The sequence below is a fragment of the uncultured Kriegella sp. genome (genome assembly GCF_963975415.1).
Lineage (GTDB): Bacteria > Bacteroidota > Bacteroidia > Flavobacteriales > Flavobacteriaceae > Kriegella.
Map to the genome: position 1 here is coordinate 57,672 of NZ_CAXBGN010000015.1, position 57,671 is coordinate 115,342.

A 57,671-nucleotide genomic window follows, 5' to 3' on the forward strand; every position below is an offset into this window, starting at 1 on the left:
ACACTAGATGGTGGTGATTTTGATAATTGGATTTGGGCGAACGGGCAGGGTGTGATATTGGCCACGACCCGTATTTTTCAGATAACGGAAATAGGAGATTATAGTTTAACGGTGACAAATGGACTGGAAGGTACAAGTTGCGATAAAACCGTTTATTTTCAAGTGAATCCTTCCGACGTGCCGGAAGATTTTACGGCCAGCGTAAATAATTTTGCTGACCAATTGACCGTCACGGTTGAAGTGGCAGGCAGTGGCGATTTTCAATATTCGATTGATGGGCTATATTTTCAAGAACGTAATTCCTTCGATGTTTTACCAGGTAAATATACCGTTTATGTTCGCGATATGGGCCAATGTAGAATGTTGTCGAAAGAGGTAATTGCCTTGGGGTATCCGAAATTCTTCACACCGAACAGTGATGGTGTCAACGATTATTGGAATATTTTGGGAGCGGAACATTTTCCCGAATCCATTGTCTTTATTTTTGATCGTTACGGAAAGTTATTACATCAAGTATCTCCGCTCGAGTTAGGTTGGGATGGCGATTACCAAGGCCTGTCAATGCCATCTTCCGATTATTGGTTTCGATTTGAAAATGAAGACGGTTCTGTTTTTAAAGGTCATTTTACCTTAAAACGATGATTTGATGATTTTATGAACAAATAAGTCAATGCCAGAAAGAGGCTGGCGATTTTTTTACCCCTGCACCTGCATAGTCCAATTGAAGCTCTTCACCCAAGAAATCCTCAAAATAATCAATACGTACGGCATGCATTCCCTTTTTTAGGGCCTTCAACCCCTTTTTAGTACTTGTATTATGAGAACCATCATTGTCAACGACCAATTCATCATCGATATACAATTTGCTGCCATCGTCAGATTTAAGGTAAAAGGTGTAAATACCGGTTTCGGGCACTTCGATATACCCCTTGTATTGAATGGCGTAATGGTCTAGTCGTTCGCCTATTTTATCGGGATCCAGCTCTGTTACCGATCCCGTTTTTTTTGGATTGGAAAGGGATGAAAAATCAGGTACCGCTGTAAAATTACCCTCGTAATAGGTATACGACAATCCTTTTTTTGGCCGTTTGGTTTTTACCACTGCACTTGGTTTTACTTTTTCATACTTTTTATTGAAGACAGTGCTGCGATACCCTTCATTATCGGTAAGCATAATTTTGATATTCGTGCTATTGTCAAGTGTCAGTTTTTCGGGGAAAATGGTGGACTCTGTTTCTGGTGTTTGTCCGTCGGTAGTATATCTTGCTTGAATGTTTTGATACGGGTGTGAAACTTCGATCTGCATTTCCTTAAAGAAAATATTGTCTTCCGTCATTTTGATTCCGACACTCGAGGGATTTAATTCTATAGTTTCTGTGCCATGAAGGTTAAACTCTGGTGCCATAAATGCACTGTCGTATCCCATTTCCCATTGCATTTCTAAAGGGTCCCATTCCGAAATTTCTGAATCCCCGATTGGTTTTGTTGCCAATGTAATTTGTTGCTGACTTTGGGGAGGTAGGCTAAGCTGAAATTTAGAGACGTCTGGTTGAATTTGGTGATGATGGAATAATTGGCCCCTAAAATGAATAGTATCTTCCGAGGCATTGTTCAGGGTCATCAAAATCTTCCGCTTTGTATCTTTGCCAAGTACCAATGTGTTAAAATTGGTCGCATCGATCAGGGCTTTTGCCATTTTTTGGGTCGTTCGGTTGCTTACGTCTTGGTCGATAATACCAGAGAGACTTAGGTTGACCAACTTAGGTCCTTCGTCGGTCATGGTTACCCATCCGACGTGATCGAATTCGCCGAATTTTGGACCCCTTAGTTTACTGCCGCCGCCCGTAGTTCCTAAAACATAATGATTTTGATCATTCTTGACATCGTGCATATAGCGATGGGTGTGCCCGGCGAAAACAGTATATTTTCGGTCTGCTATAGCGGCTTCTATTTCGTCGAATCCGTTCACATCACCAAAAGCCCATAAAGGGTGGTGCATGTATATCATCGTCCATCGCACATCGCTATTTTCTGAAATGGTCTGCTTTAAAAATGCAATCTGATCGTCGCCCAACAGAACACCGTCACCATCATTGGTGTTGAGTATCAAGAAAAGCACGTCTTTATAGATAAAATGGTAGTAATCTTTTCCGTAGCGCTCTTTCCATTGGGCACCCATCTCGGCATTGGAATAGTCATGGTTGCCGGCTACGTAAAAGAAACGGGTGGAGAGCGGGTTTAGGATGCTATCAAATTCGGCCCATTGTTCATCGATGAGTGATTCATCTTTGGTATAGCCTTCAATAAGATCGCCAACGCTCATAACAAACTCTGGATACAGTTTGTTTATTTTATGAAGTGCGTCGCCGAATACCCCTTTGCGATGACCGCCCGTTCGGTCGCTTACTATGGCGAACTGAAAATTTTCAGGGTTATTGTAAAATGGTTTGCTGGTCCAAGGTTTTTTCTCTGTTTTTACGGTGTGGGAAAACGCTTCGTTTTCTTCTTGCGCATGCGTTATATCTATGTGCAATGCTATAATAAAAAGGAGCAGCAGGATTTTTGTAAGGTTTGACATGGTGATTATTTAGAGGATAAAAATATTTTGTTTCATTGGAATGGTACTTAAGACAGTGTTAAGTTATAGCGTTTTTAAAGTTACCATATTTTTTTACTCCTATTGTGAGTGAAAGCCCCTCTCCTTTTTTAACAGCACAAATATTGGAAATATTCCAAATAATAGGAAATATTCCATAAATTAGCATTTCCTTTTGGTGTGCAATGAACAAGACAATATTACATTTAGACTTGGATACTTTCTTTGTGTCCGTAGAGCGGCGGTTAGATAGTCGTTTACAAAATAGACCGATTCTTGTTGGCGGGTTGAGCGATAGGGGGGTGGTTGCGGCTTGTAGTTACGAAACGCGGGGATTTGGAGTACATTCGGGAATGCCGATGAAAATGGCCAAGGAGCTATGTCCTGGTGCCGTAGCGATCAAAGGCAATGCAGGTACGTACAGCAAACACTCTGATGAGGTGACCGAGATTATCAAAGAGCATGTGCCGTTGTTCGAGAAATCGAGTATTGATGAATTTTATGCCGATTTGACTGGTATGGATCGATTTTTCGGTTCTTATAAATATGCGTCGGAGCTTCGACGGCGTATTATAAGGGAAACAGGACTACCCATTTCTTTTGGTCTATCGGTCAATAAAGTAGTTTCCAAAGTAGCGACCAATGAGGCCAAACCGAACAATCAGCTAAAAATCGATTACGGATTTGAAAAACCTTTCTTGGCACCGCTATCCATAAAAAAAATACCTATGGTTGGCGATAAGACCTATCAGACGTTACGCAACTTGGGGCTACGACAAATACGTACCATACAAGAAATGCCGGTAAACGTTATGCAGCGGGTATTGGGCAAGAACGGCACTGTGATTTGGAAACGGGCCAACGGAGTAGACAACACCCCAGTAATTCCTTTTTGTGAGCGAAAATCGATTTCTACCGAGCGTACCTTCGATAAAGATACTATTGATGTGGTGAAGTTAAAAGGCATCCTTATTGCGATGACCGAAAATTTGGCCTATCAATTACGGCGGGGCGAAAAACTGACAGCCTGTATCACTGTAAAAATCCGGTATTCCGATTTTAATACTTATTCCAAACAGTTAAGAATTCCCTATACCAGCGCCGATCATATTTTGATTCCTAAGATTTTGGAGCTTTTTAAAACACTATATAATAGGCGTTTATTGGTGCGGTTGGTAGGTATTCGGTTTAGTCATTTGGTTTCGGGCAATTACCAGATCGATCTATTCGACGATACCGAAGAAATATTGAATCTGTATCATGCCATGGATCATATAAGAAAGCGCTATGGTGATAAAAGTGTCGTACGTGCTTCGGCTATGGGAGCACGGACCATTGGTAGAATGCACAACCCATTCAATGGGAACCCCCCTATTGTCTTGGCGCATCGAAAACAGTAAAACGGGTTGATAGTTGTTGGTTTTTGAACCTTGGTATTCGACTCACAACCATTTGTGAACAAAATCAAATAGCAACCATTTGTATCTTAATTGTCATACATATTACAGTTTGCGCTACGGCACTTTTTCGGAAGTGGAGCTGCTACAATTGGCAGAGAGCAATCAGGTGACCCAATTGGTGTTGACCGATATCAACAATACTTCGGCCGCACTTAATTTTGTTCGCAAGGCTCCCGAATATGCTATAAAACCTATACTCGGTGTCGATTTTAGAAATGGCGTCGATCAGTGCTATGTGGGCATTGCCAAAAACAACGAAGGATATCAAGAATTAAATGACTTTTTGTCTGAACACCTCCATCAACAAAAAGAGCTGCCTTTTATAGCCCCATTTTTTAAAGAGGCGTATGTTGTTTACCCTTTTGAAAAGGTAGTGTTAATCGATAAAAAAACCTTTGCCGAGCATGAGTTTATAGGGGTTTCAATTGCTGATTTGAGGCGTCTGCCTTTTTCCAGATTATTGACATTAAAAGACAAATTGGTAGTGCAGCAGCCGGTTACGTTTCGCGATAAACGTGATTTCAATGCCCATCGACTGTTACGTGCAATCGAAAACAATACCTTGTTGAGTAAACTTTGTAAGACCGAGGAGGCTGATGAAGAGGAAAAAATGTTTCCTGTTCAAAACTTGGCGATGGCCTTTTCGGAGTACGCTTTTATTTTGGAGAATACGGAGCGGTTATTAAACTCTTGTAGTATTCAATTTGACTTTTCTGTTGGACGAGAGTCACAGAATCTTAATACGTATAATGCAACAAAGGAAGAAGATGAAAACATGTTGGAACAGTTGTGCCAAGAAGGGTTGCCCTACCGATACCCTGATGGGGGCGATGCCGTTCTGGAACGCTTGGGGAAAGAATTGGAACTTATCAAAACCATGGGTTTTGTCTCTTATTTTCTTATCAATTGGGATATTGTCTCTTATGCCAGGGAGCAAAAATTTTTCTATGTAGGTCGCGGTAGCGGGGCCAATAGTGTTGTCGCTTATTTATTGCGGATTACCGACGTAGACCCCATGGAACTCGATTTGTACTTTGAGCGGTTTATTAATCTGTATAGGGCCAATCCACCTGATTTTGACATCGATTTTTCTTGGAAAGACCGTGAGGAAATGACCCAATACATATTTAATAGGTTTCCGAATGTTGCATTATTGGGTACCTACGTTACGTTTAAGGAAAAGGGTGTTGTTCGAGAATTAGGAAAGGTGTTTGGCCTGCCTAAAAGCGAAATAGACTTTCTATCGGAAGGAAGGTGTAAGTACGAAGATCTCGATGACGTTTCGCGCCTGGTTATAAAATATGGCCGTTTGATCAAAGGTATGCCCAATTATTTGAGTATACATGCCGGAGGTATTCTCATCAGCGAGAAACCTTTGCATTGGTTTTCAGCCACTCATCTGCCGCCCAAAGGTTTTGCGACTGTACAGTTTGATATGGTCATTGCCGAAGATGTAGGCCTGTACAAATTTGATATTTTGGCGCAACGTGGCCTGGCCAAGATTAAGGAAACGATGGAAATATTGGAGCGTGACCGTCCCGATGAATTTGCAAAAGTCGATATTCACAATATCGGTGTATTTAAAAAAGATCCTAAAATCAACAATCTTATAAAAACCGCACAATGTATGGGCTGTTTTTATGTAGAGTCGCCCGCCATGCGCATGCTGCTAAAAAAGTTGGAGGTCGATAATTACCTGGGACTTGTGGCGGCAAGTTCTATCATCAGACCTGGCGTTGCTAAAAGCGGTATGATGCGCGAATATATTTTGCGCCATAGAAACAAAGGCAGGGCGGAGGAAAAAGCCCATCCCGTAATGCTAGATATTATGCCCGATACTTATGGGGTAATGGTATATCAAGAAGATGTCATCAAGGTTGCCCACCATTTTGCCGACCTTACCTTGAGTGAAGCCGATGTCTTGCGTAGGGGTATGAGTGGTAAGTTCCGTTCACGTGATGAGTTTCAAGAGGTAAAGGAGAAGTTTATTCAAAACTGTCGAAAAAAAGGGGAAGACGACCGCATTATTTTCGAAGTATGGGAACAGATTGCCAGTTTTGCCGGTTATGCCTTTGCTAAGGGGCATTCGGCATCTTATGCCGTTGAAAGTTACCAAAGCTTGTTTTTAAGGGCGTATTATCCATTGGAATATATGGTGGCGGTGCTTAATAATGGTGGTGGATTTTATAGTTCCGAGTTTTATGTACACGAAGCCCGTATGTTGGGCGCTACCGTGCATGCACCCTGTATCAATAAAAGTTTGGCTGTCAACCGTATTTATGGTAAACAATTGTATTTAGGGCTTACGTATTTACGCGATTTGGAAAGTCGTGTGATGGAACGTATTCTAAAAGAGCGTTTGCATGATGGCGTGTTTGGTTCTTTGGAAGATTTTTTAGATCGCATCATTATATCCATAGAACAACTAAGTATTTTAATACGGATAGATGCTTTCCGGTTTACGGGGATAAACAAACATGAGTTGTTATGGAAAGCTCACTTTTTATTGAATAAAAGCGTAAAGATAGACCACCCGAAATTATTCCCTCCCAAACACCAAGATTTTGAGATCCCAACCCTGCATACGACCGATCTTGAAATGGCCTTTACCCAGTGGGAACTCTTGGGTTTTTGTCTGTGCAGTCCGTTTGAACTCTTGGCCAAGCCTCCTAAAAATAAATCGGGAAGTAAAGATTTGAAACGATATCTAAATCGGCACATCGATATTTATGGCTATCTGGTGACGGTAAAAAATACCAAAACCCATTCGGGAAAGCAAATGCACTTTGCCACTTTGGTAGATCAACAGGGTGGGGTATTCGATACGGTGCTTTTTCCACCTGTGGCAGCACAGTATTATTTTAGGGGAAGGGGTGTTTATCGCTTTTACGGGAAAGTCGTAAGCGAATTCGGTTTTTTGAGTATCGAAGTCATAAAAATGGAGAAACAAGATTATATTCAGGATCCCCGGTATGCCGAGATGAAAACGAGTGTGAAAGTATTCCAGAAAAAGGATAATTACATGTGAATGAACATTCAAATTCGATCTTAACAATATTCAATGATAAATCTAGATTTTCGGCTTTTCAAGATATAAATATAATTGGGCATTTTCATCCTTTAGCGATATATGAAAGAGGATCGAGAACACTGCTTTTTGTTTACTGGGTGAGGAGTTACGTAATGACCAAAGCAAAGTTTTACTATGACTATCGGCTTACTTCGTATTTGCTCCGTACTATAATTGGAATCCCTTTTTCTGTTATTCCCTGCAGTACTACATTGACATCATGGCTTGCCGCACTATTATAATACGATCTCTCTGCAACCCCATCTCCATTTGGGTGAAAATAGGGTTCCCAAAATAACGTATTTCGAATGTCAGGGATATTAGGGTCATATTCATCAACTTTTTCTGTACTATCATATTTTGGAGCATAGAAAACCCTTGCGTTATAGTATCCTTCAATTTTTTCGCTAACGGTATTCGATGCCTTTATGATTTTTTTTCCGCCAAGACCGGTTTTGGTATAGATTAGAATAACGCCATTCGCCCCTTTTTGTCCGTACACTGCGGCTCCTGCAGAGGTGATGGTTTCAATTCGATCTACATCGTCAGTACTTATACCATCTAAACTTTCACCATCCATTTCGTTACCGTCGAGAAGTATGTGTGCGCTACCTCGATACCTGCTAAAACTAACGGAATTGCCTGTAATTAATATACCGGGCACTGTAAACTGTATTAATTGTTTTAGGGAAGAGAACCGCGGAGTCTTATCATCAATTACTTTAACAAAATCGGCAGAACCTAAACCAGATTGTGCCAATTCTTCCTTTTTATTTCCTTTTACGACCACTTCATCCAACATGTTTTCGGGCAATATATTGAATAAGGCATTTTTTTTGAGGGTATTTTGTGTGAAAGCTTTGACGCGATTTTCAGCATATGTAAAACTGTCGCTACCATTGTAATCTGCAACCATTGGCATTTGGTATAAGGGATTCAATAGAAGTGTTCCTTTACCATTTTCCTTGCTATCTTGAGAACTTAAATTTAGGGTCGATTCTCCTTTGAACATCAAATTCTTGAATTGAAAAGAACTGTTGGAATTAACTGTTTGGTTATCCATAAATACATTCCCGTAGTTTGAAAGCATTAAATTTACTTTTAAGGCTTCGTTTTTTGCGCTCTTTACTATACCGGATACGATAATCCCTTTTTCGGCGATAAAATTTTTACCCTTTTTTGGTTCCGGAATTTTTTTCCATAAAAAATCGCGCCATCCTTGAGTGAGCAACAATAGGTCTATTTGTTGCAACCGTTTTGGGTTTGTGATATCAAAATATTGTCCCGGACGATAAATTTTCCCCATTATCTCTGACTCCATTAAAAAATACGAGCAAATATTGCTTTCTGCTGCAAGATTGTCTAAGGCGTTCGCTTCTATAGAGGCCAAAGAAAAGCTAGCGGCGATGGGGTCACCCTTATCAGTTTTGATAGACATTCGCACTTTAACCTTTTCCTTCGGCTCATAATGTGTCTTATTCGTAGCCATTTCAATGGTGAAGTTTTTTTCCTTTTCAATATGAGTTAACCGTTCGCTCTGCGGCACCATATTTTTGTCGTACAAAGTTAATTTTGCAATGCCTTCGGGATATTCATTATCAGGCAATAAAAAAGAATGAACAGGACCTTGCAAGGGCTGCGAGCCTTCAAAATATGTAATTCCCCTTACGGTAACCGCCAAGGTCAATAGCGCATTGGGGTCGTTATCAAATGTGGCTTTATCAGTCTTTATAGTTACTATTTTTTTTCCGTCTCGCTGGGTCACACCAATGGTATACCCATATTTTATGGCTTTGGGTACGAGTGCTGTAAATTCTTGTTGATTGTTCTCAGGGCTAAACTTTACTTTATATTCTTGTCCTTGCATAGGGAGCAGTGCAAACGTACCCATACCATCGTGTTGGCTCTGTAGTACGGCAACCATAGTATCATTGGAGTCCATGACCTTACCTCTTACTGCTACCGGGTTGCCACTTTCGTCAACCGCCTTAAAAGCCACCAGACCCGAAACGCCCTCGATCAACGACCCCCCCTCAGGAAAAACCGACAGGCTTATTTCTTTAAAATTCAAATCAGAACCTACTGGTAACTTATTTTGTTCTACCCCGTTTTTTATTGCTTCGTTCGTTTCTATCGATGGCTGGCTCAAGTCTATGATTTCTATATCTTTTTTAAAGATAAAATCATCACTAAAATTACGCATCCAGTTCGTATATGCCCTTAATTGGTATCTACCTGCTTTGAACCCCAAAGAGGCAGTAAGCTTGAAGTCGCCATGCCCTAAACCTTCGTCTAGCCTGGTAATGTTGCGTGTTATAATTTTTGAATCTGATGATATGAGTTCTACATATAATATGTTACTGTGATCATAGAGTGCATTGACATACGCATAGGCCAAGTAGGCTTTGTACCATAAATTTTCACCAATGTTGTAACAAGAACGGTCGGTATGTAAGTATACCTTTTCTATGTTGGGTACCGATTTGTCTGAACCTGCGCTTGCCGCTTGTGGCGTTTGAGAGATAAGGAATGTTGGTATGAACAATACTATTATAATAGCCCAAAGGAATTTGAAATATGGTGTCATACTCACTTAATTTTGGATGAACTGGTTTAAAGCGAAAATACCAATTTAATGGAGGATTGTGTTTTTTGAGATTCAAAATATAGCTGCGAAGGCGATAAAAGGGCGAAAGCAGGCTGAAGAAGGGTGCTTTTTAGCCCATTGAAAAGGTGAGCCGGGTTCATATGAAATTTAGGCCTTATCTCATTGTTCAATAAGAACAAAAACCCAAAAACTAAAAAGAGCCTGATCAACTAAGACCAAGCTCTTTTACGAGAACACTATATGAAAATGAAAAAATTTACTTCGTATGAATTACATGACAAACATACTGTTGGTTCACTTGTTTTAAAACTTTTTGATGTGAGGGTAGGTAAACTTGTGGCGTAGCAAGACAAATTTGTTATTACCGTAATCAATTTCTTTCTGTAGTTTTTGGGTTTGACAAAGACCTGTCGAAAAAAGGGAGTGAAAACGAAAAAGATGATTGCAATACAACCCTGAAAAAGCATTAAAGTTTAATGGGCTTTTACGGTTTTAAAAGTCATGAGTACATATTATAAGCACAATTTCATCATTGTTCTTTCCAAATCCTTTGCGAATTTTGTTAAAGGCGATTCGTATTTGAGACTCTACAGTTTTTACCGAAATCCCTAGCTTATCGGCAATTTCTTTATTTTTGTAACCTTCTTTTTTACTCAGTAATAAAATCTCTTTACATCGGTCGGGTAAGCTGTCGACCAAACTCTTGACTTTTTCTATTTTCTCCAAAAGAATAGAATCATCTTCGGTTGTTTGGTCTTGCAATACCTTGTGTTTTAAAAAAATCAAAGAATGCTCTAACTTTTTATCCCTGCGGACATTTTGCATACAGGAATTGTATACAGACTTGTATAAGTAAGCCTTTATAGAGGTTTTAATGGCAAGTTCCTCACGTTTAGCCCATAGTTTGATAAAGACGCCCTGAACAATATCTTCTGCATCTGGAAGACATTGGGAAAATTGTAAAGCATAAATACACAAAGGTCGGTAATGTTGGTCAAAAAGTATTTTTAGAGCATGACTTTCGCTTCGTTGTATACATGCCCATATACCCTCATCATCCATTTTTATACGACAATTTTATTTGATACTATTTTAATCTAGCGCCTGAATTAAGAGTGAAAAGTAACAATAAGTTTAAGCATACTATAATTTTTTTAGAAAATATCTTGGTCTAAGCGGTAACGTATTCGATTGCAAAAAAAATATGAAATAGCTATTTGTCATTCAATAAGGCCAATTCGAATATCCCTCTTTTTTTAGGGAATACTGGCGGTCAAAGAGTTCATATCTAAGCGCTGGGCTTGCTTTGAAAACAAGTTGTTTCATTGCCTACTGGAAATAGAAAAAAGCGAAAATGATAGAAAACGGAGTTCTGAATAGTGAATTAATAAAAAAAAGTTGATTTTTTTTAAGGGTATATCGGTTTTGGTGCATCATAATTAAAAATATAATAAACAAACCTTTCGTGTATTGAAAACTTTGGTGCTGAAATTCCTTATAAACACCATTTCCAAAAAAGAACTGAAAATTCTTCAAAAATGGCTGGGTAACCCTAAGAACAGGGAGTATTTTAAAGAGATGATCGAGACCAATCAAAGATTGGATTTTGCCTATCGAAAAATTGATGAAGAAACTGCTTATCGGCGTATTATAAAAGCAACTTCCGAAAAGGGGGTTGGCGCTCCTAAAAGAGCGCATCCTATTTTCAAATATGCTGCCATAGTCCTATTATTCATTGCCACTTCTTTTGGCCTATATATTTTCATGCACAAGAATGAAAATGTAAAAATTGTTTCGATGCCTCAGGTAAGTGCCGCTGAATCTGAGATTGTACTAGAATTGGAAGATGGTAGCTTGAAGGTACTTAACGAAAGTGAGAATGTCGCTATAACGAATGATAAGGGAGATAAGGTTGTACAGCAAGAATACAATACACTTAAATACGCTGCATCCTCTTCAACTGAAACCGATCTGGCATATAATAAATTGAAGGTCCCATATGGGAAACGTTTTGTCATTGAGCTTTCAGATGGTACGGTCGTTCATCTCAATGCAGGGACAAAATTAAGATACCCCAAAGTTTTTGCCGAAGCTGGTAATAGGGATGTTTATCTTGAGGGAGAGGCTTTTTTCGATGTCGAAGAAAATAAGGCACAACCATTTGTGGTACATACCCAACAAATGAACGTTCGTGTACTTGGTACAAAATTCAATGTTTCCAGTTATGATAACGAAAATAGTACTTCTACGGTACTGGTCGAAGGAAGTGTAGGGGTTTATGATACAGCTAAGAAATATAGTAATGCTGACGGCGTGGTTATTTCCCCTAACCAGCAGGCTAAAATACAAAACGGTGAATTTACAGTTGCGGAAGTAGATGTACAGCGTTTTATCGCTTGGATGGAAGGGAAATTATTTTTTGTCAATGACCGGTTCGAGGATATTGTAAAAGTTTTGGAACGGAATTATAACATCAAGATTATTAATAGGCACCAAGAGTTGAACGATATTCGATATACCGGAACTTTTCAAGAGAAAACTTTGCCCGAAATATTAAATGTGTTTAAAAGGAATACCAAATTTGACTATGAAATAGATAACGATAGTATCGTAATAATACCTTCCTTACCCTGAAACGAAATCAACCCCTATAAATACAAATCATATAAAGCCAATGAATTAAAAGAAGTGGAAAGAACACAATTCGATTTACCAAATGACAGAACAACAGTCGATAACCAACAAAATCATTCCCAATTATGAAAATGACCAACATTAAGAAGGTATTTGAAAAAATAACTTCGCATCTCAATCTGAAAATGAAGATGACCGTCTTCTTTTTAATTACTTCGTTTTTTCAAATAAATGCAAGTGAAGGCTATGCCCAAATCACTAAGATTAGCTTGAACTTAGAAGAGGTCACGCTCAAAGAGGCCTTTGAAGAGATAGAGGGTAAAACTGATTTTAGGTTCTTTTACAAGAACCAAGATTTAGAGCTCAACCGAAAGGTAACGTTGAAAATGAAAAAAAAACCTATCGATATTATATTGGCCAAGCTTTTTCAAAATGGAGGGGTAACCTTCGAGGTGTACGATAAATATATTGTTCTTAAAAAAGTTGTTTCCGATATAAAATCAAATGACGTAGGGCCCGTAATACAATCAAAACTTATACAATCTTCGATAAGTGGTATGATTGTCGATGAAGATGGGGCTCCCTTGCCGGGCGCCAGCATTGTGGAGAAAGGTACGGTCAATGGCACCCAATCCGATTTTGATGGCAACTTTACCTTAGAGGTAGATAATGATGCCGTTTTACTGATTTCATTTATTGGCTTTATGTCTAAAGAGGTGTCCGTCGCAGGTCAGCAAAATATTACAATAACGCTTGCCGAGAATACCGATGCTCTTGATGAAGTAGTGGTGGTGGGCTATGGTACCAAAAGAAAGAAAGACATCATTTCCGCAGTTTCTGTCGTTGATATTGAAGAGGTAAAGGATGTTCCGGCTGCAGATGTTTCAAGAATGTTATTGGGTCAGGCGGCCGGTGTTAATGTAGCGTCTAGCTCAGGTCGTCCTGGCCAGAACCTTGATATATCCATTAGAGGATTGGGGTCATTGGGAGCCGGAAATGACCCGCTATGGGTAGTTGATGGATTTCCTCTTGAATCTTCCGATGGTTTGAACCCCAATGAAATAGAATCCATATCCATATTAAAAGATGCAGCTTCAACCGCGATATATGGGGCCAGAGGTTCAAATGGGGTAATTCTCGTTACGACAAGAAAAGGCAAAGTAGGTAAGACCGCTGTTACCTTGGATGTGACTACAGGCTTTCAGAATGTTCCAGATTCGCGCAGGCTTGATATGATGAATGCCGTTGAATTTGGGGAATTTCAGAAATCAAGTTGGATTGATAGATATATTGCCGCCAATGGATCGGAACCCGCTGAAAGTGAAATTCCTATAGGCATTCGTAATCCCGAGAATAACACCATTTCCACAGATTGGATGGATGAAATATTAGCGAATGCTCCTTTATTTAAGAAGTATGACCTCTCCATTGCTTCTGGTAACGAAAAGACAACATCGCTAATTACCTTGGGTTATATGAATCAAGACGGGGTTGTTATCAAAACAAATTTTGAACGCTTCAATGTTAGGGCAAAAGTAGATAACAAGATTACCGATAAAATCACCATTGGGTTGAATCTGTCTGGGTCTAAAACGAATGAACGAATTATAGGGGCGGGAACCAGACATACACCCGTCGGACTCGCATTATGGGTAGACCCTAGGGAACCGGTTTATAATGAAGATGGAAGTTTTAATGCGTATTTGGGCGACAAGGATACGCCGGGTGATTTGATTTTTAACAGTGCCAACCCCGTACAAATATTACATGAACAAAAAACCACTTTGAACACAAGTAGGTTACTGGCCAACAGTTACGCAGAGTTCAAATTTTTGAAAGACTTTACATTCAAATCAACGCTTAATGCTAGTTTGGTCAATTCAAGATATAATCAGTTTACGCCATCAACTCTTTCGGGCTTTTCATGGAATCAGCCGGCGCCGAACGATGCTGATCTATCCGAGGAATATATAGAAACCTTCAATTGGTCGGCAGATCAATTACTTTCCTACGCAAAGGTATTGAACGATGTTCATAGCATTACCGCCTTATTGGGGTATACTTCACAAGAGTCTACGATGAGGTCAATTAATGGGGATGGAACGAAATTTCCTGATGATGATATTCGATTTCTGCAACAAGCAGAATCTTTGTCAGCGGAATCTGAAGAATCTAGTTGGAGTCTTTTGGCTTATTTTACCCAGCTCAACTATGCTTATAAAAATAAATATTTAGTGTCTGCCACATACCGCAGGGAAGGAAGTTCTAGATTCGGATCGAATAATAGATGGGGTAATTTTCCAGCCGTTTCAGCAGGTTGGAGAATCTCTGAAGAGGCCCTTTTACAAGATGTATCATGGCTGAATGATTTAAAGTTACGTGCAAGTTTTGGCGCCACAGGAAACAATGATATCGGTAATTATCCTAGTTTATCTACCCTCGGAACAAATAATTATATTACCGGGGGAAGTTTTCAGGCAGGCAAGATACTAAACTCACTATCGAACCCGAACCTGGGTTGGGAGAAATCGGAACAATTTGATTATGGTATCGATTTAACAATGTTCAACAATCGGTTTAGCTTCGTGGCGGAATATTATAAAAAAACTACGACAGACATGCTTTTGCCTGTGAATATACCAGTTATAACTGGGTTTGAGACCACCTTTACAAATATTGGTAAAGTAGAGAATACAGGTGTTGAATTAGGGTTGAACTATAAAACCAATATCACCGAAGACCTAAAGTTCCGTAGCAATTTCAATATTTCGTTCAATAAAAACAAAGTGCTTGAAATAGATGGCGATAATGACGAAATCAGAACAGGCGGTATATATGGGGCGCATCATGTATCACAAGTAGGCAGACCCATTGCTATGTTACATGGGTTTAGGCAGCTTGGAGTGTTTCAGTCTCAAGCAGAAATTGACGCCTCACCTATTCAAGATGGTGCCGTGCCAGGCTCTTTTAAGTTCTGGGATGCCAATGGAGATGGTGAAATTACGTATGATTTTCAAGATTATGTAGAAATCGGAAACCCACATCCAGAATTTGTGTATTCGTTCAATTTGGGGTTAGATTATAAAGCCTTTGATTTTAATATTGTATTCACCGGAGCGCAAAACTATGAGGTTTTTACAGAAATAGAGCATACTACTATGAATGTAGACGGGGTTTTCAATGTAGAAACGAAAGCTGCGGATAGGTTTAGGTATACCACCATGTCTGGCGATGGCCCTACTTCCAACTTTTGGAAATGGGAACGTGAAGGGAATAGTTATTATATTTCTGATGCAAGCCATCTATGGTTGAGAAGTTTATCCATAGGATATACAGTTCCGCTAAATGAAAACTTCTTTCTTGACGGAGCCAGATTTTATGTTAATGGAGATAACCTTCACCTCTTTTCGGGTTATGAATATGGCAATCCTCAACCCAATGATCGTAGTGGGTTAAGGCCTGGTGTTGATGAAACGCCTTATCCTCTAGCGCGAACGGTTTCTCTTGGGGCAACATTGAAATTTTAATATTTAAAAAACTAAGGAATGAAAAATTTAATCAAGATAGTTATAAGTTTATCGATGGTTTTTTCCATGTTTTCGTGTAGCGATGATTTTTTAGATAAACCTAACCCTAATCAATTGGGGGAAGGAAGTTTTTATGCTACCGAAGTGCAAGTGCATCAGGCAGTGATGGGTGTTTATGGACAACTGCAGGGTATCACAGGTAACCAGTGGCTTTACAGTGAGATGATCACTGACAATACCACCGTTCATTTTGATGAAGGGAATAGGGGAAATGCACCCAATATAGAGTCTTTTGAATACTGGCAATACAATTCAGGTACAGGCCGAATGTATGACCTTTATAGGAACACCTATAATGCCATGGGAAATATTAATCTGACCTTGTCGAAACTCGAGGGAGCGGACATAGATGCCGATGCAAAAGCCCAGTTTGATGGAGAATTGCGATTTTTTAGAGCATATTATTATTTTCTATTAACGCAGTATTTCGGTGATGTGGTGCTGATGACCGAACCTTTAACCGATCCTTCAGCGGCATTTGAGTTAGAGCGTTCTCCAATTTCGGCAGTGTATGCTCAAATTGAAAGTGATCTCGCCATAGCGATAGCGTCCTTACCCCATCCCGATGCCGTCACTGCTTCGGATGCAGGACGGTTGACTAAAGGGGCGGCACTTACTCTTTCAGGTAAATTATGGTTGACAAGAAAAGATTTTGGGGCAGCCAAGGCGGCACTTGATCAAGTTGCAGCTTTGGGTTACAGTATATTGGATGATTATGCCGATGTTTTTGACCCCACTAACAAAAACCATGATGAATCTATTTTTGAAGTACAATTTCAAGGAGGAAATGACCTTGGCGAACAGAGTGGATTCATCTATGAATTTTATCCAAAGTTCACCAATGGTGAGGTTACTGGTTTTGATGGCATAAGCGGAGGGGGATGGAATATTCCTACTTTGGATATCATTGGGGCTTATGAAGATGGTGATCTGCGCAAGGCCATATCGATAAGTGAAGGGTACATCGATAAAAATACCGGTGAGTTCGTTGCAATTCCTTTTGTTGAAAAGTACCATTATGAACATGCCATTCAGGGCCGCCCTGATAGTAACTGGCCAATATACAGATATGCCGATGTGTTATTGATGCTTGCCGAGGCGATTAATGAGCAGTCAGGACCAAACACCGAGGCTTATGGTTATCTTAATCAAGTTAGGCAGAGAGCAGGCCTAGACCCTCTTGCAGGCCTTTCCCAAGATGAATTCAGAACCGCCTTACTTCATGAAAGAAGGATCGAATTGGCCTTTGAAAATCACCGTTGGTTTGACTTGAGAAGAACCTTGAGTACTACGGAGCTTGTCGCACTTTTAAATGCCCACGGAGCGTTGGAAAAAGCTAACCAAACGACGCCACGAGGGTCGGTAGGCTTTTCGGCGGGGGATTATATTTTTGATACACATGAAATTTTGTTTCCCATACCGAATAGGGAGCGGGTGGTAAATCCAGAATTAAGTCAAAATGAAGGATATTAGCACTTGAGCCAAAAATAGTATCCTTGAAAATTAGTAATTTGCAAATGACGCATAAAATACTTGGTTTTTTAGGGATGGTAAGGCGATTTATAAATGAATAGGAGAGCGTGTATGTTTAAGTCAAATATTTCGGCACATGGATGATTTTAATTGGATATTTCAGCTTTTAGGGCGTTTTCATCCCCTTGTGGTACATTTTCCCATAGGGCTGTTGGTGGTTGCCTTGTTCTTCGAGCTGCTTACTATTGGAGGAAAGCGACCGGCACTGCGTGAAGGCATTCATTGGATGGTCTATGTGGGTGCCGCATCTGGCGTGCTTGCCGCATTGTTGGGTTGGTTGCTTCGTACCCATGACGATTATAGTGGTGATTTAGTGGCCAATCATCAAAATGTAGGTATTGCCACGGCCGTATTCAGTGTTGTCACAGCATTATTGTTACGAAATACGATTAATGGAAGATTGAGTGATTACCGTATCTATCGTTCCGGGCTTATAGTTACAGTTGTATTGCTGGCTATAGCAGGCCATTTAGGGGCGAACCTAACCCATGGTGAAGACTACCTGACCAGTGTATTGCCTGGTAATACAGATGCTTATGATAATAGTAAGTCCGTAGCCCTGCTTGCTGAATTAAAACAATCAGATTCGTTATCCGAAATTCAGCAAGATAAGCTTAACTTGGAGGTAAGGGCTATTTTTGCACACAATTGTTATCAATGCCATGGTGAAAACAAGCAAAAAGGAGAATTGGTATTGGAGCATAAAGAGGGTGTCTTTAAGGGCGGTGAATCCGGTCTGGCTATTGTTCCCGGAAAACCTTCGGAAAGCGAACTGTATAGAAGGGTTACACTCTCCCCAAACGATGATGAGGTAATGCCCAAAAAGGGAAAGGTGCTAAAGGACAATGAAATAGCACTTATCAAACTGTGGATTCAAAACGGGGCACATTGGTCCGATAAAGCACTTAAGGTATTTCCTGAAGCACCCTTGGCCCTTGTAAAACCTGAATTGCCAAAAGTTGACGGGCAAAGCCATCCCGTAGATCAATTGATTGGTTCCTATTTTGAAAAAAATAGTGTTGATTGGTCTGAAACCATTGATGATAGAACTTTTATCAGAAGGGTCTATATGGATGTAATCGGCCTGCTTCCCGAACCAGAGGCCATTTCTGAATTTGCCAACGATTCAAATCCTGAGAAAAGAAGTGTGCTCATAGATACACTTTTGGCTGACACCCACAACTATACCCAGAACTGGTTGAGCTTTTGGAACGACCTTTTGCGCAATGATTACAGTGGTACCGGATTTATTACAGGGGGAAGAAAACAGATTACCGATTGGTTGTATACTTCTTTGGAAGAAAATAAACCCTACGACCAAATGGTCAAAGAATTGGTCGATCCCACCGATGTTTCAGAAGGTTTTATCAAAGGCATCCAGTGGCGAGGTGTTGTCAATGCCAGTCAGCGTACCGAGATGCAAGCGGCCCAGAATATCGGACAATCGCTGCTCGGGGTAAATGTAAAATGTGCCTCGTGTCACAATAGCTTTGTGAGTAATCTTACATTAGGGGAAACATATGGTTTTGCTTCCATTTTTGCTGATTCTGTATTGGAGCTGAACCGTTGCGATAAACCATTGGGTAAAATGGCAAAGGTGAATTTTTTATATCCCGAACTGGGAGATGTGGAGGCCGAGAGCGTCAAAGAACGGTTGGAAAAGCTTTCTGAAGTAATAATCAAACCTGAAAATGGTAGATTATATCGAACCATTACCAATCGTTTCTGGAAACGGTTAATGGGTCGAGGCATCGTTGAGCCGGCCGATGAAATGGACAATACCCCATGGGACACTGATTTGTTGGATTGGTTGGCTTCCGATTTTATAGCATCGGGTTATAATCTGAAACATTTGATGAAACGAATTATGACATCAAAAGCATATCAGTTGCCTACTGCGCACTACGAAAAACTTGAAGATATCAAGTCCGATTATGTTTTTACAGGGCCTGTTCTTCGACGGATGAGTGCCGAGCAATTTTCAGATGCCGTAAGTCAGGTAATCAAACCGATGTATGCGGCCGTTGCTTTTAACCCTAAAGGAGGTGAATTACCTTCTTCAAGAATATGGCACCGTGAAATAAAGTTTGACCGTGATGTATTGCCCGAACCAGGGAAGCGATATTTTCGAAAAACGATTGTGCTTCCCAATAAAGAAATAAGAAATGCAAAAGTATTGGTTTCGGTTGATCATTCACATACACTTTACATCAACGATAAAAAGGCGTCCGAAGGTTCTGATTGGACAAAGGTGTATCGGTCTGATGTTACTTCTCTATTGTTAAAAGGAAAGAATACGATAGCGATAGAAGGCATCAATGAAGGCACTATTGCCAATCCGGCCGGGATATTGTTTTCCATGAAGATAACGTATGCCGATAGTAGTGATGTGATTATTAACTCTGATAAAAGTTGGAAGAGTACGGCAGAAGAACCCAATAAGTCATGGACAAATGTGGCCTTTGATGATAGTGAATGGGCGGAAGTACGTAATTTCGGAACTGCCAATTGGGGTGAACTTATCGATTTTTCATTTGAAGAACATGATGGTGAGTTTGCCCGTGCCAGTTTAGTCAAACAGCACCCGTTCATGAAAGCATTGGGCCGGCCAAGTAGGGAGAACGTTGCAACTTCCAGAGATGACCAAGCCACTCTTTTACAGGCATTGGAACTGACCAATGGCGAGTTTTTTAATAAGGTCTTGGAAGAAGGGGCCGGGCAGTGGTTAAAAAGATATGGTAACAACAGTGAAAAAATTGTTGATGAACTCTATCAAAAATCGTTGGGTCGACAACCCACCGGTGAAGAGAAGGAGATAATGCTGGCCGTTTTGGGCAATCAACCACAACAGGAAGCATTACAAGATATATTCTGGTCTACATTGATTTTACCAGAATTCCAATTTATAAACTAGTGATGGCGATGGATGAACAAAACACACGTAGAGATTTTATAAAGAAAATGACAGCGGCAAGTTTGGCAGCTTCGGCGACCACTATTCCGTTGGCAAGCTTTCTAAGTTCATGCACGAATACGGTTCCAAAAATCCCCTCGACGGCCGATACCGTTATTTTATTGTGGATGGCCGGAGGCATGGCCCACACCGAAACTTTTGACCCCAAAGCATATGTTCCATATGAGAAGGGTGTAGAAAGCAAAAGGGTGCTAAGTACCTTTCCTAAAGTGCCTACCGCTGTCGATGGGCTAGATTTTTCGAAAGGCTTAGAATCGATAGGAGGTGTAATGGATAAAGGCGCCATTATCCGTTCGTACAAATCGGCAGATTTGGGACATATCTTACATACAAGGCACCAATACCATTGGCATACCTGTTACGAGCCCCCCCAATCGGTTCAGGCGCCCCATATCGGAGCGTGGATTGCGAAAGAACTAGGGCCGGCCAATCCGGTGATACCCCCATTTATCGCCATGGGACAACGATTTACTGTGGGCGAGGCGGAAGAGTTGAAAGCATTTCACTCAGCAGGGTTCTTAGGTAGTGAATACGGACCGTTTTTGATTCCTGACCCATCGGGCGGACTTGAAAGTGTGCGCCCCCCGCAAGGAATGTCTATCAAAAGATTCGAGGCCCGTTACAAATTGTATAAAGAATTGGCCAATAAAAGTAAGGTCATGGAAAGTGGTAGCGATTATCAAAAGGAATCGCTAATGCGTTCTATGGAACAATCATATCGTTTGTTGAATTCACCAGAGGCAAAGGTCTTTGATTTGTCAGAGGAACCGAAAGAAGTCTATGACACCTATAACACAGGGCGGTTTGGTTTGGGGTGCCTTTTGGCCAAGAGGTTGGCTATGAACGGTGGAAGGTTTATTAGTGTTTCAACGGAATATGAGCCGTTTTTGGGTTGGGATACCCATGAGAACGGACATACCCGACTTGTAAAGATGAAAGAACTTATTGATCGGCCCATAGCGCAATTGGTAAAAGATTTAGAAGAGAGCGGCCATTTAGACCGAACATTGATTATATTGGCAAGTGAGTTCAGTCGTGATGCTATTATGGAGGGGCGACCTGGCGAACAGGTCCAGGATCAAGTACCTCAGCCCGATGTTATAGAAGATGAGAAATTTTACGGAATGCATCGGCACTTTACCGATGGCAGTTCGATACTGATGTGGGGTGGAGGTGTTGAAAAAGGGTTGGTATATGGTAAAACAGCAGATGAAAGACCTTGCTCCTCAATAGAAAATCCCGTTGTGATCGATCAAGTACATCAATCGATTTACCATGCGTTGGGAATGCATCCTGAAACACATTATACCATCGAGGGAAGACCATTTTATACTACTCCAGACGGGCATGGTAAACCTATTTTGGATTTGTTCGGAAAACCCATGAAGAACACTAAAAATCAAGATAAAGAGGAACTGACCTCATAGTGCTACACGAAACTAAAACATTTAATGAGTAAATACATTTACCTATTATTGGTCGCTTTTTTCTGGTCTTGCCAAAATTCAAAAGACAATGAAATAAGTTTTAACCGCGATGTCAGGCCTATTTTGAACAATAAATGCCTTAGATGTCATGGTGGTGTCAAGGCTAGCGGTGAATTTAGCTTGCTTTTTGAAGAAGATGCATTTGGCCCGACCCAATCGGGAGCATCCGCCATTGTTCGTGGTAATCATTCGAAGAGTGAATTATATAAGCGTATCGTTCACGAAGATCCAGAGTTGCGTATGCCTTTTGATGCGCCTCCACTTACACAAAAAGAAATCGATGTGCTTGTCGAATGGATTGATCAAGGGGCAAAATGGGAAAAACACTGGGCCTATATTCCGCCAAAAAGAGACATCGAACCTCCAATGATAGATAGCCTGTCTTGGGCAAAAAACAAGATAGACCAATTTGTTTATGCTAAAATGCGGAAAAAGGAATTATCTCCCTCGCCCGAGGCCGACAAAGCAACATTGTTAAGAAGATTGTACCTTGACCTTATCGGTATGCCTCCGACCCATGAAGACGTTGAGAATTTTATGGGCAACAGTGCTACGGATGCTTATGAAAAAGAGGTAGATAAATTATTGGCTTCCCCGCATTTCGGTGAACGGTGGGCTACCATGTGGATGGATTTGGCCCGATATGCCGATTCTAAAGGGTACGAAAAGGATTCCAATCGTGAAATATGGAAATTCAGAGATTATGTAATCAACGCCTTTAATGAAGATATGCCGTTTGATCAGTTTTCGATCGAACAATTGGCCGGTGATCTTTTGCCAAACCCCACCGAACAACAATTGATTGCTACGGCTTTCCATAGAAACACCTTGGCAAATGATGAAGGAGGTACCGATAACGAAGAGTTTCGGGTGGCCGCTGTAGTCGAAAGGGTAGCGACGACCTACGAAGTTTGGCAAGGAACCACGATGTCATGTGTACAATGCCATAGTCATCCTTATGATCCTTTTCGCCATGAAGAGTTCTACCAGTCCATGGCATTTTTCAATAATGCTCGGGATAATGATTCCTATTTTGAAGAACCCAAACTTTTTACCTATTCCGATCAGAACAAAAAAGAAGTTGAATCGCTTCTTGCTTATATTGATGACGAGCTTTTGCCAGAAGATACGGCACCGAAAGCTTCCTATCTACATAGGGAAAAAGAAGCTGTTTTGACCCGGCTGGGTTATCGAGTACATGAGGCGGAATCATACTATGAATCAAGCCCTTTTATTGAATTGGATGAAAGTTTGAGTATGCTGTGGCAGGTACAAGACAGTTCTTGGGTCAAATACGATAAAATTGATCTTGAAAACATTACGGAAATTGGTTTTTTTGCATCGGCTACTATTGGATATGCGGGTGACATTTCAATCCATCTTGATTCGTTAAAAGGGAAAAAGATAGGAGGGGTCAAGATCACTAAGACCAAAGAGTTAAAGAAAGGCGATGATAAGAGAAATAACACCCGTGAGTTTAAGGCGGCAATCGATGCCGTAGGAGGAACACATGACATTTATTTAAGATTCTTTAAAGGAGAACGGTATGATGGCCACCTCTTTTATTTAGATAAGATGAGGTTTTACGAAGATGAACCTCGAATGGACTCCTATAACCCTGCCTTCAAACAAAAGTTAAAGAAGCTTGCCGAAATCCCGACTACATCGACTCCTATAATAGAAGAATTACCAGAGGCCGAAGCGCGAAAGACCTATCTGTTCGATCGTGGTAGTTGGCTGAGTTTGGGGAATGAAGTTACACGTAGCATTCCCAATATATATGACATTCCTGAAGCGGAAGAACCAAAAGACCGTTTGGCATTTGCAAAATGGATGATGAGTGATAAAAACCCGCTGGCTGCGCGGGTAGCGGTCAATCGGTTTTGGGAACAGCTTTTCGGTTTCGGATTGGTCGAATCGATGGAGGAATTTGGTACCCAGGGCGAAAAACCCACCCACCCGGAACTATTGGATTGGATGGCGGTTCGGTTTGAAACGACCCACGATTGGCATGTAAAGCCCTTTCTTCGTGAATTGGTGCTTTCGGCAACCTATCGGCAATCGTCTGACGCCAATGTTGAAAAAATCGAAAAAGACGCGCGCAATCAATGGCTTTCACGAGGTTTCCGAACACGCTTGTCGGCTGAGCAAATACGGGACCAAGTTTTGACTGTTAGTGGGTTGTTGAATCCTTTGATTGGAGGGCCAAGTGTAAATAATAGTAGTGTTGATGGTGGGTGGACTGGCGTTCCCGATTGGGCCGTCAAGGGAGATTCTGCCAAATACCGGCGATCACTATACACTTTGTGGAAACGGGTAACGCCACCCAATGAAATGCTTACCTTTGATAGTCCAGACCGATCGGTTTGCACTTCGCGCCGAATTCGTACCAATACACCATTGCAAGCTTTAAATCTATTGAACGACGAAACGTTTTTCGAAGCGTCCAACGCATTGGCCAAACAGATGCTACAAGCCGATATAGACCCGGAAAAACAATTAATGTTCGGTTATAATAAAGTAATGGGACGAACGATAAGTGATAAAAAACTTTTGCTGTTAAAGGAACTTTATCAAGATGCCCTATCGCATTTTAAGGAAGAAAAAGCGGAAGGGAACTTCCCGGAAGCCGCATCGGAAAAATTTGGTGATGAAAAGAATAATCTGGCAGCCCTGGCAATCGTTGCCAATACCTTGTTGAATTTAGATGAATTTATTGTAAAAGGGTGACCTATGGATATTTTAAATGAAGCGCATTTTAGGCAAAGTGAATACAATACCCGAAGGCATTTTTTAAAGAAATGTGTTACGGGAATGGGGGCGGTAACCTTAGGGTCGGTGATGGGGGGGGCAGACCTTTTTGCCAAGAGTTTATTGCCTTCGGGAGGAGGGGCTGGAATGCCACATTTCGTTCCCAAGGCGAAGCATGTGATTTATTTACATATGGCGGGGGCACCTTCACAATTAGAGCTTTTTGATTATAAACCAGAACTTCAAAAGATGAATGGGCAATCTTGCCCGCCGTCTCTACTCGAAGGTAAACGTTTCGCATTTATTAGGGGCGTACCTCAAATGTTGGGCCCACAGAGTAATTTCAAACAGTATGGTGAATCGCGTACTTGGGTATCTGATTATTTACCTAGATTCTCAGAGGTCGCCGATGAGGTCACATTCCTTAAATCGGTACACACCGATGAATTCAATCATGCCCCTGCCCAGTTTTTAATGCAGACCGGATCACCACGAACAGGGCGCCCTAGTTTAGGGGGGTGGGTCACGTACGGACTTGGGTCGCCCAACGAAAATTTACCGGGTTTTGTGGTTTTGCTTTCTGCTGGGGGTCCGACAGGAGGGAAACGGCTCTGGGGAAGTGGCTTCTTGCCCACGGTACATCAGGGGGTTCAGTGCCAATCTACGGGAACTCCGGTACAAAACCTTAAAAATCCTAAAGGAGTTGATAGTAAGATGCGGAAAAAATCCGTAGATATTATCAATAAAATTAATGAGCTGGAATACCAAGAAGCACAAGATCCTGAGATTTTGACCCGAATTTCACAATATGAAATGGCCTTCAAAATGCAGACTTCTGTTCCGAAAGTAATGAATATCGACAGTGAACCTGATTACATACAAGAAATGTACGGTGTTACCCCAGGTAAAAATTCTTTTGCGAACAATTGTCTCTTGGCGCGCCGATTGGTAGAAAATGGGGTGCGCTTTGTGCAATTATATGATGACGGATGGGATATGCACGGGGCGGGTCCCGGGGGAGGTGTAGGTGATGGTTTAAAACGAAAATGCAAACAGATAGATAAACCCATATCGGCACTTTTAATGGACCTTAAGCAGCGAGGAATGTTAGAAGATACTTTGGTCGTTTGGGGTGGTGAATTTGGCCGTACTCCCATGATGGAAGCACGTACCGGTAAAAATTTTCTCGGCCGTGACCACCATAATGAGGCTTTTACGATGTGGATGACGGGAGGTGGAATCAAAAGAGGGCATACCCATGGGGAAACTGATGAAATCGGCTATTCCGCTATAAGTGGAAAAGTACATGTGCACGATATTCAAGCGACCATTTTAAATCAGTTGGGGTTAGACCATGAGCGCTTGACTTATCGATTTCAGGGACGTGATTTTCGACTGACAGACGTTCACGGGAATGTAATCAAGGATATTTTGGCATAAACCAAAAGGAAGCCATACGTTGGTAGCAGACATATTAACCTTTTCCGATAAAACCGGAACAGAACATGAAGATTGAAATTTTCATAAACTAAAAAGAGCCTTATCCAGTTAGACAAAGCTCTTTTACGAGAACACTATATGAAAATGAAAAAATTTACTTCGTATTAATTACATGACAAACTTAATGCGTGGTCACCAAGACGACAATTTAATGATGTGAGTGTCTTCAATTTTGTTGTGAAAGACTACTTTTTTGATGAACAGTTGATGTACAGGTTTTAAGACCAACTATAATTCCATTATCGTATTACTTTACGCCATAAAATTTTAATAGGTGGTGGAAACGTTTTTTTGTAGTTTCATACAGTAAACCAGTTTATCGTAAAACATTTCCATGATGAAATCCATAAAACTACATGTAAATGGACAGGAACATGAAGTCGAAGTTGCTGCCGATACCCCATTGCTATACGTGTTACGTAATCAACTTCAATTAAACGGACCCAAATTTGGTTGTGGTCTGCAACAATGCGGCGCTTGTATGGTTCTGAAAGACGGCGAATCCGTTGCTTCCTGTAGGCTGCCCATCAGTGCCATTACAAAGTCAAAGATTCGCACTTTGGAAGGAATGATCGATGAAAACGGTAATTTACATAAGGTTCAGCAAGCTTTTATCGAGGAACAAGCTGCCCAATGCGGCTACTGCTTAAATGGTATGGTTGTGGCCTCTGTAGCCCTGCTCGAAAAGAACAATACACCGACCGATGACGAAATAAAAAAGAAATTGGCGCTGAATATTTGTCGCTGCGGAATTCATTCAAGAGTGCTAAAGGCAGTTAAAAAAGCCGCATCAAAATAAGGAGATATGACAGCTACAAGACGTGATTTTATCAAACAACTGGGATATATAAGCGTTGGTTTTTCAATGGTCGGAACCGTTGGCCTGGCAAATGGGGGCTTTCTAGCGTCGGATAAAATAGATTTATTGAAAGGGCTTCCGGAAAAGAATCAGATCAATGCCTGGTTACAAATATTGGAAAATGGAAAGATAAGGGTCTTAAGCGGGAAAATTGAATTGGGGCAGGGAATCCGAATAGCTATCGCCCAAATGGCTGCGGAAGAACTGAATACTGATTTAGATTTGATCGAGGTAAACATAGCGGAAACCGGTGTGACCCCAAACGAAGGTTTTACCGCAGGAAGCAGTTCTATTGTGTCAAGCGCTATGTCAGTTCGAAAGGCTGCTGCTGCGGCACGCGAGATTATTCTGAAAATGGCCTCCGAAAAATGGGGAATAGGCATTTCAAAACTACAACTGAGAGATGGCCAGGTCATAGGGCCGAAACAAGAAATAGCGCTATATGCCCTTTTTGAGGGCAAACAAATTGAAGAAACGATAGCGTCGGTAACGGAATATAAGGGGAAAACCATTCGGAAATATGTTGGTCAACCTATCCCCAGAAAAGATATTGATGCAATGGTCAGGGGGCAAGAAGTATTTGTACAAGACCTCCGTTTTCCGAATATGGTACATGCTCGGGTAGTTCGCCCACCAAGTTATACGGCAAGGTTGACTTCTTTTAATGAGGCAGAATTCAGAAAATCACCGAATCTTTTAAAACTGATACGTAAAGGGAGTTTTCTTGGGGTATTGGCAAAAGATGAGTATCAGGCCATTCAACTCATGGAAAAAGCCAAGCGACTTGCGAAATGGAATGCCCCAGAAAGTTTGCCTGATAATATAAATTTAAAGGAATACCTGAAAATGTTGCCCGCTGATGTGGAAATACATGAAAAAAAAGGAGATTCGGAGACTTCCTTAAAACAGTCCAAAAACCGACTTAGTGCATCTTTCTTTAAGCCCTATCTGATGCATGCTGCCAATGGCCCCTCATGTGCCGTGGCGCTTTTTAAGGAAGGGGAACTGTACGTGTGGACCCACAGCCAGGGTGTTTATCCTTTAAGAAGAACTCTGGCAAAACTACTTAAGATGGCTGAAGAGACCGTTCATTTAAAGGCGGTTCCCGGATCGGGTTGTTTCGGTCAAAACGGGGCGAACGACGCTGCAACCGAAGCAGCACTAATAGCATTGGAATATCCTGGGAAACACGTTCGCCTTCAATGGACTCGTGAAGACGAAAATGGATGGGAACCCTACGGAACGGCTATGATCGTAGAATTGCAAGCAGGTCTTGATGAAAGGGGAAAAATCGAGGGCTGGAACTGTGACATTTGGTCCGACGGGCATAGCAATCGACCGAACGGTAACCCTAACACGCTGCTTCCCGCCCAGTTTTTAGAGGAAGGTTATGGTCATCCTGGAATTGGTTATCGTGGCGGTGCCGTACGAAACGCAATTCCATATTATGACATTCCCGACCTTAAAGTCGAGACGCATATCTTTCAAGGGCCATTACGGGCATCTTCGTTGCGGGGCCTAGGCACTTATACAAACGTCTTTGCCATCGAATCGTTTATGGATGAGCTGGCGCGCATGTCGAACTCGGACCCCATTGAATTCCGTATTCGACATTCGACCGATGAAAGATCCGTTGTCTGTATGCGAAAGTTGGAGCAAAAGCTAATAGGTATTTCCCTGAAAGATGGCGAAGGTTTGGGCCATGCATTCTCCCGTTATAAAAACAATGCGGCTTATTGTGCCATGGCGGCTCATGTACATGTGAATGAGATAACAGGAAACGTTCAGGTCAAAAAAATGTGGGCTGTTGTCGATGCTGGGGAAACGATCAATCCAGACGGACTAAAAAATCAAATGGAGGGGGGAATGATCCAGTCGGCCAGTTGGGCACTCAAAGAGGAAGTCCGTTTTGATGCCCTTCATGTCACCAGTCTTGATTGGAATTCCTATCCTATATTTCGGTTTCCCGATGTTCCTGAAGTGGAAGTCGAGGTAATCGATAGGATTGACCAACCACCAATGGGTGCCGGAGAAGCAGCACAAGCACCTGCTACAGCTGCCATCGTAAATGCGATTTTTGATGCCGTCGGCGTTCGTATTAGAGAGTTGCCGGTGAGCAAAGAATTGATCAAACAGGCCAAAATTTCAATCCATTAAAGAACGAGATGCTTGAAACTAAAAAGAGCCTTGTCTAGTTAGACAGGGCTCTTTTACGAGAACACTATATGAAAATGAAAATTTTTATTTCTTGTTTTATTACATTGTAAACTTACGGAGACATGCAACGAACTACAATTATATGTTGTGAGCTAGCCTATTTTTGTTGTGAAAGGAGTAATATATGATGTTATGAAAAAAAGTAGGTGTAAAAATGGAGATTAAATGACGTGTAAATATTGATTTTTAAGGGTTTGTGTTCAAAAAATAAACCGCCGGTTTTTGAGCCTGACGGTTTTGTTGCGGGATGATACGGTAAGCTATTTCAAATAATTACCTTGTGCATCCAATTTAAGGTTCTTTTTTGACCGATCTTTTCGCAATTTTACTTTATAGAGTTTTTTGGGTTCTTTTCCATAGCCATAGGAAACCTCATAAGAGCTTGAATAAAGGTCCCATCCAGGGTGTTCTTTGAAAATGGCGTTTCTTACCTCGAAGGGAGGTGTAATCGCATCAAATTTTTCATTTGAGGCAAGAACTTTTCCTGCTTTATCAAACTGAGCTCGTATATAACCGTTTCCGTTAGTGCCATCTACAAACACAACTTCATATAAATCAAGATCTTTTGTAAACCTACTATCTTGATGCAGATTGTATTTTGCGACCCTATATTCCAATGCCTTTACCGGTCTTGGGGTATTTGGGTCTTGAATGTTTTTAAGGTATTCCATGTTTTTAGCAGTTACCTCTACCGGTTCTATGTGTATCGTTTTCATACGATCTACGGGTTGGGCAGTACCAAAGTAAAATGTTCCGATTGCCAAAAGGCAGGCTGTTGTTGTTCTCATGATGAAATTTTTTTATGGTTTTTATTTAGTGGAATTTGAATTCTCTATGGGGATACTTCACATCTTCAATGAAATTCGGCGTATGCCAATTGGCAACGTAATTTTGTCTTTTCAAAATGTCTTTGAAATTGTAATTCGATTACCGGGAGCGCTTTTGTATTATAATTGTTGGTTCTGAAGGTGTTGTTGAAAGTTGCTTTTAAGAGCATTAGCATATCGTTTTCCATTTTGTTGAATAGCTTTTGCAGTTCTGCATCCTCTTCAATGATTTTCATAACTGGGTTAAACTTGTGTTTTTCCATAATTGGTAGATTAGAGATTAGTACTATATATTTTGAATACCTCTAAGTTGTGAAAGAAAGAACTGAAATGAAAAATGGATGAGTGAATGGCCCAATTATCTTAGTAAATGGCCTAAATATGTGTGTAAGCATTAACGACAACTAGTCGATGTGCAATTTTGTAAGAATTAAAAGAGGTATTTTATACCAAGTAAACCTTGAAATAATAGTTTAACCAAAAGAAAAATCAGATAGTACGAAAAAGTCTAAAGACGTTTTCTTTGTGCGATTTGCTAACGGGAAGTTTATTTTCGCCTATAAATAGCATATTGCCTTCAAAACCATCTACTAAATTGATGTTGACGACATAGCTTCTGTGAATTCTTAAAAAGCGATCGGGAGGGAGTTGAGCCTCAATTTTATTGAGTCCGACAGAATACATAAAACGGTCCGTTCTAGTGTATACGGTACAATAATTACTATCAGCTTCTAGAAAAAGAATTTCTTCAATAGGCACGCGTTCAAAATGTTGGCTCTTTTTTAAGAACAAACTGTCTTTAATCTGCAATACTTGATTTTCCGTAGGTAAGAAGGTTTTTTGCCCTAATATTTGCTTTTCGGGCATTTTGATGGCAAAGTTTTTCAGGGCCAGCTCTATGGCTATGCTAACCTGACGGTCATTAAATGGTTTGAGCAAATAGGCATATGGCCTTACACTTTTGGCCCTTTCTATAAGGTAACTATCGGCATGGGAAGTAAGAAAAAGAAATGGAATATTATAAGTATCGTTGATGATACGGGCTAATTCGATTCCGTCGCGGTCACCCTTTAAGATGATATCGATCAATACCATGTCGATATCTTGGTTTTTTGATAAGAAATCTAAGGCCTTGATGGCCGTATCGGCTATTCCGACAATGGTATAGTTGTTGTCACTGAGTCTATTGGCAATATCATTGGCCAAAAGAATCTCGTCTTCCACAATGAGTAATTTTACTTTTGACGCTTGATTTGTCATTGATTCAGTTATTTGAATTGATTTTTAAACCGGCTTCAATTTCATGGTCCATAGGGTTCCATTACGGTTGGTTCTTTCGATACTACCGTCTAATTGCTGTATTAAAGAGGTAATTAATTTAATGCCGAACGAATTGTTTTTTTCCCCTTCCTGTTTAGAAAAGCCGATGCCATTGTCGCTAATTTCTATTTTTAGATCAGTGTTTGTTTCATCGACCTTTACTTTTAAGTTTGGATTTTTAATTCCATCGTATGCATATTTTAGGGAGTTGATTACAATTTCATTGATAATCAATGCAAGGGGCACAGCCTTATCGACTGATATACTGATGTGTGCTATGTCAAAGTCGGGCTCGAAACCGATATTGTAACCATGGAAAAGACCTAAGACCAATTCTTCGATATACTCTTTTAGGTAAATTCTGGTCTCCACCCCTTCCTGGTACAGTTTGCTGTGTACCAAAGATAGGGCTTCAACCCTATTTTTACCTGCTATAATTGCCTCTTGTGCCGGATGCCCGGTGAGTTCGCGACTTTGAAGATTTAACAGACTTGCTATCATTTGCAAGTTATTCTTTACGCGATGGTTGAGTTCTTTAAGCAAAAGGGCTTTTTCACGCTCCCTATTGGCGATAATCAGTTTTTGGTCCGACAGGTCGATATTGGCTTTTTTGATTGTCTTATTGCCCTTGAAGAGTAGATAAGACAGGTAGATAAATAAGCAGATGCCCGCCACTAATGAAATTAATGTGTTTTTTTGATAGGAATTGATTCTATTCAGTGCGCTTATTTCCGTTTCGCGCTTATCGATCTCATAACTCGATTTTAGTTGTTCTATTTTTTTGATAGAAGCTTTGTTGACCAAGCTATCTTGATAGATTTGATATTTTTTTTGATAGTACAGCGCATCGGAGAATCTTCCTTGTATTTCGTAAAGTGAGGCCAGTTGGGCACTAAAATCCCTTATTTGTTCCTTTAATCCGGCAGTTGTTGCCATATCTAGTGCTTCCCGTAGTTTTTCTTCAGCTAAATCCCATTTTTTTTCTTTTTGGTATATTTCTCCCAAAGCTGCCAAGTATACTGAAGTGGAATAATCATCGCCCAAATTGCGCAATATGGAAATTGCTTCGGTCAACAGTTCTTTTGCAGTGGCAAATTCGCTTTGAACAGAATATACCATGCCTAGATTACCTGAAGAATACCCTTGAACAATATCGTTTTGCAGTTGTTCGTTACGCTTTAGGGTTTCCTTAAAGCAGGTAGCTGCACTGTCCATATAGCCCACTAGGCGATAGGCCTCTCCTAGATTGAGTGTCGTTAGAACTTGATTTAAGGTATTATCGGAATTTTGATAAATAAGTTTTGCCTTTTTTAAATAGGCAATGGCCGAGATATAATCGTTGTCGCTTATTGAATTGCTACCCAATTGGGCATAGGAAGCTGCTTGTCGTTCCGGTAACTGTAAAGATTCGTAAATGCGTAAGGCATTCAGGGAAGCTTGGAGCGAAACATCGTTGTTGCCAAGTCTGCGTTCGACATGGCCTATTTCTTCCCAGGCCCTTGCCTGTTGTACGGGCTTGTTCAATTCCGTAGCAATTTGCAATGCCCGTTTTGCCAAAAACAAACTGGTATCAATATTTTGATGATGATATGCCCTATCGATTAAAAGCATTAATCTTTCTTCTTTCGGTAGATTCCTTTGCCTTAGAACTTTGCCCAGACTGTCGGCGGTTTTGGCGCTCTGAGACCAGGAATTCATAAAAGCAAACAGAAAGACAAATGCGACGATCCTCTTCATGGGTCCAAGATTAATTGGCATTAAAACAAACTGTCCCTTGATTGAACCTACCTGCCCGAACTTATCTTGACCAAGGGGTCTAAATTAAAGTAGTATTTGCGTTTCGCCCCTTCACTGTTTTCAAATACCATAGAAAACATAATGCTATAAGAGATGTAATTTTTTTTAAGGGCTTCTTTGGTCTTTATCACGCACTTCTTTTTTTTGGGTGAAATATATAAAGTGCCATCTGGCGTATTTTGTACCCATTTCTTTTTATACTTAAAAATGTTGTTCCAATACTCTTGTAGGTTGCCATCATGTTTTACAAAATCTTTGCCCACATTTTTTGCTTTACAGCATACGAGTTCTGGGCTTTTTAAACCACCGGAAGAATCGTTGCCATCCGCTATCAAACTTATGGAAATGGTAGTTTCCTCTGTAATTTCAGGAAATTCATTTTTTTCAATATTCACAAAATTATCGATGGCAATAGGCCGGTAAGGGGTGCCCAAATCGAGGTAAGTATCGTTCATGGCTTCCTCTAGGCCCTTTAGCATTATCGGAAAATAGGTGATCGAAGGGTCTTTTTTGTTCGTTTTTAATTCAATTTCAATACGCATTTGGTCTGGTTATTATATGGTTGATAAATTGAAATAGGACACGGGGGAGGTCAAGAATGTCTAGAAAGTAAGATTTCCTATACACAAAAAACGTTTGAATATAAGTAAAGAATTTAAACTTTGCTTACATCATTGGGTAAATATTCTGAACTATATAAATTTCGTTGCCGATTTAGGAAGTGGAAGATGGTGCGTTTTATAGATTGAAAATACGCTAGAAAATCCTCAAATGACTTCGTCTTCGGTGAATAAAAAAGAACGGTTTTATCAATTGGGCAAGAGGTTTTAAAGGTTGATGTTCAAATATACCGAGACCCTATGCATTAGCTCCACCTTTCCATTATTTAAGTTTTGATCAATAGGTACCATACCTACAAGACCTAGCGAATAGTTTTGATATGCCGTTTCAAGACTCAATTTCCCGAGAAAAATAGAGCCTTTGGTATTGGCCACTTTCATATCAAATTCCCTATTGGCGGCATAATTCTCACCGGCAAGGCCAATAATGGGAGTAAAGGCCAAATCAGAAACATAGTACGTTTTAAATGTGTTGATTCCGTAATTGAATTGGTTGCCGAATTGATAATCTTTTGGATTTTTAGTTTTGATTGTATAATTGAACATGGTGCTGATGCCCCAATTACGGTGTGAAAATCCGTAGTTCATTGCTAAAATATAATCCCAACTTCCGTTTCCTAACTGAAAACTCGGATTGACACTACCGGTGTTATTGGCTTTGTCATATTTTCCTGTTGGCAGTTTTAAACCTCCCCCGAGTTGTAAGTAATGCTCGGGTTTGATAGATATTATACTGTCTGGGGTAGCCTTGATCAGGTTGTAGAACGCGAGCATACTAATATCTCCCAGGCCACTAATTTTTTGTTCCGTTTGGTCGGGGAACACTCTGTTGTGAAATTGATAGGGAGCTATTACATTGACAATGGCTCTTTTTGTTACGGGAAAATTTCCCCAGGCCTGTATGGTATTGAAATTCTCATTGATCCATGGAGAATTATTAAAAATACCATCTCTTGATCGATACGCTTGACCAATGTATCGAAGGCCCATGAAATTTTTATTAAGGGCCGTGCCGTATCCCATACTACCTCCACTACTTCCGCAACCACAGGTGTCACAAAAATCAAAGTCATCTTCTAAAAAGTGAAAATGGGCGAGACAATGGTTGGGTGAGTCGACATCAACGGAGATATCATTTCCATAGGTGAAAATGGCTGGGTTAAAAATCAGTAAAAGGTATAAAATTCTAATATTCTGCAAAACGTTCATCATTAATATAGGTTTCATCCGTTAGTGTGTTTAAAAAAGCGACCAAAGCGGTTTTTTCGTAATTTGTCAAGGCAATGCCCAATTGTCCATTTTTGTTTAAAAGAGGGTCAAGTGTAGGAGAATCGGAAACACCTTGTTCATAAAAATCGAGTACCGCCATTAAGCTGCCAAATCTCCCATCATGCATATAGGGTTCGGTAAGTGCAACGTTGCGAAGGCTCGGTACCTTAAACTTGTAGTTGTCCGATAGTGCTCCGCTCACTTCAGCACGGCCAATATCATTTATTTGAGGATTCGGTGTCAAGCCATTATTTCTAAATGTACCATCTGTAAAGAGGTCGCTGCTATGACAGGCTGCACATTTTTCTTGAAAAATCGCAAGTCCTTCTGCTTCTAAAGTGCTTAGTTTTCCACCAGGTTCTTGTCTTATATATTTATCATATTTTGAATTGGCAGAAACCATCATAATCATAAATTGGGAAAGAGCCTTCAAAAAATATTCGTTGTTAATCTCACCTTCCTCAAAAGCATTGGCAAAGAGTTCGGGGTATTCGGTATCTGCCTGCAGTTTGGCCAGCACATTGCTCACCGTTTCTCCCATCTCCACTTCGTTGGTTATGGGAATTATGGGAAAGAGGTCTAAATGTGCGGTGGCACCGTCCCAAGTAAATTCTTGCATAAAGGCGGCATTTTGAATGGCCGGTGTATTTCTGATTCCTTCCAAGTCATCTATTCCATGGCTAAATTGGTGGCCGTGGTGGGTAAAGGCAAATTTTTGCTCATGGCAGAACCCGCAAGAAATAAATCCATTGGCGGAAAGACGGCCATCATAAAAGAGCTTTTTTCCCAGCTCAAAACCCAATTGGGTCGGTGGGTTGGTGCTAAGGTCATATTTAGCTCGGGGAAAATTTGATGGAACATCAAACTCCAACAGGCTATTTGGTGCTACATATACTTCATCAGGAGAAGAACACGAAGCAAATAGCGTAAAAACAAACCCTAACAAGACACCAATTTTTTTCATATTTGAAATAGTTAATGGCAGCCGGTAACTATCTGAGCTGACCGACGGCCAAGTGCAACTAATGGTTAGTGTTGTTAATGACCATTCGCATTGTGAACATGGTCTACTGAGAACATTTCTGTTATGTTTACCGCTATTTGGGGTGATTTTTCAGCGTCTACCATAATTACCGCTTTTTCGGAAAGTTCAATTGAATTGGTTGCACCTACTAATATTTTTCCCGCGTCGATTTTTAAATGGATGTTAGGATTCATGCCGTCACTTACAAGAATATTTGATGGCAATTGAAGCGTTACTTCCTTGTAGTTGTCGAGGCTAGATCCGTGACTTCCCATATGAATTTTAAAATCGGTTGGGTCGGTAACGGTTTCCGAAGTAAAGTTGCCTTCAAAATTTAAAAACTTGTAGCCTGCTTGCCAAGACCACATCATATTGTTTTCCTCTGCCAAGGTTACAAAATCACCTTGCCCCTCTGCCCCTTGAAGGTATTTCTCTTGGTCAACACCTATACCAAAGACTACAGTGGTATATTCCCCGGCAGGAATTTCAGGAAGTTCCACGTCTTCAGTGTCTGTTTCTTGGCTGATGATGAAATAACTCTCATCTTTTGGAAAAACATATGTTTCACCGCTTTTGTTCAACAACCTGAAATTGCTGACGATATATGAAAATCGTGTAACCGTTAGGGTTTCTCCATTGGCGTTTGCTGCGTTTTCACTTCCCAAAACTAGGTCGTTGCCGGCAAAGCCATTGTCGAAGGTAATAGAAACTTCCCCTGACCCCGTTAATTCAGCACTATGGTCCGTGCCGTCATCATCACTGGAACAAGAAACTAGGAAAAAGCTGAGTAGGGCCATGATGGCCAAGTTGTAATATTTCATTGGTGTATTATTTAAAATTGTTGCTATGTAAAGACCACCCTATATGATTTTTGAATAGGGTTATAATTATTTTTTAAAATGGGATTTGTAAGGAATACTATTTTGAAATAGGGAAGGAATTTAGGGCGCTTTCTATACCAAAGTTTCAGTGAATATCAAGCGAATAAACCTTAAACTGTGTATTGCAGTATAACATAAACCTATTTATATTTCAGAATAGTGTAAAAGTCGAAAGCTACACGTAACAGTGTATGACCAAGAATTGGTGGCACGATTAAAGATGTAGCAAATCGAATTAAACCAATTCGGGTGGTTGCAGAATATCTGAAGTGAAGAGGTTTGAAACCAATTCTTGAATAGTAGTGAAATTGGTCTTTTTGATTTCTAAAAGGTTCAATCCTAAATTAATTTGAGGCAAGGATTGAAAGAAAGTTATATGCTGAATTTCTATTTTGGACTGTTTTTCGCCGAACGGATTTTTTTGATTCTGCTGCGACTCCTTTGCCAGCTGTTTGGCGAGATAACACTTACCATCACAGTTTAATTGCGGCTTATCTTTGTTTTCGCAAAGTACATTTTTGATATAGTCATAATTCATAACGTATTCTGCTACGGGCCAAAGCGGCTTGACCAACATTACAAACGCTACAAAAAGAATAACTAATTGTTTCACGCGGCAAAGATAAGATTTCCTGTTCTCCTTTGAAACAAAAGATAATCGAAAATCACAATATCCTCGACAAAGTGTAAGCGCTTTGCAGTGTGTTTCAATGTGCTAAAGTGGTTCACCGTTTAACTAAAAGCGGGTATACCTGTAATATCGGCGCCTGTAATCAATAGGTGAATGTCATGTGTGCCTTCGTAGGTAATCACGCTTTCGAGATTCATCATATGGCGCATGATGGAATAGTCGCCAGTTATGCCCATGGCCCCTAAAACTTGGCGTGCCTCTCGGGCTATTTTTAGTGCCATATCGACATTGTTGCGTTTCGCCATGGAAATCTGCTGGGTGGTTGCTTTGCCTTCGTTTTTTAACTGTCCTAAGCGAAATGCCAATAGTTGGGCTTTCGTAATTTCGGTTATCATCTCGGCCAGCTTTTTTTGTTGCAATTGAAATGCCGCAATGGGTTTTCCGAATTGCATTCTTTCTTTTGCATATCTGAGTGCTGTATCGTAACAATCCATGGCAGCACCGATAGCTCCCCAGGCAATTCCATATCGTGCAGAATCTAAACAACCCAGAGGTGCGCCCAGTCCGCTTTTCCCAGATAATAGGTTTTTTTTAGGTACTTTGACATTATCAAAAATAAGCTCCCCGGTGGCAGATGCCCGTAACGACCATTTGTTATGGGTTTCTGGCGTGGTAAAGCCTTCCATTCCACGTTCAATGATAAGGCCGTGTATACGACCTTCTTCGTTTTTTGCCCATATGACGGCGATATCGGCGAAAGGGGAGTTTGAAATCCACAGTTTGGCCCCGTTTAGAAGATAGTGGTCCCCTGCATCTTTGAACTTGGTTTCCATACCGCTGGGGTTCGATCCGTGATTGGGTTCGGTCAAACCAAAACAGCCCATAAGCTCCCCTGTCGCCAATTTTGGGAGGTATTTTTTACGTTGTTCTTCGGTACCATAAGTGTAAATAGGATACATTACAAGAGAAGATTGCACCGATGCGGTAGAGCGTACCCCACTATCACCTCGTTCGATTTCCTGCATGATAAGTCCGTAGCTTATTTGGTCTAAACCCGCTCCGCCATAGGCTTCTGGAATGTAGGGTCCGAAAGCACCGATTTCGGCCAGTCCACCTAAAATTTGCTTAGGAAACTCGGCCTTTTGGGCATACGATTCAATAATGGGGGAAATATCGCGCTTGACCCATTGTCTGGCCGCATTGCGGACTAATTTATGTTCTTCTGACAGCAGATCATCGAGATTATAGTAGTCGGGCGCTTCAAACAAATCGGGCTTCATAATGGAATGTTTTCACTCAAAGATAATTAAAGAAATATAACATTCTGCGCGTATAATGTAGTATTTTTTATTATTAAGTGTCTGTGGAATTCCGTAATTTTTGGAGAAAAACTATGATTAGATTCCTTATTGCCGGCATTTTGTTATCGTCCATTTCCTGCTCTCTGGATAGGGGGGTAGATTGTGTAACGGCGAGCGATAGATCCAATGGTTTTACATCAAAATCCTCTCCTGAATTTGTAAACCAAGAACTAATTCTTGAATATGTTGATGCTGATGGAACCAACCTATTTCAGAACGGCACTTATGACCCTGACGAAGTTACTTTGCAATATAACGGCCAAATTTTTAGAGATGTTGTGGACCAAACCAATGAAGAAACTAAGAATTCAATCCATTTAAATACCTATTCCGAAGGCCGCAATTTATTCCATGTCAGTCTTAGGCCGACCGATTCTAAAATCGATGTTGTGACCGTCTATGCAACTGTGGTTGATTTTAGCCCTTGTACAGGGCCGACGTTTGCTATTGATTCTGCTTTTGTTGATGCTAAAAAGCATTCCATAAACAACGTGTCGGACTGGCTTCTAAAGTTGACGATTACCAAACACTAAAAAGTTACATTTTTAAATAGAAATCTTTGGTCAAATCGATGTATTCCTGCGTGTATTCGTGGCGCCTTATTTCAATGGTAAGTGCCTTGATTTTAGGGTCGGTGTCATTGAAAGCGAACTCGAGTAAACTGCGCTTGGTTGCCGAGGTAGGGTTTCCTTTTACTCTCGTAATCCGTTGGGGAAAAAGGTTGCATTGTGCAGCAAGTTGAAGAAATGCTTCCTCTTGTCTATAGGGAATAATTGTGGCGAAAATTCCTTTTGGGGAAAGCAATCGCGAAACTCCATTTAAAAGTTCGTCGAAAGGTAGCGATTGGTTTTGACGCGCCTGATCTCGAGATTTATCCCCACTTGAAACATCCTCTACATAAAAGGGAGGATTGGAAACAATTAAGTCATAAGTGTCTTCCCACTCGTCAACAAATTCGTCTAATCCGGCATGATAACAGAACAAGCGATCTCCCCAAGGGGAAGATTCAAAATTTTCGGTACACTGCTCGAAGGCATTATCATCTAGTTCTATGGCATCGATGGTTTCCGAGGGGCTGCGTTGCGCGAGCATAAGGGCGATAAGACCGGTTCCTGTGCCAATATCCAAAATGCTTTGGGGGGCTTTTTCTAAAGAGGTCCATGCCCCCAACAGAACACCATCGGTGCCAACTTTCATGGCGCAGCGGTCTTGATCGAGGCTGAATTGTTTAAAGCGAAAAGTGTTTTTCATGAACTGAATCAAATAATCCTAAATTGAAAATTAGTCTAATTTTCCAGGCTCCCTATTTTCTGACCCGATAACGTCTGTTAGGGCATCACCTAATTGAGCGCGCATTCCGTCGGCAAGATTCTTAATTTTTTCAACGACCTCAGGATGCTGGGCAGCCACATTTTTTATCTCTGAAACATCTTGGGTGACGTCATATAATTCAATTTCGGTCATATCGACCATTCGATATTCCCCGGGCAGACCGTCCTTTCCGGGTTCTTGGCCATTCATGGTGCGATAGCGATGGGGAAAATATAACTTCCATTTTCCGTAACGAACCCCCATAAGTTCATTTACACGATAATAAAAGAAATAGGCTTCCTGTGGGCTTTTCGTGCTTTCCCCTGTTAACACTTTCCATACACTTACGCCATCGATGGTTTGGTTTGGAAGTTGAGCTCCGGTAACTTCTGCGATTGTGGGCAAAAGATCGATGGCCATTATCGGAGTGTCTAAAGTGCGATTTGGGGTGAGTTTATCAGGATATTTGATGACGAAAGGTTCGCGTTGTGCACCTTCCCAAGCAGTTCCTTTGCCCTCGCGGAAGGGTAGGGCGCTACCAGCATGGTTTCCGTAGGCCAACCATGGTCCATTGTCGGAGGTAAAGATAATCATGGTATTGTCTTCTAATCCATTTTTTTGCAGGGCCTCGATAATTTTTCCGACCGACCAATCGATTTCCATAATAACATCACCATAGAGCCCACGTTCCGATTTTCCCTTAAACTTGTCTGAAACGAAAAGGGGTACGTGTGGCTGAGGGTGCGGTACATATAGGAAGAAGGGGTTGTCTTTATTCCGGTTTATAAAATCGACGCTTTTTTCGGTGAGTCGGGTGGTGAGCTGTGACTGGTCTTCAAGCGTATCAATTACCGTTTCATTTTCGTATAAGGGAAGTGGCAGAAAATTGAAGACGGTTCCTTGCCACGGGTGGTGTGGCCACATATCATTGGAATAGGGGATGCCGAACCATTCATCGAAGCCATGTCGCGTCGGCAAGAACTTTTGGTCATCGCCCAAATGCCATTTCCCATAAATTGCAGTTTTATAGCCTTTGGCTTTTAACATTTCGGCCATAGTAGTCTCATTGGCATTGATGCCTACAGGGCTCCCAGGCCCCAAAGCGTTGTGTATTCCAATTCGATTGGGATAGCATCCTGTCATAATACCGGCTCTTGAGGCAGAGCATATCGGTTGGGCAGAATAATAACTAGTCAATTTTACACCGTCTTTTGCCATCTGATCTATGTTCGGGGTCAGAATGTTGGGAGAGCCGAAGACACCGATATCTTGGTAGCCTTGGTCATCGGTAAAAATAAGGACGATATTGGGCGGTAGGTCTACCTTTGAAGCTACATTTTCAGTTTTTGATTTACAGGAAATAAAACAGGTAAAGGCCAATAGGTAAAGAAGGGATCGGTACATTGTTTAACTTTTTTTATATGTTATGACAGCAAATGAATGCCATTTTGAAAAGGGAAGCCCCATCTTCGGTCAAAAGTAGCGAAAGTCGGGAGGAACCTACAATGATAAAACTAAAAAACTTTGGTCAAGCTCCCTTAAAATTCTTAAATTAATCCATTAATTTGATAGGTAAACTAAGAACACTAGGTATGAAGAACAACAAAATTACAAGACGAAAATTTATAGGGTCATCGACTACTTTGATGGCGGGTACCGCTTTAGTGGGGCCATCACTTTTTGGAGCGCCGTCTATATTGAAATCGTACAATAAACCGAACTCTTTGATCAATGGAGTTCAAATCGGTGTGATTACCTATTCGTTCAGAAGTATGCCCGATCAAAGTGCTGAGGCAACTTTAAAGTATGTACTTGATAGTGGTATCAGTGCCATAGAATTAATGGGCACCCCTGCCGAAACTTTTGCAGGGAGACCTGAAAATCCGATTGACCGAAGTACATTTTATGGATTGGTTCGAAAAAAGCGAGGCGGAAAATTGACGGAAGATGAGGGCAAAGAGCTTGCAGATCTAGAAACCCAAATGACAGCTTACAACAAAGAGGTTGCCTTATGGCGGAAGACGGTCTCCATGGATAAATTTATCAAGCTCAGAAAAATGTATAAAGATGCTGGAGTAAGTATATACGCTTTTAAGCCCGGGAACACCTTTGGGAAGAATAATTCAGATGCCGATATTGATTGGGGCATGAGAGCGGGTAAGGCTTTGGGGGCAAGCCATGTTACGGTTGAACACCCTAGCGACGATGCCTTGACCAAAAGATTGGGCGCAATGGCAAAAAAACATAAAATGTGTATCGGTTATCATGGTCACGAACAGCAGACCCCTACTTTTTGGGACACCGCCTTGGAGCAGTCAAAATACAATATGTTGAATCTAGACCTTGGGCATTTTGTGGCTGCCGGAAACTCAGCGCCTTTGGCCATTATCAAGACAAAGCACGATCGCATTAAAAGTATGCACTTAAAAGACCGGCAAACACCTGCCCGTGGAAAAGGAAACGTACTATGGGGAACGGGTGATACCCCTATCAAAGAAGCGCTTCAGCTGATAAGTGATAAAAAGTATAAATTTCCGGGAACCGTAGAATTGGAATATGACATTCCCGAAGGTTCGAATGCCGTGGCCGAAGTGCAAAAATGTTTGGAATATTGTCGAAAAGCATTGTCATAACGCTTTTTGATATCATCCTAGATAAAGGTCGACCAGACCGTCTGGTGTAGAGACAAAAATTGTTTTGGTAGCCCGATCTACTTTGGTTAGAATTTCATCGGTCACGGGAATCAATAGTTGCTTACCGTTTTTTTCTACTTCAAAAAGAGCTTGGGAAGTAGTATCATTAACTCCCGTAATCAAACCAATATCGCCGTGAATGGCATCATTTACGGTAAAGCCAATAATTTCATGGAAGTAAAATTTGTTGCCCTCCAATTTCGGAAGGGCGGTCAGGGGCAAATAAAGTTCGGCCCCCATAATTCGGTCTGCCGCATCTTCATCTTTCACTTCTTCGAAATCAATTCGCAAAAGTGCCGATTTGTGCAACCGACATTTATCAATAAAAAATGGAATCAGATTGTTTCGTATTGAAACAAAAACTGATTCCATGTTTTCGTATATTTCGGGTTCGTCAGCATCTAGCTTCACTAGAACTTCGCCCTTAAAACTATATTTTGAAACGATTTTTCCGAGGTAGAAACAATCTGACTTCTGCATCGTTTCAGAACTGTTTTATGCTTCTTTCGCAGCGTCTTTATCCTCTGATTTGGCTTCGGCAACAGCTTCTTCCTTAACGTCAGCTTCTGGAGCAGCTGCTTCAGTTTCCTGAACGGGTTCAGCTTCTGCTTCTTCTGGAGCCGCAGCTTCGGCAGCAGCTTGCGCACGTTTTTCATTCACGGCTTTTTCAGCTTTTAATGCTGCGGCTTTTGCATCCGATTTCTCTTTGTCCAATCCACCAATTTTATCGGCTATGGCCTGTCCTTTTTCCTCCAACCAAGCATTGAATTTTTCTTCAACTTGTTCTTCGGTCAAAGCGCCTTTGCGAACCCCACCTAATAAATGGTGCTTCAATAAAACGCCTTTATATGATAAAATAGCTCTTGCCGTGTCAGTCGGTTGTGCCCCGTTCTGTAGCCATTGAACGGAATTGTCAACATTAAGTTCTATGGTTGCCGGGTTGGTGTTTGGGTTATAGATGCCCAATTTCTCCAAAAATTTACCATCTCTTTTTGAGCGCGAATCTGCTGCTACTACCCAATAGAATGGTTTTCCCTTTTTTCCGTGTCTCTGTAATCTAATTTTAACTGGCATATCACATTAATTTGTGGGGTGCCCGACCCCTGTTATTAATTCTTTTGTCCTTTTTAAGGACGGCAAAGATACTGCATTTCTTGAAATGCACAATAGGTTTGTTAGAATTGTTGAATAAAAGGCAGTTAAGTGTTGTTTGTGGGGGCGAGCCAAGAAAGAAAAGGTTGATTTTATGGGTGTTGGCTGATTACTCGCGTTCCGCCAGCATGTCTTTGCCTTTTATTAATTTCGATTTGTGTGCCGCCACGAGCTCATTGATTTTGGTTAAAACTTCCGGGTGGTCTTCTGCAATATCAAATTGCTCGGAGGGGTCTTCGCTGAGGTTATACAAAATAGGGGGATTGTGTATTTCTTTTTTTCCGAACTGACCGTAAACGCCATTCGTAATGAAATGAGCCTTGAAGTCACCTAACCGCACGGCATATAGTTCATTTTGTCGATAATAGAGTATGCTTTCTCGCGGACTTGCCCCGTGTTCGAGGAGGGTTGGGCTAAGGTCGACACCATCGACTACACGATCATCGGGTACGGGTATCCCTGCCATGTTGCTGAAAGTCGTGAACAGATCCATAGTCGAGCCCAAGTCTGAGATTACGCCGGGCTTTATTTTTCCGGGACCCCAAAAAATACCGGGCTCACGCATACCGCCTTCCCACGTGCTTCCTTTGCCTGCGCGTAGAAGCCCTGCACTGCCTCCATGGGTCTTGAATGGGAGCCATGGTCCGTTATCGGAGGTAAAGACGACAATGGTGTTTTCCGCTAGCCCCTCATCTTTTAAGGCTGCAATGATTTTACCGACACCATTATCGATTTCTTCCAATACATCACCATACAGACCACGTTTGCTCTTTCCTAGAAAATCTTTGGATGCGAAAAGGGGAATATGAGGCAGGTTATGGGCGAGATAGACGAAGAAGGGTTTGTCTTTGTTTTCTTTTATGAAGGAGACGGCTTCATCAGAATACCTTCTGGTAATCGTATTTTGATTAGCTGGCCGCTCAATAACTTCTGTGTTTCTCAAGAGCGGCACATTGTAATCTTCCTTTATTATGGATTTTTGGCCTCCTTTAGCTAATTTTTTATAGTTGCCTTTACCTACGTGATCCATGTCGTTGGAATACGGGATACCGAAATAGTAATCAAAACCATTGTTTGTGGGTAAATATTGTTCTTTGTGTCCCAAGTGCCATTTTCCAATGCAGGCAGTACTGTAGCCTGCTTTTTTCAATTGTTCTGCCAAGGTGACTTCATTTGCGGGCAATCCGTTTTTGCTATTGGGGAACAAGACGCGCGATTTTGAACTGCTCATACCGTTGCGAATGGGTAATCTTCCTGTCAGTAGCGCTGCTCTACTTGGAGTGCAAACACTGGCACCGACGTAGAAATTGGTCCATTTTTGACCTTCATACGCCATTCGGTCCAAATGAGGCGTTCGAATGGTAGGGTGTCCATAGGTGCCAAGATCCCCATAGCCAAGGTCGTCAGCAAAAATGATTACGAAATTGGGAGTGCTTTTTGAATTTTTTTGACCATAAGAATGGGTATGGCTTCCTAATAAAAGAAGGAAAGCGAGCAAGTAAAGTCTTGGGAGGGATGTTCTTTTTGTCATTTTTAGTTTTTTTTCGATGCTCAATTTAAGTATTATATCGAGAATGGGGAAAAACATGTTCCGTTAATAACTCCTAAAAACTACCTTTTAAAAGCGCCGACTATTTAAGTACTTTTATAGGCTACAATTTTATACGGAAAAATACCATATATGTACCTGATCTTTGATACCGAGACTACTGGTCTGCCCAAAAACTGGAATGCTCCTATTACCGATACCGACAACTGGCCACGTTGTATTCAGATAGCTTGGCAGTTACATGATGAAATGGGAAGGTGTGTCGAACATCAAGATTATTTGGTGCGCCCAGATGGCTTTAATATACCGTATGATGCAGAGCAGATTCACGGTATATCTACTGAATTGGCGGAGCAGCAAGGTGTTTCGCTCTCAGAGGTTCTAGAGAAGTTTAATATAGCCATGTCGAAAACTAAATTTATCGTTGGGCAGAATGTTGGCTTTGATGTGAACATCATGGGGGCCGAGTTTCACCGCATGGGTGTCGAAAACCCGTTGCAAGAACTTCCTGTATTAGATACATGTACAGAGCATACGGCACAGTTGTGTCAAATTCCCGGAGGTCGAGGGGGGAAGTTCAAGCTTCCAACTTTGACGGAACTGCATGAATATTTGTTTGGTGAACCCTTTGGGGAAGCACATAATGCGACTGCCGATGTAGAGGCAACTACCCGGTGCTTCTTGGAATTGATTCGAAAGAAGCAATACACGGTTGAAGAGTTGGATGTACGACCCGATTATTTTAAGAACTTCTCGGAAGCCAATCCACAAGAAATCGAACTTATCGGTCTAAAGCATATCAATCTCAAGAAAGCATCCAAGAAAATTGCCGATGCGCTTTGGGAAAAAGATACAGGTGGCGTTTCCCATGAAGCGATAAAAGAAAATTTAGCAACGCTCGAATCGGTAAGTTTCGCCCATTTACATAACCATACCCAGTTTTCGATTCTTCAATCAACCATAAGTGTTGCCGATTTGATCGGTGCTACTGCAAAAGCGAAAATGCCCGCCGTAGCAATGACCGACCATGCGAATATGATGGGGGCCTTTCATTTTGTAAATGGCGTCATCAACCATAACAAAGGTGTTGAGGCGCGTAACAAGGAGAATCTAAAACGCTATGAGGCTACCCAAAGCGGAACCCTGGAAGAAGGGCAGGAGCCCTTAAACGAGTTGCCAGAGCCCGAATTGGAAATCACACCCATCATTGGTTGTGAGTTTCAAGTGTGTGAAGACCATACGAACAAATCGCAAAAGGATAACGGTTATCAGATAGTGATGCTCGCCAAAAGTAAAAAGGGGTATTTAAATCTGGCAAAAATGTCATCCATTGCGTTTGTTGACGGTAAATATTATGTGCCGCGTATCGATAAAAAAATCGTTGAACAATATAAAGAAGATGTCATCGTACTTACCGGTAACTTGTACGGTGAGGTACCTAGCAAGATATTGAACGTTGGTGAAAACCAAGCTGAAGAAGCATTGCTTTGGTGGAAAGAAACGTTTGGTGATGATTTATATATTGAAATCATGCGGCACGGCCAAGAAGACGAGGAACGTGTGAACCAGGTTTTGATACAGTTTGCCCAAAAACATAACGTAAAACTGGTCGCCACCAACAATACTTATTACGCCGAAAAGGAAAATGCGCATGCACACGATATTCTTTTGTGCGTTAAGGATGGGGAAAAACAGGCTACACCCATAGGTCGTGGTCGTGGTTATCGCTACGGGTTGCCTAATCAGGAGTACTACTTTAAATCTTCCGAAGAAATGAAGGAGCTATTTAAAGACATACCAGAGGCCATCATAAACATTCAGGAAATTGTTGATAAGGTAGAGACCTTCACTTTGGCGCGGGATGTACTATTACCGGCGTTCGATATTCCTGAGGAATTTCGGTTCGAGGAAGATAAATTGGATGGTGGCAAACGCGGGGAAAACAAATACCTGCGTCATATTACCTATGAAGGCGCAAAAATAAGATATGGGGAGATTACCCCGGAAATCGACGAGCGATTGGATTTTGAGCTCAAGGTAATCGAGAAAACAGGTTATCCCGGGTATTTCTTGATTGTTGAAGATTTTATTAGGGCTGCTCGAAAAATGGATGTTTCAGTGGGCCCGGGCCGTGGTTCAGCGGCTGGTTCGGCAGTTGCCTATTGTTTATGGATTACCAATTTAGACCCAATTCAATACGATCTGCTTTTTGAGCGTTTCTTGAATCCGGATCGTGTGAGTATGCCCGATATCGATATCGATTTTGATGATGAAGGTCGTGGCAGGGTGATGGACTATGTGATCGATAAGTACGGCTCCAATCAGGTGGCGCAGATTATTACCTATGGTACCATGGCGGCCAAATCATCTATTCGCGATACGGCACGGGCATTGGATTTGCCTTTGGGCGATGCCGACCGTATGGCGAAATTGATTCCGAATATGTCGAAGCTAAAAAAGATAATCGGGGTCGACGAAAAAACGCTGAAGAGCAAGTTCAATAGCGAAGAGCTTGAGAAAATAAACGAGCTTCTGAACATCTCGGAAGGTGAAGGCCTTGAATCGGAAACGCTAAACCAGGCCTATATTTTAGAGGGGTCTGTTCGTAATACGGGCATTCACGCCTGTGGGGTAATCATAACTCCAGATGATATTACCAAGTTCGTTCCGGTTGCACTTGCCAAAGATTCCGATATGTACTGCACCCAGTTTGATAACTCGGTGGTGGAAAGTGCCGGACTCTTGAAAATGGACTTCTTAGGGTTGAAAACATTGACCCTAATCAAGGATACGGTTAAAATCGTTAAGGCGAAACACGGTATTGAGTTGGATCCCGAGAATTTTCCGCTCGACGACGAAAAAACATACGAACTGTTTCAACGAGGTGAAACGGTCGGGGTGTTCCAATATGAATCTCCCGGTATGCAGAAACATATGCGGTCTTTGAAACCAACGGTTTTTGCCGACCTTATTGCTATGAATGCCCTGTATCGCCCGGGACCCATGGAATATATACCGAGTTTCGTCGCCCGTAAACACGGTACGGAAGAGATTGTCTATGACCTTGATGCCTGTGAGGAGTACCTAGCGGAGACTTATGGAATCACAGTGTATCAAGAGCAGGTGATGCTCCTCTCGCAAAAACTAGCGGACTTTACCAAAGGTGAGGCTGATGTTTTGCGTAAGGCCATGGGTAAAAAGCAGAAGCATGTACTTGATAAGATGAAGCCTAAGTTCATCGAGCAGGCTTCGGCAAAGGGACATGCGGTAGAAAAGTTGGAAAAAATCTGGAAAGATTGGGAGGCTTTTGCAGCTTATGCTTTTAACAAGTCACATTCTACTTGCTACGCATGGATTGCTTATCAAACCGCCTATTGTAAAGCGCACTACCCCGCAGAATATATGGCTGCGGTGCTTTCGAACAATATGAATGACATCAAGCAAGTTACCTTCTTTATGGAAGAGTGTAAGCGTATGGGGCTTGATGTTCTTGGGCCTGATGTCAACGAATCATATTACAAATTCGCTGTGAACGATGCCGGCGCCGTCCGATTTGGAATGGGCGCCATCAAAGGTGTGGGGCGTGGCGCCGTCGAAACCATTGTAGCGCATAGAAAAAAAGATGGTCCGTTTAAGTCTGTTTTCGATATGGCAAAGCGCATAGATCTACGGGCATCCAACAAAAAGGCATTTGAGAGTCTGGCGGTCGCTGGCGGCTTCGATTCTTTTGGAACAGCACATCGCGGTCAATATTTTCATGACGAAGGAGATGGTGTAACTTTTTTAGAAAAAGTAATTAAATATGGAGCAAAGTTTCAAGAGAATGAGAACTCTGCACAGGTAAGCCTTTTTGGTGATGCCAGTGAAGTGCAAATTCCTGAACCTGAAGTTCCTCCTTGTGAAGAATGGGGTACGATGGAAAAATTACGTCGGGAGAAGGAGGTTGTAGGTATTTACATTTCCGGTCATCCTCTCGATGATTTCCGAACAGAAATTAAAGCATTTTGTAATGCATCCCTTGCTGTTCTGAATAACTTGGAAAGCGTTGTGAATCGTGAACTTTCGTTTGCGGGGGTTATTACCGATGTACAGCACCGTACTTCGAAGAATGGAAAAGGTTGGGCCTTGTTTACCATGGAAGATTATTCCGACTCATACGAGTTCCGCATCTTTGGGGAAGAATACCTTAAGTTTCGTCATTTTCTTATGATCAATTCATTTGCCTATGTCAAAGTCTACGTGCGCGAAGGTTGGTTGAACAGGGAGACCGAGAAGAAAGGCGACCCAAGGTTGCAGTACAATAGTTTTATGCTGTTGCAAGAGGTTATGGAGACCTATGCGAAAAAGTTGACTATAAAGCTAAATATCGACGAGTTGGCGGAAAAGAATATTTATACTTTGAAAGATACACTGGTTTCACATAAGGGGAATCATACCTTGAATTTCGTGATTTACGAGATGGAAGAGGAAATAAAGGTGAATTTATCGAGTAGGAAGCAGAAAGTTCAGATTTCCAGTGAATTGTTGCATCAGCTCAGTGAGAATGATGTACATTACAAGTTGAATTGAACCTTTGAAATATTTTAATTAAAATAACTCTTGTTGTAGATGGTTTGATGACCAGCGGTGAATAGGCTTTCGGTACTGTATAAATTAAGGTGATAGTACAATAGAGAAAACGAATTTTACGTTCGTAAGGAAGTAGCGGAATATTTGACTAAATTTGCATAATCAATAAAAGTAATTAAGATGGCATTAGAAATAACAGATGCTACTTTCGATAAAGTAGTTTTACAAAGTGATAAACCCGTTGTAGTTGATTTTTGGGCAGCTTGGTGCGGACCTTGTAGAATGGTGGGTCCCATCATTGAAGAGGTAAGTAGCGAGTATGAAGGTAAAGCTGTAGTTGGCAAGGTAGATGTTGATGCGAATCAAGAATTTGCTGCTAAATACGGAGTTCGAAATATTCCTACGGTTTTAGTCTTTAAAGATGGTGAAATCGTAAATAGACAAGTTGGTGTATCTCCTAAAAAGGTATATACCGACGCTATCGATGCGGCTTTATAGAAGAAAAGTCCGATTTCAATACAAAGAATACAGAAAACTGTAGATAATATAAAAAATCCCGCTAAATGCGGGATTTTTTAATTTGTAGGTTTTGGTAAAGTGGATGTAAATGTGTGTTATAATGAAGCGATTTAGAGGCACTAATTAAATTCGTTACTTTACGCTGGCAACTTTCCTATCTTTGTTCGTATGAACCTTCAGTCTGAATTAAATAAAGCCCCCCTTTTTCAAAATCTCGAACTCTTGGCCAATCAAGTGGTCGAAGGGTTTATTAGCGGCATTCATAAAAGTCCGTTTCACGGATTTTCTGCTGAATTTGCTGAACATAAAATCTATAATGTTGGTGAAAGTACCAAGCACATTGACTGGAAGCTTTTCGCGAAGACCGATAAGCTTTATACCAAAAGATATGAAGAGGAGACGAACTTAAGGTGTCATATGATTTTGGATAATTCCGCTTCGATGTATTATCCGCAGATCAAGAATTTGTCGATCGACAATCTCAATAAGGTCGGCTTTAGTGTGTTGGCTATTGCTGCCTTGATGAATGTGCTAAAGAGGCAACGCGATGCCGTTGGGCTCAGTGTCTATTCCGATGGATATCACTATTATTCACCTGAAAAAGGTAGTGAGCGGCACCGACAGATGTTAATGGCGAAACTAAGTGAGATAAGTTTAGATGCTACACCGGCACAGCAGACCGAAACCTACACCTATTTGCACCAAATAGCGGAGAAAATAAAACGACGTAGCCTTATTTTTCTGTTTACCGATATGTTTCAGGCCAATATCGATGATGGAAAATTATTTGATGCGCTCCGTCATCTGAAATATAATAAGCACGAGGTTGTATTATTTCATGTGCTCGATAAGGATACAGAGTTGCATTTTAACTTTGACCATGCCCCCAAGCGTTTTTTTGACGTAGAAACTGGTGAGCATATCGATCTATATTCCGATGCGGTCAAAGATGCCTACGAAAATAGCATTGAAGATCAACTTGAGACCTTAAAATTAAAATGTGCACAGTATAAGATTAAATATGTAGATATTGATGTAAGAGCCCATTTTCATAGGGTATTGAACACGTTTATGGTCGAGCGTCAGAAATTTGTTTGATGCGAATTCAAAATTTTAAAAAAAAATGTTTGTGGAATTCAAATAGCAACGTATATTTGCACACGCTAAACGCCACGGTTCGGTAGTTCAGTTGGTTAGAATACCTGCCTGTCACGCAGGGGGTCGCGGGTTCGAGTCCCGTCCGGACCGCTAGGAGAAATCCAAAATAGATCAAAAGCCTTTAAATCAATGATTTAAGGGCTTTTTTATTTTTCAATGATACCAGATAAAACCACTTGAAACCTAATATAAGGTGCGCTATTCGGTGCCCCTTTTCAGCCTTTGAAAGATTCGCAAAAATGCACGCTAAAGACTGTTAATGAATTCTATAGGGGTTTTTTTGAAGGTTTTCTTTTTCTAACTTCAAGGAAATTACATAGAATTTCTGCTTGTGTCCGGAGCCATATTCATACTGTTCTATCCCAAGAAAAAACAATCCGATAAAGATGGTTTGGTTTGTTTGTACGCGCGTATAACCGTACACGGACAGCGAAGCGAGTTTAGCTTGGGCAGAAAGATAGACGCAAGGCGATGGTCTTCGGTCGGCGGGAAATTAAAGGGAACTACCAAGAAAGTGTCCGACTTTAATGCTTTTTTGGATCATGTCAGAAACCGTTGTTACAATATCCATAACGAGCTTATAAAAAGTGGGGAGCATATAAGCGCCCGCGCCATTGCCGACATTTATCTGGGAAAACGAAAAAGGCAGTGGATGCTATTGGAAATCTTTCAAAACCATAACGATGAAATGGCGAGCTTGGTGGGAAAGGAGTATTCATCTGGAACCCTACAGCGCTATAAAACGGCATTAAAGCATACCAAACACTTCATTTTCTATAAGTATAAAAGAAAGGATACGCCCGTCGAAAAGATAGACCATGAGTTTATAACAGGTTTGGAGTATTTCTTAAAAATGAATAGGAAATTAGGACATAATTCGGCGGTGAAATATATTGTAAATCTCAAAAAGATAATACGCATCGCTTATGCCAATCAGTGGATTTCAAGAGATCCGTTTTTTCATTGGAAAGCTAGTTGGAAAACAAGGGAACGAAAATATCTGACTGAAGATGAGCTACAGAAGCTTATGAGTACTGAATTTCAAAACAAGCGGTTGGAAAGGGTGAGGGACATTTTTATATTTTGTTGTTTCACAGGGCTTGCCTATGTAGATGTTAAAAACCTTGCAGAAGACGCCGTCCTTATTGATGTTAAAGGCCAAAAGTGGATTAAGACGCATAGAAGAAAAACAAAAACACTAAGTAGTATTCCTTTGCTTCCTATTGCGGAGAATATTCTGAAAAAATATCAACGGCATGCGGTCGTTGTCAAAGGGAGCGGAGTTTTACCGGTTTTAACCAATCAGAAATTGAATGCCTATTTAAAGGACGTAGCGGAAGCTTGTGGAATTAATAAGAACCTGACCACCCATTTGGCACGACATACTTTTGCTACGACTGTAACCCTTTCCAACGGCGTTCCTATTGAATCGGTAAGTAAGATGTTAGGTCATACCTCATTGAAGACCACTCAAATTTACGCCAAGGTAGTCGACCATAAACTCATTGAAGATATGGCCTTGGTGAAGTATCGCTTTACTTATACCGGTAACCAAAAACGGGCATCTACTGATAATTAAAAATTTGGAAGAGCAAGAGGGCAACACGCTGGCGCGGTGTTGCATTATACAAGTAATTTGTTTTGAGGGACTTATTGAAAATGTAAGCCCTGTAAAAAGCCCGTATTTGCGGCAAATGCGGCGGGAACACCAATAAAACTGCAAAAATTTGCGGCAATTGCTATTCTTGAAAAGTCTACCGGATTTTTGCTGATTTTAGTCAAATGGCTCCGGAAACCTCATAAACTGGAACGAATTTGCGTCAAATCCATTTTTTGCCTGGCAAGCAGATTAGTTTGGTAAGTTTGGGACGTGCAGCACGAAACTTCGTTTCGCTCGCTTACATATTGATTTCATATCGCGTACTCCGACCTCGTCCTGTAGGTTTAAAGATACCTTTCTCGACTAAATCCTGTAAATCCCTTGTTGCTGTGGCTTTTGATGCACTGGTTAAAGAAAGGTATTTTCTGGCGTTCATGCCTCCTTCAAAACCTTGGTGGCCTTCATCCAACCTCCAATTTTTCCGTTTCGTTTTTACGTAAGCCATACCACTTGGCAAACTATCAATTATAAACTGGTAGCGTTCACATAGGCATCAGGAACCTCGGAAGAGGGAACTATCTTCTATATAAATGGATTCAAAAGTTTCGTTAACTATGTCCTCACTGAAACGGTTATGTAAATTCTGGCACTTGAACCTGGCCATTTCTCCGAATTGCGCCTCTTTTCAAAAACAAAGAAATTTTACCACTGAACATGGTGATAATCAACCCTAATAGCGTAAGCGTTCTAGTCTAATTCGGGGCTAATTCTTTACAAACATCAGCTATTGAACAGAATAATTCTGTAACTTACTTCCTTTGATCGTAAACAGTGATTTTATCTCAAACATTTGTTTTAGAACACTGTTTAAGTGACCTGAGCTTTTTGCTTTCTCTAATATATATTCCCATTTTTTTATATTGAACCTATTTCTACTTAAAAAAATGGACTTGGAATTTATTCAATAATTTAAGAATAATATGATACCTCCGGAACTAATTGTCGCAGTGATTATTTTAGGAGCGGTTATACTTTTCAGCTTTGAGATATTTTCCATTGATGTCACCGCCTTGATTATTATGTGTGCATTGATGGTGACAGGCGTACTGACCGTGGAGGAGGCCGTTTCAGGATTTAGCAACCCCGCCACGTTGACCGTTTTGGCTATGTTGATCATCAGTGTCGGCATACAAAATACCGGACTTATTAATTATTTTGGTAAACAGAGTGATAGTACCGGTATCAATAATGAAATTGTTGTGATGGCCATGACTATGTTTTTGGCGGGTACGTTGTCCGCATTTCTGAACAACACAGCTGTAGTTGCGATCTTCCTTCCGATGACCCTGAAGATTGCGAAACAGAAAAAAATCAATGCCAATAAACTGCTTATGGCACTATCCTTTGGAGCCATGCTTGGGGGTTCATGTACGGTAATCGGGTCATCTACCAACTTACTTGTAAGTGCAATTTCCGAAGAGCATGGTTTGGGCGCGATTAAAATGTTCGAACTCGCTCCTGTAGGGGGCATCTTGTTCATCGCCGTGACTATTTTCCTGGTAATCGGTATAAGAAAAACTATTCCAGAGCGGAAATCTGAAAATGAAGACCTTACCGGTGTTTATCGACTCGATAACTACCTGGCAGAAATGAAACTACCGGAAAATTCTCCTTTTGTTGGAAAAACTATCGAGCAGACCCGGCTTTTACAGGACCACGACCTGGAAATACTGCAAATCATTCGTAAGGAGAAAATAATATACCTGCCCGAAAACATACAATTATTGGAAGCAGATGACTCACTGATTGTTAAGGCAAAAGCAAGAAAAATAGTAGCATTGGGCAAAATTCCCGGTATTGAGATTAGGACGGATCTAGCAATTAGTGATCAAGAATTAATCACCGAAGACGTTGTCTTGATGGAGGTGATCATTGGACCCGACTCCCAATTCATTAATAAAAGGATAAACGAAATTGATTTCCGAAAAAAGTATAGCGCAATTCCTTTGGCGGTTCGCGGAAAACAAGGGGTAGCGGTTGAACAACTTGACCAAATTGCCCTTTCGGAAGGATTTGCCCTTTTATTGGAAATAGAAAAAGATGCAATTTCCGAACTCCATGCGGGGGACGATTTTATAGTGCTTCACGAGCTGCAGCAGATTAAGTTGGAAAAACGAAAGGCTATCATCGCTACCGCCATAGTTATTGCTGTAATTCTTGCTGCGACCCTTAACCTTACCTCAATCCTGGTAAGCGCCTGGTTGGGTTGTGTAGCGATGTTCGTTACCCGGGTAATCAGGATTCAAAATGCTTACAGCAAAGTCAGTTGGAAAATTTTTTTCTTGTTGGCAGGGCTTATTCCTTTGGGTACGGCGATTGAAAAATCTGGTACCGGTCATCTTGTGGCCACTTTTATCACGGAACACTTGGCCATATACGGCCCGGTGGTGATTCTATCCTCCTTGTTCCTTCTTACCACCTTACTGTCGGGGTTTGTTACCAATAATGCTGTGGCCGTACTCTTGGCCCCCATAGCTATTACTATTGCACATCAATTGCAAATAGACTCGAAGCCATTTTTGCTGGCTGTCATCTTTGGGGCCAATACCAGCTTCCTGACCCCCATAGGCTATCAAACCAACACATTGATCTATGGGGCCGGCCAATTTAAATTCGTCGACTTTTTGAAAACGGGCGGGTTGATGACCTTATTGGTCTGGATATTGATAACGGTGTTGCTCCCACTTTTTTACTTTTAAAAACAAGATTTCGAGGACGTGTAAGAACTGCGTTTCGATACGGTTTAGTCAATACCAGCAAATGTATCGTTGTTTGATTTAGATTAATAAAATCTGTCAAATACTATGCATTACGGTCGTTGAACTCATAAACTTTAAATTGTACTGCTACTTATCCTCCATATAGGTAAAGTTTTGAAAATAGCATTATGTAATTAAATCAATCTATTACTCTTTATATAACGTACCTTTCTGTTTTCCCGAAAACATATGAGACTTCCTGTAACACGTAAAAATTTAAAATTTCTGCCCGATTCCAGTCGTGTCGTCGCCCGGTTCTTCAACAATGGAGAGGAACGTACCGGCAATCTTGTAAAACGTTTAATGACCCTTGATGATGACGCCGTGGCACGAGAACTTGACCACACGCTACGTGAGTTCGTGGGCCGTCATCGAAATATTTCGCAGATATTCCTCGCGCACTACGAAAACCACAGAGGGCTCTTAGAACGGATGGAGTTGGACGATTCCCATTTATCGAAAGAGCGCAAATTGCTGATCGGGTCTTATTCCACAATGGAATATTCCATTGAGTCGGCCGCTATTTTTAATCCATCGATCATTGAGGATTTTAATCAGTCGTTTTTGGCCAAAGGGGAGCAACGGGTAGTAATTTCATTTAGGGCAACGGGAGAGGGGCATCTGTCCTCCATCGTTTTTCGAAGGGGAATCCTGGATGCGAACAACGACCTCAAAATGATGAAAGTGCGCAACCATATCGATCTGCCCAAAATCGTACAGAAGAAATCGTATGATAAAGGAAGGTTTGTGCAAAAGCTTCGCGAGATGAAAATATCCAAGCAATATTCATCGGTAATCATGGAAAATCTGCCAGACCATTTCGAATACCATCAATTGCGGAATTCGGTCGATAAGGTCTTATCGAACGGACTTACTATTAATAAGAAGTTGGCTTTGGAAGAAATGACGTGGTTGGTAGATTCGTACTACGATGTAGAATTTAGCTTGGATTCCGATATTTCCGAACGGGTTATTTTCCCTATCTCGCCATCCGAAAGCAAAGGTATCGAGGATGCAAGGTTTGTTCGATTTCAGGAGGATGATGGGACGGAAAAAATTTATGCCACGTATACCGCTTACGATGGGCATACCATATTGCCCAAACTATTGTCAACGGAAGATTTTAATACTTTTCGTATCATGCCTATGCACGGCAAGGGAGCGCAAAACAAGAATTTCGCCCTTTTCCCAAAAAAAATAAAAAGTAAATATGCCGTACTTGCACGTGTTGACGGGGTAAATAATTATATCATGTATTCGGATCGCAACACGCTTTGGAATAATCCAATCAAGAT

39 protein-coding genes and 1 tRNA gene (2 of these 40 cut by a window edge) are annotated in these 57,671 nt (G+C 41.1%); 21 read left to right on the forward strand and 19 right to left on the reverse strand.

Going from position 1 to position 57,671, the window contains the following annotated elements:
* On the forward strand, positions 1–642 hold the 3' portion of the coding sequence (locus AACZ88_RS21890) for a T9SS type B sorting domain-containing protein (RefSeq protein WP_339715254.1). It extends 1,662 nt beyond the left edge of the window; 642 of the gene's 2,304 nt are visible here — the last part of the coding sequence; its start codon lies off the left edge, out of view; the stop codon is at positions 640–642.
* A gap of 25 nt (positions 643–667) precedes the next feature.
* On the opposite strand, the gene AACZ88_RS21895 is transcribed toward AACZ88_RS21890, so the two are convergent.
* A complete protein-coding gene (locus AACZ88_RS21895; protein ID WP_339715256.1) occupies positions 668–2,578 on the reverse strand; it encodes a PA14 domain-containing protein in 1,911 nt (636 codons plus the stop codon).
* A gap of 203 nt (positions 2,579–2,781) precedes the next feature.
* Here AACZ88_RS21895 and dinB point away from each other — a divergent pair, with 203 nt between their 5' ends.
* Together dinB and dnaE (AACZ88_RS21905) are read left to right on the forward strand one after the other, a co-directional pair.
* Positions 2,782–3,996 carry a DNA polymerase IV gene (gene dinB, locus AACZ88_RS21900; protein WP_339715258.1) on the forward strand — a complete coding sequence of 405 codons (1,215 nt, stop codon included), beginning with the start codon at positions 2,782–2,784 and terminating at the stop codon, positions 3,994–3,996.
* A gap of 79 nt (positions 3,997–4,075) precedes the next feature.
* Positions 4,076–7,084: a DNA polymerase III subunit alpha gene (gene dnaE / locus AACZ88_RS21905; RefSeq protein WP_339715261.1), complete on the forward strand. Its 3,009-nt coding sequence runs from the start codon at positions 4,076–4,078 to the stop codon at positions 7,082–7,084.
* Positions 7,085–7,265: 181 nt separating this feature from the next.
* Here the strand turns inward: dnaE (AACZ88_RS21905) and AACZ88_RS21910 are convergent, their stop codons facing one another.
* On the reverse strand, positions 7,266–9,713 hold the full coding sequence (locus AACZ88_RS21910; protein WP_339715263.1) for a TonB-dependent receptor plug domain-containing protein: 2,448 nt from the start codon (positions 9,711–9,713) through the stop codon (positions 7,266–7,268).
* Positions 9,714–10,226: 513 nt separating this feature from the next.
* Positions 10,227–10,796, reverse strand: a complete 570-nt coding sequence (locus AACZ88_RS21915; protein WP_339715266.1) for an RNA polymerase sigma-70 factor — start codon at positions 10,794–10,796, stop codon at positions 10,227–10,229.
* Positions 10,797–11,204: 408 nt separating this feature from the next.
* On the opposite strand from AACZ88_RS21915, the gene AACZ88_RS21920 reads away from it, so the two are divergent.
* From AACZ88_RS21920 to AACZ88_RS21960, 9 genes are all read left to right on the forward strand, one after another.
* The gene (locus AACZ88_RS21920) at positions 11,205–12,368 is read left to right on the forward strand and encodes a FecR domain-containing protein (RefSeq protein WP_339715269.1); all 1,164 of its coding nucleotides are present in this window, start codon (positions 11,205–11,207) and stop codon (positions 12,366–12,368) included.
* A gap of 125 nt (positions 12,369–12,493) precedes the next feature.
* Positions 12,494–15,895 carry a TonB-dependent receptor gene (locus AACZ88_RS21925; protein ID WP_339715272.1) on the forward strand — a complete coding sequence of 1,134 codons (3,402 nt, stop codon included), beginning with the start codon at positions 12,494–12,496 and terminating at the stop codon, positions 15,893–15,895.
* A gap of 18 nt (positions 15,896–15,913) precedes the next feature.
* Positions 15,914–17,428 (forward strand): RagB/SusD family nutrient uptake outer membrane protein, encoded by a 1,515-nt coding sequence (locus tag AACZ88_RS21930; protein ID WP_339715275.1) that lies wholly within the window; start codon positions 15,914–15,916, stop codon positions 17,426–17,428.
* Positions 17,429–17,564: 136 nt separating this feature from the next.
* Positions 17,565–20,402, forward strand: coding sequence for a DUF1549 domain-containing protein (locus AACZ88_RS21935; RefSeq protein WP_339715278.1), 2,838 nt, complete (start codon positions 17,565–17,567; stop codon positions 20,400–20,402).
* An 8-nt stretch (positions 20,403–20,410) separates the two neighbouring features.
* The gene (locus AACZ88_RS21940; RefSeq protein WP_339715280.1) at positions 20,411–21,889 is read left to right on the forward strand and encodes a DUF1501 domain-containing protein; all 1,479 of its coding nucleotides are present in this window, start codon (positions 20,411–20,413) and stop codon (positions 21,887–21,889) included.
* A gap of 24 nt (positions 21,890–21,913) precedes the next feature.
* The gene (locus tag AACZ88_RS21945; protein ID WP_339715282.1) at positions 21,914–24,679 is read left to right on the forward strand and encodes a DUF1553 domain-containing protein; all 2,766 of its coding nucleotides are present in this window, start codon (positions 21,914–21,916) and stop codon (positions 24,677–24,679) included.
* A 3-nt stretch (positions 24,680–24,682) separates the two neighbouring features.
* Entirely contained in the window at positions 24,683–26,140 is a 1,458-nt protein-coding gene (locus AACZ88_RS21950) for a DUF1501 domain-containing protein (RefSeq protein WP_339715285.1), read from the forward strand.
* A gap of 394 nt (positions 26,141–26,534) precedes the next feature.
* A complete protein-coding gene (locus tag AACZ88_RS21955) occupies positions 26,535–26,999 on the forward strand; it encodes a (2Fe-2S)-binding protein (RefSeq protein ID WP_339715287.1) in 465 nt (154 codons plus the stop codon).
* 6 nt (positions 27,000–27,005) lie between these two features.
* A complete protein-coding gene (locus AACZ88_RS21960) occupies positions 27,006–29,216 on the forward strand; it encodes a molybdopterin cofactor-binding domain-containing protein (protein WP_339715290.1) in 2,211 nt (736 codons plus the stop codon).
* Positions 29,217–29,536: 320 nt separating this feature from the next.
* Here AACZ88_RS21960 and AACZ88_RS21965 read toward each other — a convergent pair whose 3' ends face one another.
* The 10 genes from AACZ88_RS21965 to AACZ88_RS22010 form a co-directional block, all read right to left on the reverse strand.
* The gene (locus AACZ88_RS21965; protein WP_339715293.1) at positions 29,537–30,064 is read right to left on the reverse strand and encodes a hypothetical protein; all 528 of its coding nucleotides are present in this window, start codon (positions 30,062–30,064) and stop codon (positions 29,537–29,539) included.
* A gap of 65 nt (positions 30,065–30,129) precedes the next feature.
* Positions 30,130–30,366, reverse strand: a complete 237-nt coding sequence (locus AACZ88_RS21970) for a hypothetical protein (RefSeq protein WP_339715296.1) — start codon at positions 30,364–30,366, stop codon at positions 30,130–30,132.
* 226 nt (positions 30,367–30,592) lie between these two features.
* A complete protein-coding gene (locus tag AACZ88_RS21975; protein WP_339715299.1) occupies positions 30,593–31,363 on the reverse strand; it encodes a LytTR family transcriptional regulator DNA-binding domain-containing protein in 771 nt (256 codons plus the stop codon).
* A gap of 24 nt (positions 31,364–31,387) precedes the next feature.
* Positions 31,388–33,160 (reverse strand): tetratricopeptide repeat protein, encoded by a 1,773-nt coding sequence (locus tag AACZ88_RS21980; RefSeq protein WP_339715302.1) that lies wholly within the window; start codon positions 33,158–33,160, stop codon positions 31,388–31,390.
* A 47-nt stretch (positions 33,161–33,207) separates the two neighbouring features.
* A complete protein-coding gene (locus tag AACZ88_RS21985) occupies positions 33,208–33,762 on the reverse strand; it encodes a hypothetical protein (protein WP_339715305.1) in 555 nt (184 codons plus the stop codon).
* Between the two features lie 285 nt (positions 33,763–34,047).
* On the reverse strand, positions 34,048–35,067 hold the full coding sequence (locus AACZ88_RS21990) for a transporter (protein ID WP_339715308.1): 1,020 nt from the start codon (positions 35,065–35,067) through the stop codon (positions 34,048–34,050).
* Positions 35,027–36,073 (reverse strand): cytochrome c peroxidase, encoded by a 1,047-nt coding sequence (locus tag AACZ88_RS21995; RefSeq protein ID WP_339715311.1) that lies wholly within the window; start codon positions 36,071–36,073, stop codon positions 35,027–35,029. Before AACZ88_RS21995 ends, AACZ88_RS21990 begins: the two co-directional genes overlap by 41 nt.
* Before the next feature lie 74 nt (positions 36,074–36,147).
* Complete coding sequence (locus tag AACZ88_RS22000) at positions 36,148–36,954, reverse strand: MbnP family protein (protein WP_339715313.1); 807 nt, start codon at positions 36,952–36,954, stop codon at positions 36,148–36,150.
* Positions 36,955–37,249: 295 nt separating this feature from the next.
* Positions 37,250–37,627 (reverse strand): hypothetical protein, encoded by a 378-nt coding sequence (locus AACZ88_RS22005; protein ID WP_339715316.1) that lies wholly within the window; start codon positions 37,625–37,627, stop codon positions 37,250–37,252.
* A 119-nt stretch (positions 37,628–37,746) separates the two neighbouring features.
* Positions 37,747–38,925: an acyl-CoA dehydrogenase family protein gene (locus AACZ88_RS22010; protein ID WP_339715319.1), complete on the reverse strand. Its 1,179-nt coding sequence runs from the start codon at positions 38,923–38,925 to the stop codon at positions 37,747–37,749.
* 113 nt (positions 38,926–39,038) lie between these two features.
* Between AACZ88_RS22010 and AACZ88_RS22015 the strand changes: the two genes are divergently transcribed.
* Complete coding sequence (locus AACZ88_RS22015; protein ID WP_339715322.1) at positions 39,039–39,539, forward strand: hypothetical protein; 501 nt, start codon at positions 39,039–39,041, stop codon at positions 39,537–39,539.
* Between the two features lie 4 nt (positions 39,540–39,543).
* On the opposite strand, the gene AACZ88_RS22020 is transcribed toward AACZ88_RS22015, so the two are convergent.
* Entirely contained in the window at positions 39,544–40,257 is a 714-nt protein-coding gene (locus tag AACZ88_RS22020; RefSeq protein ID WP_339715325.1) for a methyltransferase, read from the reverse strand.
* 30 nt (positions 40,258–40,287) lie between these two features.
* Positions 40,288–41,721 (reverse strand): sulfatase, encoded by a 1,434-nt coding sequence (locus AACZ88_RS22025; RefSeq protein WP_339715328.1) that lies wholly within the window; start codon positions 41,719–41,721, stop codon positions 40,288–40,290.
* A 188-nt stretch (positions 41,722–41,909) separates the two neighbouring features.
* Here AACZ88_RS22025 and AACZ88_RS22030 point away from each other — a divergent pair, with 188 nt between their 5' ends.
* Positions 41,910–42,950, forward strand: a complete 1,041-nt coding sequence (locus AACZ88_RS22030) for a sugar phosphate isomerase/epimerase (protein ID WP_339715331.1) — start codon at positions 41,910–41,912, stop codon at positions 42,948–42,950.
* A 12-nt stretch (positions 42,951–42,962) separates the two neighbouring features.
* Here AACZ88_RS22030 and rimM read toward each other — a convergent pair whose 3' ends face one another.
* The 3 genes from rimM to AACZ88_RS22045 all read right to left on the reverse strand — a co-directional run bounded on the left by rimM (position 42,963) and on the right by AACZ88_RS22045 (position 45,693).
* On the reverse strand, positions 42,963–43,490 hold the full coding sequence (rimM, locus tag AACZ88_RS22035) for a ribosome maturation factor RimM (RefSeq protein WP_339715334.1): 528 nt from the start codon (positions 43,488–43,490) through the stop codon (positions 42,963–42,965).
* A 15-nt stretch (positions 43,491–43,505) separates the two neighbouring features.
* Positions 43,506–44,084, reverse strand: a complete 579-nt coding sequence (locus tag AACZ88_RS22040) for a 30S ribosomal protein S16 (protein WP_339715337.1) — start codon at positions 44,082–44,084, stop codon at positions 43,506–43,508.
* 187 nt (positions 44,085–44,271) lie between these two features.
* Complete coding sequence (locus AACZ88_RS22045) at positions 44,272–45,693, reverse strand: sulfatase (protein ID WP_339715340.1); 1,422 nt, start codon at positions 45,691–45,693, stop codon at positions 44,272–44,274.
* 150 nt (positions 45,694–45,843) lie between these two features.
* Between AACZ88_RS22045 and dnaE (AACZ88_RS22050) the strand changes: the two genes are divergently transcribed.
* From dnaE (AACZ88_RS22050) to AACZ88_RS22070, 5 genes are all read left to right on the forward strand, one after another.
* Complete coding sequence (gene dnaE / locus AACZ88_RS22050; RefSeq protein ID WP_339715343.1) at positions 45,844–50,280, forward strand: DNA polymerase III subunit alpha; 4,437 nt, start codon at positions 45,844–45,846, stop codon at positions 50,278–50,280.
* A gap of 180 nt (positions 50,281–50,460) precedes the next feature.
* Positions 50,461–50,778: a thioredoxin gene (trxA, locus tag AACZ88_RS22055; protein WP_339715346.1), complete on the forward strand. Its 318-nt coding sequence runs from the start codon at positions 50,461–50,463 to the stop codon at positions 50,776–50,778.
* Between the two features lie 189 nt (positions 50,779–50,967).
* The gene (locus AACZ88_RS22060; RefSeq protein WP_339715349.1) at positions 50,968–51,897 is read left to right on the forward strand and encodes a DUF58 domain-containing protein; all 930 of its coding nucleotides are present in this window, start codon (positions 50,968–50,970) and stop codon (positions 51,895–51,897) included.
* A gap of 76 nt (positions 51,898–51,973) precedes the next feature.
* Positions 51,974–52,047, forward strand: a tRNA-Asp gene (locus AACZ88_RS22065).
* 241 nt (positions 52,048–52,288) lie between these two features.
* On the forward strand, positions 52,289–53,536 hold the full coding sequence (locus AACZ88_RS22070) for a site-specific integrase (protein WP_339715352.1): 1,248 nt from the start codon (positions 52,289–52,291) through the stop codon (positions 53,534–53,536).
* Positions 53,537–53,855: 319 nt separating this feature from the next.
* Here AACZ88_RS22070 and AACZ88_RS22075 read toward each other — a convergent pair whose 3' ends face one another.
* Positions 53,856–54,062 (reverse strand): hypothetical protein, encoded by a 207-nt coding sequence (locus AACZ88_RS22075; protein WP_339715355.1) that lies wholly within the window; start codon positions 54,060–54,062, stop codon positions 53,856–53,858.
* Between the two features lie 475 nt (positions 54,063–54,537).
* Between AACZ88_RS22075 and AACZ88_RS22080 the strand changes: the two genes are divergently transcribed.
* The gene (locus AACZ88_RS22080) at positions 54,538–56,316 is read left to right on the forward strand and encodes an SLC13 family permease (protein ID WP_339715358.1); all 1,779 of its coding nucleotides are present in this window, start codon (positions 54,538–54,540) and stop codon (positions 56,314–56,316) included.
* A gap of 249 nt (positions 56,317–56,565) precedes the next feature.
* Positions 56,566–57,671 carry the 5' portion of a glycoside hydrolase family 130 protein gene (locus tag AACZ88_RS22085; RefSeq protein WP_339715361.1) on the forward strand. 352 nt of this gene lie beyond the right edge of the window, so only the first 1,106 of its 1,458 coding nucleotides appear in the window; it begins with the start codon at positions 56,566–56,568; the stop codon falls past the right edge of the window.

Excerpts from the sequence above, each read along its gene's own strand:
- AACZ88_RS22020 (WP_339715325.1), bottom strand. The coding sequence starts at position 40,257 with ATGAAAAACACTTTTCGCTTTAAACAATTCAGCCTCGATCAAGACCGC.
- AACZ88_RS22045 (WP_339715340.1), bottom strand. The coding sequence starts at position 45,693 with ATGACAAAAAGAACATCCCTCCCAAGACTTTACTTGCTCGCTTTCCTT.
- AACZ88_RS21995 (WP_339715311.1), bottom strand. The coding sequence starts at position 36,073 with ATGAAAAAAATTGGTGTCTTGTTAGGGTTTGTTTTTACGCTATTTGCT.
- AACZ88_RS21960 (WP_339715290.1), top strand. The coding sequence starts at position 27,006 with ATGACAGCTACAAGACGTGATTTTATCAAACAACTGGGATATATAAGC.
- AACZ88_RS21935 (WP_339715278.1), top strand. The coding sequence starts at position 17,565 with ATGGATGATTTTAATTGGATATTTCAGCTTTTAGGGCGTTTTCATCCC.
- AACZ88_RS22010 (WP_339715319.1), bottom strand. The coding sequence starts at position 38,925 with ATGAAGCCCGATTTGTTTGAAGCGCCCGACTACTATAATCTCGATGAT.
- AACZ88_RS21895 (WP_339715256.1), bottom strand. The coding sequence starts at position 2,578 with ATGTCAAACCTTACAAAAATCCTGCTGCTCCTTTTTATTATAGCATTG.
- AACZ88_RS21990 (WP_339715308.1), bottom strand. The coding sequence starts at position 35,067 with ATGAAACCTATATTAATGATGAACGTTTTGCAGAATATTAGAATTTTA.
- AACZ88_RS22015 (WP_339715322.1), top strand. The coding sequence starts at position 39,039 with ATGATTAGATTCCTTATTGCCGGCATTTTGTTATCGTCCATTTCCTGC.
- AACZ88_RS21965 (WP_339715293.1), bottom strand. The coding sequence starts at position 30,064 with ATGAGAACAACAACAGCCTGCCTTTTGGCAATCGGAACATTTTACTTT.
- rimM (WP_339715334.1), bottom strand. The coding sequence starts at position 43,490 with ATGCAGAAGTCAGATTGTTTCTACCTCGGAAAAATCGTTTCAAAATAT.
- AACZ88_RS22075 (WP_339715355.1), bottom strand. The coding sequence starts at position 54,062 with ATGGCTTACGTAAAAACGAAACGGAAAAATTGGAGGTTGGATGAAGGC.
- AACZ88_RS21955 (WP_339715287.1), top strand. The coding sequence starts at position 26,535 with ATGATGAAATCCATAAAACTACATGTAAATGGACAGGAACATGAAGTC.
- AACZ88_RS22060 (WP_339715349.1), top strand. The coding sequence starts at position 50,968 with ATGAACCTTCAGTCTGAATTAAATAAAGCCCCCCTTTTTCAAAATCTC.
- AACZ88_RS21915 (WP_339715266.1), bottom strand. The coding sequence starts at position 10,796 with ATGGATGATGAGGGTATATGGGCATGTATACAACGAAGCGAAAGTCAT.
- AACZ88_RS22080 (WP_339715358.1), top strand. The coding sequence starts at position 54,538 with ATGATACCTCCGGAACTAATTGTCGCAGTGATTATTTTAGGAGCGGTT.
- dinB (WP_339715258.1), top strand. The coding sequence starts at position 2,782 with ATGAACAAGACAATATTACATTTAGACTTGGATACTTTCTTTGTGTCC.
- AACZ88_RS21975 (WP_339715299.1), bottom strand. The coding sequence starts at position 31,363 with ATGACAAATCAAGCGTCAAAAGTAAAATTACTCATTGTGGAAGACGAG.
- AACZ88_RS21945 (WP_339715282.1), top strand. The coding sequence starts at position 21,914 with ATGAGTAAATACATTTACCTATTATTGGTCGCTTTTTTCTGGTCTTGC.
- AACZ88_RS21910 (WP_339715263.1), bottom strand. The coding sequence starts at position 9,713 with ATGACACCATATTTCAAATTCCTTTGGGCTATTATAATAGTATTGTTC.
- AACZ88_RS21950 (WP_339715285.1), top strand. The coding sequence starts at position 24,683 with ATGGATATTTTAAATGAAGCGCATTTTAGGCAAAGTGAATACAATACC.
- AACZ88_RS22040 (WP_339715337.1), bottom strand. The coding sequence starts at position 44,084 with ATGCCAGTTAAAATTAGATTACAGAGACACGGAAAAAAGGGAAAACCA.
- AACZ88_RS21925 (WP_339715272.1), top strand. The coding sequence starts at position 12,494 with ATGAAAATGACCAACATTAAGAAGGTATTTGAAAAAATAACTTCGCAT.
- trxA (WP_339715346.1), top strand. The coding sequence starts at position 50,461 with ATGGCATTAGAAATAACAGATGCTACTTTCGATAAAGTAGTTTTACAA.
- AACZ88_RS21970 (WP_339715296.1), bottom strand. The coding sequence starts at position 30,366 with ATGGAAAAACACAAGTTTAACCCAGTTATGAAAATCATTGAAGAGGAT.
- AACZ88_RS22025 (WP_339715328.1), bottom strand. The coding sequence starts at position 41,721 with ATGTACCGATCCCTTCTTTACCTATTGGCCTTTACCTGTTTTATTTCC.
- AACZ88_RS21930 (WP_339715275.1), top strand. The coding sequence starts at position 15,914 with ATGAAAAATTTAATCAAGATAGTTATAAGTTTATCGATGGTTTTTTCC.
- AACZ88_RS21980 (WP_339715302.1), bottom strand. The coding sequence starts at position 33,160 with ATGAAGAGGATCGTCGCATTTGTCTTTCTGTTTGCTTTTATGAATTCC.
- AACZ88_RS21940 (WP_339715280.1), top strand. The coding sequence starts at position 20,411 with ATGGATGAACAAAACACACGTAGAGATTTTATAAAGAAAATGACAGCG.
- AACZ88_RS21985 (WP_339715305.1), bottom strand. The coding sequence starts at position 33,762 with ATGCGTATTGAAATTGAATTAAAAACGAACAAAAAAGACCCTTCGATC.
- AACZ88_RS22000 (WP_339715313.1), bottom strand. The coding sequence starts at position 36,954 with ATGAAATATTACAACTTGGCCATCATGGCCCTACTCAGCTTTTTCCTA.
- AACZ88_RS22030 (WP_339715331.1), top strand. The coding sequence starts at position 41,910 with ATGAAGAACAACAAAATTACAAGACGAAAATTTATAGGGTCATCGACT.
- dnaE (WP_339715343.1), top strand. The coding sequence starts at position 45,844 with ATGTACCTGATCTTTGATACCGAGACTACTGGTCTGCCCAAAAACTGG.